Source organism: Ensifer sp. ENS07 (assembly GCF_014852185.1).
GTDB lineage: Bacteria > Pseudomonadota > Alphaproteobacteria > Rhizobiales > Rhizobiaceae > Ensifer > Ensifer adhaerens.
The window spans coordinates 1-57,671 of sequence record NZ_JACVBE010000011.1; the positions used below are offsets into that span (position 1 = coordinate 1).

Below are 57,671 nucleotides of genomic sequence, written 5' to 3' on the forward strand. Positions count from 1 at the left end.
TCATGGTCTCGACCAGGCTGAAGGTCGTCATCCTTGCTCCCAACGTTGGCTTTGACCAGTGCGTCGAGAGGCGAGACTGTCGCATCTCTAACTGGCCCAACTGTCGCATTACTAAATAGCCACTACAAGTTCAGATCGCATAATCTGAATTATGGAACTGAATGTGATGTATCAAATATACCATCTAACGCATTGATCAAAATTCACTTCCTCGCGATATCTGGTTGAATCGATTTCGACCGCAGCCTCGATGTGGCCATGGCAGAACCCATCGTGAGGACGCCTGAGCCACTTCGAGCGTTGTTCGACGCCCTTGCATACGGCTTGAGGAGACGCGAGTGGCAGCCGCTTGTTCAAGCGTTGCGAGGCAGGACAGAGAGCACGCGCGCAATGAAGGCTGCAAACTCTTCCATGTAGCCACGGAGAAACTGCTCGGTCGTTTGCACCGTCACTTCTCCGTCGTCGGAAATCAGCCCCGGAGTGAATTGAATGTAGGCTTCTGGGGCGTTCATCTGCGGTGAATTGCAAAAGCTAAGAACACTGCGCAGTCCTTGTTGCGCTACCGCGGTTCCGATCGAGCCCGGCGATGTCCCGATGACAGCCGAAGGCTTGCGTGTGAAGGAGTTCTTTCCGTAGGGGCGACTCGCCCAGTCAATGGCGTTTTTTAGGCCACCCGGGATTGAACGGTTGTATTCCGGGGTTACAAAGAGAATGGCGTCGACCCCAGCCAACTCTTCTTTGAAAGCTCTCGCGACCGGCGGAAAATCGGCATCATAGTCATGGCTATAGAGCGGGAGCTCCCTGAACGATATTTCTGTCATTTCAAGCTGTGCAGGAGCCAACCTCACCAGTGCACGGGCGAGCTTGCGATTTATGGAGTCTTTGGCGAGACTACCAATCAAGTATCCGACCTTATGCGTTTGCATAATAATTCTCCCGATACCGTGACCTGTGGCGTGGACTGCAACGACAATGTAGCGCGTCGCGCCGTGACTGTCATGTTTCCAAGTCGCTGCAAACCCGATCTCAGAACTCTCTTAACGCGCCAGTATGCCGGCAGAACTGCAGCTTTCATCCGGAGCCGGTCGCCGCGGCGATCGGCATGGTATCCGGCGGATGCGGAAGGAAGAATGGCTACCTTTGAAAGAAGAACATCGTGCAAACTATAGCAACTGAACGACTGATATTGCGCCAATGGCGCGAGGACAATTTTGAGGCCTTCGCTCGATTCTGGGGGGACCCCGTCACCACCGCCTTCGTCGGGGGTCCGATCAAGCGTGAGGATGCCTGGCGAAGGATGTTGTCGTTCATCGGTCATTGGCACTTGCGCGACTTTGGCTTTTTCGTTGTCGAGGATAGTAAAACAGGTGAAATGGCGGGCTACTGCGGAGCGCAGCTTCCTTTGGACAAGCTTGAACCTGAATTGGGATGGGGCATTTACCCCCAGTTCCAGGGGCAAGGCTATGCTACCGAGGCGATGCATGCCGTTCTCGACTTCGCAGCCAGCAAACTTGGCTGGAGGACGGCAATAAGCCTGATCACTGATGACAATTTGGCTTCCCAAGCGGTCGCGAGAAAACTTGGAGGCGCGCTTGAGCGACACGTGGATATCAGTGGCATGCGCTACGGCGTATACCGGCACGTCTTTGGAGATTCGTCGATTTAGCCGTTCAAGGGATCCTCATCTGGTTCGGATACCTACAGCGTGGGTACGCCGGCAGCATCGCGCGTTGGCTCCGGCATTGCCGGAAGCAGGAGCAGGAGGGCCACCGACAGGAGGTGGATAGCACAGGCGACGAACGCGAGCGCCGCGAGCCCGGCTGCGATGATTGGCGCGGCGATGACGGTTCCAAGCGTGGTGATCATGAAGATGAAAAAGACGATCAGCGCCGATCCGCGCGCATTATTGGCACCCGAAGCAAGAATGCCGCGATAGAAGCCAATGGGGCCGCGAAGACCCAAGCCAATCGCCATGGGCGTAAACAATAGAGGCAACATCAGCGTGTTGGTACCGCCCATGAGACCGTAGGCGAACAGCGCAAGGGCACTCAAGGCAGCCATGACGGTGCCGGTCAGGATGACGTTTTCAGCGCCAAAACGTTCGGCAATCCGGGCGGTCAGATTGGCGACGATGATGAACCCGGAAATGTTGATGACCTGCATGATGATGAAGTCGTTCAGAGAGCCGCCCATCGACGCGACGATGACTGTCGGCGCGCCGAAGACGAAGGTGAGCAGTCCGCCGAGCGTCAGGGCCTGGCTGAGCGCGTATCGCATGAAGACGCGATCCGTGAGCAGTTGCCCATAACTACCGAGCGTGTCGGAGGGTTCTTCCTCACGGGGCAGCCCAAGCACGAGTATGAGGACCGCAGCGAGCATCGTCAAAACACCCAGCAGCTCGAATGACGATTGCCATCCGAAATGCGAAAGCAGCAGCACGCCGAAGATCGGCGCAAGCGCCGGCACCAGCGATTCCACGCTGCCGAGAAACCCGATGGCGCGCACCGCCGCCTTGTCGCTGAACAGCTGCCGGATCAACCCTGGGCCAAAGACCGGAGCCGCCGCAGACGCCACGCCTTGAACGAACCTCAGCGCGATAAGTGCCGTGATATTTGGCGAGAAGGCACAGGCGAGCGAGGCGGCTGCAAATCCGGCGAGCGAAGAGAAAAGCAGCGCCTTGCGCGAAAAGTGGTCCGCCAGGCGCCCATAAAGAAGCAGGCCGAGACCGCCGCCGCCGACATAGGCGGCAAGCACCAGCTGCGCGGTCGCCCGGTCAGTGCCGAAGATTTCAGGCAATTGCGGAACGGCCGGCAAGACGAGGTCGGTCCCTGCCAGCGATAGCGTTGCACAGATGATGAGAAGTGAAAACGTGATGGCGCGACGCGAATTTGTCATTGTCCGGAGTGCTCTTGGCGGATCTATCGTGACCGATGGGATTCGAGCGCAGACGCCCTGCCCGCCGAATTTTTTGGTACGCGGTTTCGGGGCAACTGGCGGTCATGGCAGGCTAGCAGGGGCAGAACAGCTCGGACAACGAATGAAATATTCGCGTCTCAGATGGGATCGATACTGGTTACCAGGCGGCCGACGCGCCCGTCGGAAATGCCTATTCGTTCCCATCGGATGATGCTCGGGGGGATCGGCATATCGGGGTCGTCGCTGCCGCCGGTCGTGAACTGGACGGCTCCCGACCAGACCTCTTCAAACCAGCCAAGTTCTTGCAGTTGAAGCTCTATCTCGATGATTTCCGCCGTCGCGTATCGCCATAGCGAGACGCCGAAAAAGGACGCGGCAGAGATCCGCCACTGGGCTTGCCTGGCCGGTGAGACGCTCAAAAGCGCATGGGTGTCGTCGCAAACAAGGTGAACCGGAAACGGCGCCGTTTCGATGAGCCGACGCAATGTCAAGTCTATCCCGACGCTCTCATGCCGCTCGAGCAGCGTCTCGACCCGGGCCCGGGCCTTTGCTGAAGGCTCATGCTGGCCGGCTTCCCATCGCGATAGCAGACCCTGCGACACGCCAAGATCCGCCGCCAACGTTTCCTGCTTGATCTGCCTGAGCCTGCGGAAGCGTCGAAGCCGGCATCCGAGCGGCAAAGCGCAAACCTTCAGATCAAGCTCCATACCTTCCTCGCGACAATAGCCCTCCCCCGTTGAATAGCAGGGACGCTTGGTCGGTTGTCAACAGACACCCGACGCCAGCGTCTAGCTCGATGTTGGGACGGTGGCATCTTCGACGCTCACTTTCGCCTGACGTCGAGGCCCAACGCATCGGCGATGATGATCGCGTCCTTGAGACGGACGCTTTCCGGAGCAATGGGCGATGACGTCATCCGGCTGTCGGGAATGAAAGCGGTTGGTCGGCACGTTGCTCCAGGGGAGATCACGGCGTTACGGGCCGCGCCATTGTCAAAGCGCAAGCCCTTGCAATCCGAACAATCGGACAGAGCTTGGACCTGAAGGGCAGAGAGTTGGCTTGATGGAAGGAGAGCTTTCTCGACGAGGGTCGCATAGCCAACATTCTCGTGGCGGCTTGGCGACGTTCGGCGCCACTACGGCCGAAGATCAGGCGATGGGCCCCTCATGCTTGTCAAAATCGCCTGAGCGGGCCCACCCCCTGCAGAGTTCGCTGTCGGCAGTGCAGTTACAGCGCCGCCGGAGCGGCTTCAGCGCGGTGCAACTGCGCCCGCATAAAAACCGCCGTCGCCACCATAGTAATCCTGTCTGACACTGGTCGCACCGCCGCCGGTCTGGGAGCATCCGGCAAGCGCGGAGAGTACGAGCAAGAATGTGGCAATACGCATTGAGTTTGATCCTTTCTTGGCTGTCACACACATAGTCACAGGCAAACGCCCAGACAACCCGGCGACGACACGACTTTCAACCAAACCCTGTATCCGAACGATCACGATACTGAAACAAAGGCGCACATCCTCTCTCTCGGCGCGCCCTACGCCGGCAAACTTCTTGAGCTACAAGATTTAAGAGAGAAACGATCGCAGCCGACACCACGATCGCCGAAGCGCTCGCGCAAATGGATTGGCTGGCACGCAAGACGCTGTTTGCCGAGGACGCCGAGGGCCACCCCAAGAGGTCGGCCGAGCGGGTGCAATCGTCACGCGTCGTCTGGTTCAACTAACGACCAGTACCGCCAAGACTGCTTGACGTCACGGTCATCGACCTCGCGTGCGCGTCTGATCAGACGCGCAATCGGAGGCGACTCAAGGAGACAGGCAGTAGCCGCCTGCGTCGTCGCGCTTAGGCCGCTTCGAGAGCGTTGCGGGCTGACCCTTTCGTCTCGATCAGCGTGCGCGCGACGATGTCGTGGTTGAGCCACAGGACAGGGCCCGATGGCGCCGAGCTCTCACCAAAGATGAGCTGCCCAACCGCTTCGACCACCAGCCGGCTCAAGAGGTCGGAGATCAGCGCCTTGCCGTCCCGGTGCATCGCCGTGATTTCGCTCGATGTACCGATCGTCAGGTCGGACTGTCCCGGATTATTCGGCATTGGCCAGGACGAAAAGTCGTAGAACGGCCGCATCACTTCGCTCGTCTGCATATCGGAAATCTTCCGCAAGACGTCATCGACAGTGAAGCCATCTGCCAACAAATCCTGGCAGGCCTGCCATCGCTGCGCGACCCATTCGCCACCGCCCTCTTTTTTCAGCGCGAGCAGAAGCGGAATGAGGGGCAGCTCGATGCCGGCGAACACGTCGGACGAATTGGTGCGGATCTCAGGGCAATTGTAGACCGTCGCCTTAATGCCCTTGTTCCAGGCTTCCTCAGCGATGCGCTCCAGGCGCATCTTGGCGTAGCCCTGCGTGTAATTGGTATAGGTCTGCCAGCGGTACTCGTTAGCAACGAGAATGCCCGTACCGTGGTAGCCAAACGCCGAATAACGAACCTGGCCACCGGAAGCTTCGATGCGCGCCCGGATGGCTGTGCTCAGATCGATCAGGTGTCGGAACGTGTTGGCCGAAACCTCGTCGAAATTCTGAAGAATGAGCTTGCCCAAATCGCTGTCGAGCAGCGTTTGCGACGACATGTGGCGCGCGCCACGTCCCTTGTAGACGCGATTGGCGATGACCATGAACACCTTGGCCTTCGGGATGCCACCGGCCATGGTGTGCGCGAAGAAGACATTCCTGCCATCAGCGATCATGCCATCGAGGATCCCCATGACTTCAGAAAGGGCATTCTTGAACCGTTCGACGCCGACGTTTCGGCATTTCTCGATGTGCGACCAGTCGAGCTTCTCGTCTTGCCACGTCTCGAGCGTCATCTTCGCGAGAAGGTCGGTCGGAGTGGGCTCGCCTTCAGGCGCGTCAAGATCGAAACCGGCCATGATCGGCACGTTGATGATCTTGCCTCCGAGCCGGGCTTCAGCCGCCGCAAGTTCCTCGTCGTTCAGTGGCCGCAGAACATTGGCTTCGTCTCGTCTGCCAACCGTGATCCCGACAATTTCCATGCCGGCCTTCTTGGCTTGGTCGACCAGATGGGTGGCATAGCCCCGATCGAACAGCTCACCAAACAGAACGAAAACATCGCCTGGACGGAAAATGTTCGTCCGCGGGAAGTGCGTCAGAGGGTTCGGTTTCTTCATACTGCCGGTTCTCTCAAAGCTGGTCGCGGAGCAACCAAACAAACTACGTGATGAACCACTGCACTGATTGGCGGCAAGTGGGAAGTGACAATAAGTATCGTTACAATTCAAACCGTGAGCGGAACGGAACGGCAGTGGCGTCCATTCCAGCCCCGCAGCGATCCGGAATGGTGAACTTTCCCCGTGACCGTTCACCGCTTCGACTCACCGCTTCGACGTGATTTCTGCCGGCCCCGGATCCTGTCGTGGCCCGGCTGAACGTGGCCTGCGAAACCAAACATATACTCCTGGGCGCACGCTACTTTTCAATCCGCAGGACGATGAGGTCAGACTGTTTGACTGATGATACGGGATGAAGGCCCGGCCCAGCGCTGCCTGTCATGATGGCATCGAACAACGGCATCTTCTCGCTTCCCACGAGCCCTAACGGCGACCGACAAACGGCCAGGTAGTCGAACCCGGCTAAAAGAGCATTCCGCTCATTGTTGCTACTCGACATAAAGGCCCGAAGAACCCGTCCGATGGCTGGCGCGGCCCGGTGAAAGGGAACGCTCGACACCGTAAGGCTGTCCTGCGACCTACGGGCGATCTCAAGCCCCAGTGCCGGCGGCGTCATCACTTGTCCAGGTGGAAGGGTAGCAAGCAGCGAGAAATCCGCCCCCTTGCAATCATTCCAGAGCAGGTGGTCAAAAGCATCCGTAGTCTTACGCTCAAAAGGCACGACGAAGTAGAATGAGGTGGCCATCACAACAGCCATCCCGCCAAACGCAGCCAACCGCCTAACCGCCACCTGGCTGTCTTCGCGAGTTACCGACGCCGCAGCCGGCAGCAACAACGGAACGACGGCAGCAGAGAAGCGCAAATACCGGTTGGAGACCAACGCGGTCAGGAGGAGCGCTGCGGCGACAGCATAGATGATAGCGAATTGCGGATTTGCCGTTCGGGGGGCGTTCAACGCGCGCTGCAAGCTAACAGCCAGGACGCAGCTGAAAATACCCAGTAGAGCAAGTGAGCCGTAGTCCCCTGTTCGGAAAAACTCCAGGGCACTCTTTTCCTGGTCGATGCGATCAAACCAATATATCCGGGCCAGATCGTCGATGGCTGCATATGGGCCGGCCAAAAGCTGTGGATAGGCGAACAACAGCACAGCCGATAGCATCGAACCGGCGGTAGCCAAAAGTCCAAACTTGAACGCCGCGCTCGAAGCCTCCGGCACCAGCCATAAGGTCACGGTTGCGATCGCTCCAAAGCCAAGCAGTGCGAATGCAAATGGTGCGGAGAAAGCATCGTTCTCCACACGCCAGAACCCGGAAGGACCGATTACCAAAAAGGTCAGGATGGGTACCGCAACCAGGCATGTGATGGCGGTTGAGGCAAGCATCGTTCGGGTGCCATCCAAACCCGCGGCCCACGCTAGTGCCAAGGCTCCCAACACCAGCGCGATAACAGGCAACGTCTCCAGGCCTACCAAGAGCGAGATCGTCGCTGAAATCGCGACGACCGCCCCGCCTATGCGATCGAACCTAGCAATCCCGTATATCAACGTGAGCAACAGCATCATCTGCAAGTTATGGTGGTCAATGCGGCCAGGACTAAATTCCCAGATCGCGAAGGCCATAAGGACGAGGACGGCGCATAGCATTCCGGGCGAAAGCTCACCTTTTCGTGGCGCTATCCGGCTCAAAACCCCAACAACCCCAATGGTGAAAAAGACTGCCATTGCGGCTGGCCAAACCTGGAAGGCCACCGCGAGCGCGTCTTCCGCTCCCAAGGCGGACTGAAGAGAGAAAGCTATGAGCATGTAGGGAAGGTCAACTATTCGCGACCAAGGCGAAATATACGGCTCGGGCATCAGGATCCGCGGTATTGCCGGCCTAAGCCACCCGCCATCCTCAAGGAATGCCTTGATTTGCAGACCCCGCAAACTGTCGTCGATGTCAGCGTTGTGAATACGCTCACCGGACAAATCGAACCCGATGAGTAGGCCGACGATAAAGATGCAGATCAGCCAATACCCCGTTGCCGACCAGCGTTCATCAACTCGCGCGACACTTGTCTCGCCGACAACTAAACTCATGGCAGATGAAACTCGTGTGAAGCGCCCAAACTCACACGAGATTGCCTACATCTACTCTCTTAATAAGTGTGTAATTTTAGGTTGCGTGCGAAACTCTGCCTCAAGGGCAACCTTGCTTAACTCGGTCTGCGATGGGGGCCCAGAGACTTCACAATCGACATTCACTGCTTCGGTCATCGTTCTGTATTCTCGAAGAGAAAAGCGCAATTGGTTCGCCTCAGCAATGCGGAACACTGATCTCAGCCGATGCGGGTGGGAACGCAAACCATTCCCTGATGTTTTCGCGAGTTAGGTTTGTCCAACGGCCGATTATTCACACTCGACATTCTCGAGCGGTTCCTGTGAGAATTGCCTGGACTTTCGCAATGCAGCATATATCTGCCATCGCTAATGCCGACGGTGTTTCAGGAGACCTTATGCCCAATGCTCACAGCGAAGCTGTCGGACCTCGATCGGGAACGCAGAGCTTTCTCGTTCTACTGCTTGGATGCATCGGCGTTGTCTATGGCGATATCGGAACAAGTCCGCTCTACGCTTTTCGGGAGGCCCTTCGTCCCTTCTTGAACGACGGGGCGCAGCCTGACGAAGTCATCGGTCTCATTTCCCTGATGGTTTGGACGTTGACGTGTATCGTGACGTTCAAATACGTGCTTTTCCTCCTACGCGCCGACAATGACGGTGAAGGTGGAACATTGTCGCTTCTCGCGCTCTTGATGAAGAAGACCGGCAGTTTCATGCCCGTGTTGTTTTTCGCGGGCCTAATCGGGGCGGCCCTGTTTATCGGGGATGCCATGATCACCCCTGCCCTCTCGGTCATGTCGGCGCTCGAAGGCATGAAACTCGTCACACCAGCCTTTTCGGACTACGTGCTTCCCCTTGCTGCGGTCATTATGGTTGCATTGTTTGCCGTGCAGTCCAAGGGTACGGAAGCGGTCGCAAGGTTTTTCGGGCCAATCACGGTTGTGTGGTTCCTCGCGATGGCGTGGGGCGGTCTCATCCACATCGGCGACGACTGGACCATCCTGCAGGCTCTGAACCCGATCAACGCCCTGTGGTTCATCACGCATGCAGGCTGGGCAGGTCTGATCGTGCTTGGCGCCGTCTTCCTGACGGTCACGGGAGCCGAGGCCCTTTATGCAGATCTCGGCCACTTCGGGAGGAAACCGATCAGCACGGCATGGTTTATCCTTGTATTCCCCGCATTGGCGCTGAACTACCTCGGCCAAGGCGCGCTCGTGCTGAGCCACCCAGACGCGGTCAACAACCCATTCTATCTTCTCTATCCAGACTGGGCGCTGCTGCCGATGGTCATTCTCGCGACCATGGCGACAATCATCGCTAGCCAAGCTGTCATCACGGGAGCGTTTTCCCTCGCTCGCCAGGCGGTCCATTTGGGCTTTCTTCCTCGACTGCTGATCAAATTTACGTCCGAGACCAACACCGGCCAGATCTATGTCCCTGCCGTAAATGCGCTGCTGTTCGTCGGGGTCATCGTGCTGATTTTCTCGTTCGGGGACTCAGAGTCTCTCGCGACCGCGTATGGAATCTCGGTCACAGGCGCGATGGTTGTGACAACAGTGATGGCGTTCCAGTTTCTCCGCTCCGTCTGGGGATACTCAACCGTTCTGGCTGTACTGCTTCTAGCGCCATTGCTCGTCATCGAGAGCGTCTTCTTGCTTGCCAATCTGTTCAAGATTCATGATGGCGGCTGGGTGCCGGTGGCATTGGCACTGACAATCATGGTGGTGATGTGGACTTGGACGCGGGGATCCGCAATGCTGCGCGAAAAGACCGCGCGCAACGATATCCCGCTGGAAACATTCATCCGCTCGATAGAGAAGTCCACCCATGCGCCCCAGACCGTTCGAGGGACGGCAATCTTTCTAACCAGCGTCGGCGATAAGACACCCGCCGTTCTCCTCCACAACATCAAACACAATCATGTCCTGCACGAACGCAATGTTATTTTGACGGTTCGCACATCCGAGCATCCGTATGTCGCGCAGGAAGACCGCGTCTCAATGACTGAACTGTCAGACAGGTTTACAAGGCTCGAGCTTTGCTTCGGCTTCATGGACGAACCGAACGTCTCGAAGGCGCTGTCACTGTGCAAGAAGGCAGGTTTCAAGTTCGAAATCATGCAGACCTCTTTCTACCTCGGGCGCAGGACCCTTATTGGTGACCCAAACTCAGGTCTGCCCGGCTGGCAAGACAAGCTCTACATTGCACTTGCAGGTCTCGGCATCGATCCATCTTCCTATTTCAAGCTGCCAGCCAATCGCGTGGTCGAGATTGGCGAGCAAGTCACGATCTAACCTTGGGTCAGATGCTTCACGCTGCGATATCAACTCCCGGAACTTCAAAAAATGCCAGTCGTCGCCTCCTACATGTATCGTTCGGGCAAGCGCGCCGAAGAAATCCCGCTTGCCGCCAAACCATTCGAAGCATCAGGTAGCGACTTCGCCTGGATCGGTTTGACTGAACCGACAAAGCAGGAAATGGCCGACCTTCAGGCCATGTTCGCTCTTCACCCACTTGCCGTCGAAGACGCCCTCAACGGCAATCAGGTGCCGAAGGTGGACATCTACGGCGACCAGTTGTTCGTGATCGTCAAGACGGCCCACCTTGAGGGTGACAAGATCACCTACGGCGAAACCTGCATTTTCGTGGGGAAGCACCACCTGATTTCTGTTCGCCACGGATCTGCCCGCTCCCACAAGGAACTGCGCCAACACCTGGAACAGTCGCCCCAGCTTCTTGAGCACGGACCGGACTATGTCCTGCACGGCATCATCGACTTCGTTGTCGACGGCTATTTGCCGGTGGTCGAAACGCTTGAGGACAAAGTTCTGGAGCTCGAGAAACACGTACTTGTGTCCTTCCTGCAGCCCGAGCAGATCAGGCGCATCTTCCGGATGCGCCGTCACGTCATTCGCTTCCAGCGGGTGCTCGGGCCGATGGGAGAGGTGGCGGGTAAGCTAACTCATCTCGAGTTGCCCTGTATCGACGACAATGCCAAGCCATTCTTCAAAGACGTTCTTGACCATGTCAGACGTGTGGAAGGCCTGGTAGGCGGCCTTCGCGAGATAATGACGTCCGTGTTCGAGGCCTCCAATCTCCTGGAGCAGCAACGACAGGGCACCATCACACGGCAGCTTGCAGCCTGGGCCGCAATTCTTGCCGTACCGACAGCCATTGCCGGAATCTACGGGATGAACTTCGAACACATGCCTGAACTGGCAACCCGTTACGGCTACTTTGCCGTCCTCGGTGTCATTGCGACGCTCTGCTCTATTCTCTACTGGCGGTTCAAAAGGTCCGGATGGCTGTAGCCAGCGGAAATATCTTTCCGTGGGTTTCGTTTGGTGTCGACACCGCGGCATTGCAGCATGCTATCGGGTAAAAGCTCTGTGTGATGGTATCTCTTGGTGCTCTCGGACAATCCGGCCTTACCTCCGGCCCGCCTCCCCCATCTTCCGGCAAGTGACCTCCCGGCCTTCCGGAAGTTCGCCGAACTCTAGCGGCGCAGGCCGAGCTTGACGCGGAAATCGGGACCGGTGCCCTCTAGGAGATTTGCAATGGCGACCAAGCGCAAGTTCAAGAGCGATGCCTTTGAGGCGATCCATAGCGCCGTCGAAGACATGTCCGCGGCAGGCACCCGTTGGGTCCTATACGTCGCCGGCAGCGTCACTTTCGCCTGACGTCGAGACCCAGAGCCTCGGCGATGATGATCGACTGGTCGATCGTGATGATCGCGTCCTTGAGGCGAAGGTTCTCCGGATCGAAGGCGGTGAGGTCGCTGCCCCTGAGGTCGCAGGTGGTAAAATCTGCCCCATGCAGCCAGGCACCGGAAAGATCGACGTCCCTGAGCGAGCCGCCTTTGCAGGAGGCGCCGGTCAGATCCGCTTCCCGCATTCGCGTTTCCTTGAAGGATGCGCGGCCGAGAGCAGCGCCTGGCAATCCGGTAAAGGACCAGTCGCCGCCCGTCACCTGCATCTGGTCGAACTCGCAAGCGTCGAACATGCTTCCGACGAACTTGCACTCCTTGAAGCGGCTATCGAAGAACTTACAGGAGACGAACGTACAGTTCACGAAGGCGCTCGCCTGATGTGACGATGCATTGAACCGGGCTCGCCGGAAGGTGCATTCGTGAAAGACCACGCCGACGGTCTGCGCCTCGGTCAGGTCGAGATCGACGAACAGCGTGTTGTCGTATCGCTCGCGCTCGATCTGGCGACCGTACCAGTCGGCGCTTGCGATCGTGCTGTCGGTCTTGGGCGGCGCTTCGCCGTATCGTCGTTCAGCCATATCCATCCATCTGCGGCCCCGCACCAAGCGCAATGCCTTTTGTTGCTTCGCCGCTGAGCATTTCCATCTTCGCGATGTTTGGCAATGCCGAAAAGTCGAGCGCACGAGCGAAGCCACCGGGGCACGCAATTACGATGGGCTGGTTTCGACGCTATTCCACCAGCCGCACGCCGCCTCCCCTGCCGAAGCCGTTAGGCACGAAATCTTTGCCCTCTTCCCCCGGCTTCTTGAAGAAGGCCGTTCCGGACACGTAGAGGTTCAAAACCCTGGTAATCAGTGCGGTAAACTTTGATTCCGAATTGAGGCTTCCGCTGATGTTCCAGTCGACCACCGCGTAGGGCAAATAGATCGCCCCATTGTAGAAGCTTCCAGCAGACGTGTTGATGCGGAACTGGACGCTGCTGTCCTTCGCCTGCCGGCCCTGGAACATCAGGATGCCAGCATGCGCGCCGCTGGTGGGCGCCGATACCTGCAGGATTGCCGCACCGTTCAAAAACAGCGGCGATTGCGCGTCCTCGAAATAGAAAAGCACGTCCTTGCCTATGACCTTGGCCGATGTGTTCAAGGTCAACGCGCCGCGGCGGAACGCGTAGATTCCGGGCTTCAGCGTTAACTCGTCCGTGGCATTCACGGTCAGCCCGCCGCAATAGATCCCGGGCTCGAGCGACGACTTGCCCTGGCTGTTGATCGTCTTCAGGCTTTGGGAGGTACAGGCGTCGTTCGGCGACACCGGTTCGGGCATGCCGGCCATGGGGTCGGGCACGACAGGAGATCCGTCGACCGGCGGCGGCGAAATCAGGCGGCCGGAAAGCTTCGACTGGCCGGTGACGGCGATCAGCGGTGCTGCGAACTTCCCCTGGTTTTCGGCGTAGAACGCACGTTGCGAATGGGACGAGTTCACCTGGAAGCCGCATTCGCTGGTGACCGAGTTCGAATTGATGATCTTCAGCGCATCGGCCCTGCCCGGATCAAGGATCAGGATGCAGGCCGAGCTGCCGGCCCCTCGGGCGGCTTTCGCGATGACTGAGATCGGAACCGTCCGGAAGCCGAACATATGCATGATGGCGGTTTCGTAGTCCTCATTGACAGCCACCGCTACCGTATCCCGCTCGACCGTGACCTGATGGTTCCAGCTGGGGGGCCCTTTCAGATCTTGCGTGTCGTTGCTGCCAAGATGGGCGCCGAGAAAACCCACGGCGATCTTCTGCTCCGAACCGACACCTGCTGCAGCTCCCGCCAGTGCCGCAGCATCGGCCGCGCTTTGCATAGCGGCCTTTCGGTTGACCGCGGCTGCGAAATCGATCGCAACGCCAAGAGCGGCAATGAGGGGGATCGCGACAAGCGCTGCCAAGAGGCCGAAGTTCCCGGACCGGCATTTCAGCAGGGCCGAGGCGCAATGCCTGATCAGTGGCAGGGTCAGTATGTTCATGGCAGTTTCTTTGCAACCAGATGGAGAGTAGTCGCCTCTTCGTGCAGGGAGCCTTGCCAATCCTTTAATTTCGGGCCGAGTTAACGGTATGCACTCTCTCAGACGCTCTTCAGAGCTCTGACACAGGCGCGAAACGAGGTTATTTGAAGATATTTTGCGCTAAACGCGCGTCACTTCGGCACAACCGGCCAGCTGCCACGCTCGCCGGTTGGAAGCGATTTTGGCGTGCCCGAGAGGCGGATTCTGGGTCTTCTTCACTCAGAGGTTGCTGGACTGCTGAGGCAGTGCGGCGACTAACCCCTTTTGCTCATTGCCTAATCCTTGACTGCACCGTGCGCTGTGCGACGCTTTCGACTTCATGGTTGTACTGCGTAAGGGGCGGACGATGAAATTCACAAAGGCAAAGAGGAAACATCCCGGTAAGGCATTCAAAATAGGCGGAGCCGATAGAAGCACATATGACGGCTTCGTCGGGACGGCGCGCGCAGCACCCGGCTTTTCCTATCGGGGACGATGGACCAGCGAAGGGTGCCCCGGCACCTTCGAAACATGGCTCGTAAACAAGGGCATATTGCCCAAACAATAGGGCCTTTCATACTACTCAATCACGATCTGCCGGCGTCAAGGGTGGCGCCGGCCGCGCGCGTCAAGGCGCTCCGCCTAATAAAGCGATTTCGATTCCGCTTGGGCGTTCGAACGCGTTGGCATGCGCGAAAGAACCGGCTTGTCGCGACCGGAGGGGCGGCCGAGAATGCGTCGACGGCTGGCTGACGTCGATACGTCGGCATCCCTGGCGGTACTGAGAGCAGGTTTCCGTGGCCCATACTGCAGACGGTCTCTGAACTGCGTTCTCGGGTCAGGCCTTCCCGCTCTCAATCGCACGTGCCCATCCCGCGGCTCGCTCGGCCGAGGCCGCCAGAACCGGTTTGGGCGCCTTGTACCACTCGTCCTTTGGGATCTCGCGCTTCTCGCGGACGAAGTCGATGGCGCGCTCCAATGTTTCGAATTGATCAGGCAGCGTCAAATGCAGGAACAGCGACACGACGACGACTGAGCGCGATCGGCCACCGCGGCAGTTGACGAGCACACCGCCACGTTCGCGCCTGGGATAGGACGGCTTTTCGGGTAGGACCTGCTCCAGGGCCGCTCGCAGGATGTAGTGGGCGGCCAGCATTTGCGTGTCCGGGTTCCCATCCCCGTCGATAAGCCCGATCTTGTAGTAGCGGATTTCGCCCGGTCCATGGATGCTGTTGCGGTGATCCGAGACGAGCTTCGGCTGGTCGACGAAATTGAAGTCCAGATTGACCGCGCAATTGACGACCGTCGTGATCCCGCTCTTGCGCAGGAGTTCGAGGTCGCTCGCACCTTCCTTGCCGGAAATGAAGATGTCGACGCCATAGGTCGGATGCTTCGGATAGACGAGACTGAGCCTTGGCAATTCGCTGCTGGTCTTTTCCGTGGTTGAGGCATCGCTAAGATTGTCGAGCATGGTTTCCTCATGGGCTTTCATGGCGACGGCGCCTTCGCGCTGCGCCCGGCAGAGATTGCGGCGGCGACACGGTTCAGGGTTGGATAGTCGCCACCCCGGCCATAGGCGAGATACCCCGGGCAAAGGTAGTCGGCGGATCCTTCCGGCACTTTGCCAAGCGACAACGGCGCATAACGGCCGCCTGCGTTCTTCAGGATCAGCGTCGCTGCGGCCACATCCCAGGCGTTGACGCCAAAGCCCGCGGCCGCATCGACAAAACCCGCCGCCACATGGGCGATGCTCAAAGCTGCACTTCCAGGGCGACGCACGGTCGAGAAGGTTTCGACCAGATCACCGAGGCGGGCAAGTGCCTCGTTGCGGCCATCCAGGCGAAAGTCGCGCGAGACCGGGTAGCCGGTGATCAGCGTTGCCCGGCTTTCGTCACCGATGGCTTTGGAGGCAATGACCTTTCCATTGAGATAGGCACGCTCGACGTCGCTCGAAAACAGGAGATCGGCCACCGGGTCATAGACGACCCCGGCCACAACCGATCCGCCTTCAACCGCCGCAATCGATATGCACCAGAAGGCAAGTCCTCGTGCGAAGTTCGCGGTCCCGTCGATCGGATCGACATACCATTGGATGTCGCCCTCACCGACCTGCCCGCCCTCTTCGCCAAGCATCGCCGAATTCGGCTCGTGCGCGAAGATGTAGTCGCGGATGGATGCCTCGGCTTGCCTGTCGTAGACCGTCACGACGTCGTGGAGATCGCGCTTGTAGTCGACGACCATTTCCGAGCGAAACGCAGCGAGCAAGGGGCCGGCGGCCGAGCGGGCCGCACCTTCGGCGATCGTCATCAGTCGCCGCGAGTAGTCGCGCATGGCGTCTCTATCGGATTGGTTACGGCTCGTGGCGAGATTGGCGTCGGTCATGCTCTCTTCCTGTTCATACTGGAACGGCCGGCGCGACCTGTCCTCGTGAGGCCGCGCCGGCCGGGATTTTACTTGCTGTAGTTCATGCGCCAGAAATCCTGCCACTCCTCGCGCCGGTCGAAATCGTCAAGCCCAGTGCCCGCGTCATAGGGAAAGAGGCGGTCCGCTACCTCCATGATCCCCGACGGTTCGTCCTCAGGCATCTTGATGTCGACATTGGTCGGCAGCTTGCCGTCCTTCATCTGGGGCGCGATGCCCTCTTCCGTCAGCACGTAGTGGATGAAGAGCTTCGCGGCATTCGGGCTCGCGGATTTCGAGGCGATCAGGCCGAGCTTGGTGTAGGTCCAGCCGACCCAGGGGGTCAGCTCCGTGCAGAGCCCGAGTTTGTAGCCTTTGCCTTCGTTATCACGGAACTTGGCGGAGCTCAGGAGCCCGAAAAAGGGCTCCTTCTGGCCGGCGGCGCCGACGGCTTCGGCAACCGGATCGTCGCCGTCCGTTACCAGCGGGCCGTTTTGTGCCAGGGCCTTGATCCAGGCGGCCGCTGCACTTTTTTCAGCGGTTTCGAGATCCTTGCCGAAGTGGACCTTGTAGGCCTCCTTCACGGCGTTGTCGGCATGCTTTTCCAACTGGTTGAACCAGTCGGTATAGGTGCTCTTGGTCAGGGGATCGACCAGCGCGATCTTGCCTTTCCATTTTGCCTCAGTCAGCTCCCAGATATTGCCGACCGGGCATTTGTCATAGGCCTCGGTGTTATAGGCCCAGACATTGGCATTGGTCGAAATCGCCAGCGGGTTCTGGAAGCCCGCCGGTATCTTCTCCTTCATGTCGCCGGGCAGATAGCTTTCGACGAAGCCTTGCGGCAGAAGCTGGGCGAGCGCTGCCGGTGCGTCGGTGATCAGGGCGACATCGCCCTGGACGTTGCCGGCCTGGGCTTCGCGGATGATCATCTCCAGCTGGCTGTTGGCCGAGACTTTGACGCCGGTCGCCTTCACCCCGTATTTGGCGGTGAAGGCCTCGGCCATCTCGACGATCTTGCCGGTGCTGTCATAGACATTGATCGGCTTTTCTTTCTTCGCCGCCTCCACCAGCGCATTGAGATCAAACGCCTCCTCGGCGTTTGCCTCGACGGCCAATGCGGCCGCAAGGGCGGCAAATGCCGCCCCCATGATCATAACCCTGTTCTTACCTTTGCTCATGGTTTCCCCTCCCAAGGAGACCGTTTCACATGTTCAGGCGATTACTTCTGGTAGCTGAGCCGCCAGAGGTCCTGCCAGGTCTCGCGCGCGTCCCAGTCGTCGAGGCTCGTTGCCATCTGGTAGGGCATGACCTGATCAAGAACGGCGCCGATGCCCGACGGCTCGTCTGCGGGCAGCGAAACGTCCTTGTTGGTCGACATTTTTCCGTCTTCTGCCTGCGGCGCGATGCCTTCGGCGGTCATCACGTAGTGGATGAAGAGCTTTGAGGCGTTCGGGCTGTTGGTGCCCTTGGTGATCAGCCCGACGCCCGGATACATCCAGCCGAGCCAGGGTTTCAGGTCCTTGCAAAGGCCGAGCTTCATGCCCTTTTCGGCATTGTCGCGAAACTTCGCCGAGCTCATCAGCCCCATGAAGGGTTGCGACTGACCCGGCGCGCCGACGGCATCAGCAGCGGCCGCATCGGCGTCCGTCAGCAAGGGAGCGTTGGCAGCGAGCGCCTTGACCCAGGCGGCCGTCGCACTGCCGTCGTCGGTTTCGAGATCCTTCCCGTAAAGCTCTTTATAGGCGGCCGCCACTTTGTCGTCGCCGTGCTTGGCCATCTGGTTGAACCAGTCGACATAGGATGGCTTGCCGAGCGGATCCTGCATGGCGACCTTGCCTTTCCACTCAGGTCCCGTCAGCTGCCAGATGTTGCTGACGGGGCACTTGTCGAAGAGCTCAGTGTTGTAGGCCCAGACATTGGCGCTGGTAACGACGGTCAGCGGGTCCTGATACTCAGTGGGGATGTTGGCTGCGAGATCCGGCGGCAGCCAGCTTTCTGCAAAGCCCTGCGGGATGAGTTGCGCCATCGCGGCCGGTGCGTCGCTGATGATCGAGACATCGCCCTGGATGTTGTTGGCACGGGCCTCGCGAATGATCATCTCAAGCTGGGCAGTCGCCTTGACCTTGGAGCCCTCGGCGCCGACGCCATATTTCTGGGCAAAGGCCTTGGCCATTTCGACGATTTTGCCGGTGCTGTCATAAACCGTAATCGGCGGTTCCTTGCGCGCGGCCTCGATCAGCGCGTTCAGGTCGAACGGCTCTTGTGCCAGCGCCGGTCCGGCGAAGGCGACGATGGTCGTTGCCAGCAGCGCGCGCCTGATTGCACGGTGCGTCCTTTCAGTCCTTAGAAATTGCATCGTCTGTTCCTCCCTCAGATTATGTTTCGATTTGTCGTTCGGCACTGAAGCGCCTTAGTTCAGCGTGGACTTGCGCAGCAGCGCGTCCGCTTCGGCGATCCGCTGGCCGTCCTTGTTAAAAACGTGCAGCGCCTCAGGCGGCGCAAAGAACGAAACCCTCGTTCCGGTCTCGACGCGCGGCAGGGCATTGGTCGTCAAGAACAGCGTGTCGCTGCCGTTCCTGAGCTCCAGGATCCAGCTGCCGCCGGTCGGCAGGACGCCTGTCACCGTCATTTCGCCGGAGAAGCTGCCGGCCGGCACATCGTTGGTTTTGACCGAATAGCCGATCGCTTCCGGTCGGATGCCGATCGAGCCAATGCCGCGCAACGACGGGTGGCGCGTGCCAAGATAGGCCTCGGCTGCGCGCGACAGCTCAGAGGCGGCGGCCGATCCGAAGTTCAGGATGTTGATCGGCGGGCTACCGACGAATTCCGCGACGAAGCGATTGGCCGGGCGATCATAGATATCGTTGGGCGTGCCCATCTGCTGCAGCGTGCCCTCGTTCATGACGGCGATCGTCGTTGCCAGCGTCATTGCCTCCCACTGGTCGTGGGTGACGAAGACGATGGTCGTCTTGAACTCCTTGTGGATGCGTTTGAGCTCGGCGCGCATCTCGAGCCGGAGCCGGGCGTCGAGGTTCGACAGCGGTTCGTCGAGCAACAGAACGCCTGGATTGACTGCCAGCATGCGGGCGAGCGCCACGCGCTGCTGCTGGCCGCCCGAGAGCTGCGACGGGTAGCGGTCGCGGTACTTGGCGATGTCGAGCGCCTGCATCACTTTCTCGACGCGCATTTCACGCTCTTCCTTCGGCAGTTTGCGCAGCCTCAGACCGAAGTCGGTGTTGCGTTCGATTGTCAGGTGCGGCCAGAGCGCGTAACTCTGGAATACCAACCCCATCTCACGCTTTTCCGGCGGGATGAACACGCCTGCCCTGACCGAGTCGACCACCCGCTCTCCGATGCGGATCTCGCCGTCCGAGAGGTTTTCGAGGCCGGCGATCATGCGCAGCGTCGTGGTCTTGCCGCAGCCAGAGGGTCCAAGAAGGCACATGAACTCGCCGTCGCGGATTTCGAGATCGAGGTTCGAGACGGCATTGGCGGAATTGACGCCGTAGTTCTTCTGGGCGCCGCTGAGATTGATGGTGGGCATCAGCTTCCGAGTCCTTCTGCGAGATTGGTCTTGGTCAGCTTCTGGGCTGCCAGGGTTCCGAGATAGGCGATCGCCGCGATGATCAGCACGACGGCATTGGCGGCTTGCGTGTAGTGGTAGTCGACGAGCCGGAGCGAATAGGTGGTCAGAACATCGGTGCTCGGCACGGCGAGGATGACGAAGAGGCTCAGGCCCTTGATGCCCGAGATGAAGGGCAGCAGCACGCCTGTTACCAGCGAGCCCTTCTGGATCGGAATGACGATCAACATCATCCGCCGGAACCAGCCGGCGCCGGAAATCTGGGCTGCCTCTTCCGGATCCTTGCCAAGCTGGGTCATGGCCGAGATACCGGCGCGCGATGCGTAAGGCATCTGGTCGGCGATCAGCGCCAGGACCAGGATGGTGACGGTACCATAGAGGGCCGGCATCGGTCCGCGTGGCACGGCGAAGAGCGACAGATAGGCGGCGGCAAAGGCGATACCCGGCACCAGATAGGGCAAGAAGGTGACCTGCCGCAGATAGACCGACAGGACCTTCACCGGCGTGCGGATGACCACATAGCCGACAAGAAGTCCGAGAATGCCCGAGGTCAAGGACGCAAGGCCGACGATGACAAGCGTGTTTTTTGCAGCCGCCCATAGATCGGGGCTTAAGAGGACCCCGGTCTGCAGTGCCACCGTGTGGAGATCACGGCCGATCCAGTAGTCGAGCGTGAAATTGTCGAGCGTGAACTGCGCCGGCAGCTTCATGATGGTGGAGAGGAACAGGGTCAGAAGCGGCAGTCCGACGCTCAAGAGAAAGATAAGTGCGGCAAAACCGGTCGCCGGCAGACGGTACTTGCCGAGCCGGCTCTGGCGGTTCATCGAACCCTTCGAGCCAACAGTAACGAAGCGCCGGGCTTCACGAACAAGACGCGCATCGATCATGAGGGTGACGATGCCGATCAGCATGATCGAGGCCGCGACGACACCGGCAACGCCGGTCTGGCGCGACGCGATGCTGCGAAAGAGCGAGGTGGAAAGCACTTCGAACTTGACCGGCAGGCCGAGCACATAGGGCACGCCAAACTCGCCGAGGCACTTGGCGAAGATCAGCACCATCGAGGACAAAAGTGCGGGACGCATCAGCGGCAGGATGATCTGCATCGCCACCTGGTAGCGCTTGGCTCCAAGGATACGGGCGGAATCTTCGAGCTGGGAATCGAAGCGACGAAGGGCAGAGCCAAACAGCAGGATGACGAAAGGCGTATAATGTAGCGCCAGGATCACGATGATCGGGAAGCGCCCATAGGCGACCCAGTCGGGCGGCGTTAGCCCCATGGCCTCGAACCAGCCCGGCTGGCCGCCGACGGTGCGGTTCTTGAAGAGCGTTGTCCAGGCAAGCGCAAAGGTCCAGGCCGGCAGCATGTAGGGCACGATCAGCGCTGTTGCGAACCAGCGCCGTCCGAACATGTCTGTCCGGCTGATCAACCAGGCGAGCACCGTACCGATCAACAAAGACAGGCTGATCGCTCCGAGCGCAACCGATAGCGTGTTGAAGAGCGGCCGCCAGAAAAGATCGACCGAGACCGGCGACAGGAAGGCTCGATCAAGGTAGTAGAGCGTAAGCTCGCCAAAGTCCTTGCCGAGCCGCCGCTCGTGGCCGAATTGGACGCGCACGGAATCGAGCACGATCGAGATGATCGGCACGACGATGAGATAGGTAAAGAGAAGTGCCGTCAGGACGCCGATCAGCGTCGTCGGCTCCCGCGACGCGACCTTCATCCGATAGCGCCAGCGCTGCCATGCCGTCGGCGCCATTGCGCTGCCGGGCAATGTTGCCGCTTTGGCTGTCTCACTCAATAAGGCCATGCTCTTCCCCTTGGAACTCAACATGCGCTGCCTGCCCCGGCGATCGATGCCTGGCGGAACTTTCAAAGTGCCAACGGGGAATAGAAATCAGCCGCCAGGGCGTGGCGCTGACCTACGCAAGAAGCCGCTCAATGACGCAAACGGCGCGGCTGTCGGTTACTCAATCCTCCCCGTTCGCAGGGCAGGCGCAAGCGCTTGCCAGATGTCGGCGCAAGCTCCTCAACCGCGCCGCCGTCACCACGAACATAGACAGAACAAAAATTCCAATCCAGCTCTGTCTATGGAACGTATGATCCAATGGAGAGGCGCCATTGTCAACAAAAAAATGCACACGTGCGCAATGATATAAGCCGTTGTTTTTGATGGCTCTTTTGTGACAATGATGTATTGTTTTTAGAACACGTGATCATTGAGGTTGGGCGAATGACTTCAGCGGGGAGAAACAGCCGCCATAGACGGAGCGATGGCGACCGTTCACCGGCATCATCGGCTGGTTCACCGAGCGGGTAGGCTCGAACTTTTTCGTTGGAATGGGGCTGCTTTTGTGGCCCTGATGAAAAGCATCTGATTCTGCAGGAGAAAGGCATGGCGAGGGGCTTTGTGACGGCCGAAGAGGTTGCAAAACGCGCGGGCGTCTCACGCTCGGCGGTCTCGCGAACCTTTACGCCCGGAGCCAGTGTATCCCAGGCTGTGCGGCGCAAGGTTCTCAAAGCCGCCCGGGAGCTCGGTTACCGGGTCAACCGGCTGGCGCAGGGACTGAACAACGACCGCTCCAATCTCATCGGGGTCGTCGGTGCCAATCTCAGCGCACCCTTCCATGCAAAACAGCTCGATCTCTTGAGCATCGGCCTGTTGCGTCGCGGTCTGCAATGCCTGTTGCTCAATGCCGCGGATGCGCGAAAGGATATCGCGCCGCTGATCGAGCTACTGTTCGAGTTCCGGGCGCAAGCGATCATCGTTCTTTCCGGAGAGCCGCCGGAATCGATCGTCGACCAGTGCATTGCCAACGGCGTGCGCCTGATCCTGATCAACCAGAAAATCGATCGCACCGATACCAGCATGGTGCTGAGCGACGATTCCCGCGGTGCGGACCTTGCAGCACTGCGCCTGATCGAGGCGCGCTGCAAGAAGGTTGCGGTGATCTCGAGTGGCAGCCAAACCCCTGCTCAGGTGCGCCGCACCACTGCGTTCAAAAAGAAAATGGCGACCGCCGGGGTCGAGGTGGTCGCCTGGTCGGGCGGTACCACGAGTTATGAAAGCGGTTACCAAGCTGGCTGCGAGGTGCTCCTCGACGAGGCGATCGACGGCGCGTTTTGCGTCACCGATCTCTTGGCTCTCGGCTTTCTCGACGCTGCCCGCACCGAAATGCACCGCCGCGTGCCGGCCGATCTTTCCGTCGTCGGCTTCGACGATATTCCGCAGGCAGGGTGGAAGAGTTACGAACTCACCACCGTTGCGCAGTCCTTCTCCGCTCTGACGGAGCATGTTCTCGAAGCGCTGGAAGCCGACGAGATGGAAACACGACTTCAGGTCGTTCCCGTCACGATGGTCGAGCGCAAGACCGCCCGACGCTAGACCGGAATGCTCAAGTGGCCGCCGGCCGGATACGGCTGTCGATCAACAACCCGCTCTGATCAAGGATGGGGTGCGCGACGGTTGCAATGTGTGCGTTGATGCGTTTGAGATCGCGCAGCATGTCGAGATGGAGCGAGCTGGTTTCGATGCTTTCGGCGCGGCCATCGCGTAGGCGCTGCAGATGCCGCTCAGCCGACTGCCGCTCCAGCCTGCGGACATCTTCCTTGGCTTCTACCAGGCGCCGCGCCATCGCGTTGTCACGCGTGGCAAACACGGCCTGGGCCATGCGCAGATTGTCGATCGTGATGGCGAAGAGACGCGACAGTTCCTCGTGGCCATCGGAGGAGAAAGCCAGGCCGCGGGCGATCTTCTTTGCAAGTTCGGCAAGGAGCCCCTTCTCGATGATGTCGCCGATATGCTCGAGGTTGATGGCATAGTTGACGATATCCATGGCGTGGCGGCGCTGTTCCTCGGCGATTTCGGACTGGCCGACGCGCGAGACGTAAACCTTGATCTCGTGTTGCACGCGATCCACGCGCCCTTCAAGCGTGCTGATCGCAGCAAGCCTGGAAGGGTCCGTCTGCTGCAGGGCGTCGTTTGCTTCGACCAGCATGCGCTCGACCAGGTCGCCGACGCCGAGCACTTCCCGACTTGCGCCGGCAAGCGCTGCGACCGGCGTGCCGAGATCGTTGTGTTCAAGGAAAAGCGGGCCGTCCGTCGCCTTTGGCTCGTCCGGCAACAGGCGCATGGTCAGGCGGGATAGAGGCCGAGCCAGGGGGGCCGCCAGAAGCGCCAGTGCGAGATTGAAGGCGAGATGCACATCAACCGGCAGATTGCCGCGTGAGACAGGCGGCCAGTCGATATGCGGGGCGATGTACCCGGCGAGCGCCAGAGCGGCCAGGCAGCCGACGGCACGCACGATCAGGTTGCCAAGGGCAACCCGCCTGGCGCTCGCCGCAGCCTTGAATGTGGCTAGAACCGGGGGCACAGCACCGCCGAGATTGGCTCCCAGAACGAGGGCGATGAGCGGGCCGGTCGAAAGGCTGGCGGATGTTGCAAGAGACAGGATCAGCACAACGACTGCCAGGCTCGATGACGCGAGCGCTGCGAGTCCTGCCGAGATGACGAGCGCCACCGGCCAGGCATTGTCGAGCATCCCGAAGAAAGCCGAAAGGGCGGCAGAGGTCCGCAGCGGTTCGGTCGCACCGCCAATCAGATGCAGCGACAGCAACATCAGCCCGATGCCGACGAGCGCTGCGCCTGATCCCTTGCGCGTGCTCGAGCTGCCGCGCCCGACAACGAAACCGCAAAGCAGCAAGAGCGGTGAGAGCCAGCCGAGCCCCAAAGCCACGATCCAGGCCGTCATCGCCGTGCCGACGTTGGCGCCGAGCAGCACGATCTGCGCCATGCGCGGCACGATGAGATCGCGCTCGACGAAGGACGCGACCATGAGAGCGGTGGCGGTGGAGCTCTGGAGGGCGATGGTTGCGACGAGGCCACTGAAAAACGAACGAAGACCGTCACGCGTCCCGGCCGCCAGTCCGGCTTTCAGACGGGCACCAAAAGCGCGTTGCATGCCGTCGCGAACCTGACCAAGGCCGAACAGGAGGAGCGCCACCGCGCCGAAGAGGTTGATGCTGACGATCGCAGTGCTCATGGCCCCCTCCCCAATGCTGCTTATTGCCGGCCGCGCAGCAACTCCGCTCGAAAGAGCTGCTGAAAGGATGCATAGGTCTCAAAGCCGAGGTCGCTGACGAGCCGCATGACTGTCGTCGTCGAGACACCGCTGCGCACGGCCACTTCCCGTGCGCTCGCAAAGGCGACGTCGTACGGATGGGCAAGCACGAACTTGGCCACTTCCAGGCGCCCACCCTTCAGATGACGTCGGCCCAGACGGCAAGATTCCCGCAACTCGATGAAAGTCGCCGGCGGCGCGGAGGAAGAGGCCGTGGAGAGCAACTGGTCCATGGTCAGGCAGCCTCTTCCGTGTCGGAGGTGCTCTCGATGCGGATGTGCAGGCTTCCCGCTTCGGCACGATCGAGGAAGGCGTCGAAGGCCCCGAAGAAGATCGCTAGGAAGCCTGATGTCGATCCGTCCCAGCCGGTCCCGGGCGGACGGCCGAAGTGTTTGGCGAGCAGGCGATAAAGCGCGCGGCGCCGCTCAGGTATCTTGTCAAGCGCAAGGACGCCGGCCTGGCGCAGGCAATACCAATCGGCGATCACCTCGATCATATCGAGGCTGGCGGCGTCCTCAGAGATGGCGATCGCTCCTTGCCCGGAAGCGCTCGTCATGGCGCCGGCGTCGGGCATCAACTTGCAGACCGCAGCGATCGAAAGCCCGGATATTTCGTTGACGACATCTCCGGGCCATTCCTTCGGAAAATAGCGATGCTGGACCAGGGCACGCTTGTGTGCCTTCAGGAAGGAACCGTAATCCGCCGCGGCAAAGGCTGGGTCCGGATATTCGCCGGCTCGCACCGCTTCGCGACGGTAGGCGCGCAGCACGCGTGGATCGACGGCCATCGCGGACAGTTCGACGGTTTCGATGGACGACGCCGATTGAGACGGTTCGACGATCTTGAAGGCCGGCGGAAAGGCCACGAGCGACGGCACGGCGACATTGATCAGCGAGCGGCAGCCGCGCGCGCGGCGCGTAACGCCTTCGACATGCAGGTGCCCGCTAAAATGCAGCGTCATGCCGGCGGTCATCAGTGCATCTGCGACCGCCTGCTGTGGTGTCCTGCGGGCAATATTGGTCTCGCCGAAGAGAACGCTTTCGGCTCCCGTTGCGCCATCGAAGGGATCGAGCACCGGATAATGCGAGAATGCGAGCAGCGTTTTTCCGAGTTTCGTTGCGCGCGCGGACACGTCCGCAATCCAGTCGACGATGAACGGTTTCAGCCTGATAAGCGCGTTCCAGCCCCCGCCGGTGCTGTCGACGAAAGCGGCTTCATCGCCCTCCTCAAACAGGCCGTCGCGTGGTTCGAAGACGTTGGCGTCGATCATCAGCAGCCAGAGACCCGGCTCGGGCTCGACCAGATAGGAGGCATCCATCAGCCGGTAGCCATTCCGGCCGTCCGGAGACGAGACCGGGTAGAGCCGATCCTCGACGCGGTCAGACGCCCCGAACGGGGTTTCCCAATGAAGATAGTCCGGCCGTCGGAAGTATCCATGGGTAGCCACAGGGGCAAGGCCCGTCGGATATCCCTCGCAATACATGCGCGGCGTTGTGTGGCTGCCGGGGGCTGCCTTTCCTACGTCGCTCGTGACGAGGACCCTCACGTCGTTCCGATCAAGAAATTGTTTGGTGTGGTGTCGCCCCTTGGGCCCGAAGATGTCGTGGTTGCCCGGAAGCGCATAAAAGCGCGTGCCATGGGTGCTCTCGTGCCCATCAAGAATGGTGCGCAGGCGCGCCGTTGTCTGTCTTTGCCCGTCGTCCGTGTAGTCGCCCAAAAGGACGACGTGACGGATGCCGCGGCGCGCGACCTCCGCCAAGGCCTCGTCCAGCGCCTTGGCACTTTCGTTGAAGACGCGGGTGGATTCGCGCGTGTCGGTCCAGCTTCTGACGGCCAGTTTTTCGCCGTCGATCTCTATCCGCGGGAACTCGAAATCGCCTTCAAGATCATGGAAATGGGCGTCGGCGATGATGGCGATCCGAGGCAAATCAGACATCGGCCTTCACCTCCAGACGGGAGGCCTCGACGAGGTCGATCCAAGCCGAAGCGCGGCGCGCTGCCTCATAGAGCATGGGCTTCGGCGTCTCGAACCATTCATCCGGCCGCAGTTCGCGATGCTCGCGGATGTGGGCGACGGCCGCGTCGAGTGTGGGAAACAGATGCGGCTGCTGCTTGTGCAGGAACAGCGCCACCAGCGACACCGAGCGGCTGCGTCCGCCGCGGCAATTGACGAGGATGTTGCCGCCATCGGCGAAGGGGTAGGTTGCGCGCTTCGGCATCGTCTGGCGTAGCGCACCGTCGAGAATGTAGTAGGCACCGAGCATCATCGTGTCGGGGCTGCCATCACCGTCGATCATGCCGAGCTTGTAATAGCGGACGGCCGCATAGCCGCTTGCACAAAGGTCATCATTGATGCTGACTTCTTCTTCGCGCACGAGGTTGATGTCCAGGTTGATCGCGCAATTGACGACAATGGAGATCCCGTGACGCTTGAGCAGGTCCAGGTCACGCGCGCCGTCACTGCCGCCGATATAGAGATCGGCGCTGTGGGGCCCGAGTTCTCTGGCGATCAGACTGATAGCGGGCCGGGTGTAGACCGGTGCGTCCATTGGATTTCCCCTTGTGTATGCGAACGGGTGGCATGCGTGTTCAGGCTACCGCGGTTTCAGGCCAGCTGGAGCCTGGCGGCTTGCTCCCTTTTTTGGACCGGGATGCCTGAAGCCACACTTACGCCGCCGGCAATCGCCGGCGTCGATGCAAGCACCGGCCCGCCGTCGAGCAGGCTGCCTATTTCCATGAAGGGACACACGGCGCCGCCCGCCTCGGCAACGAGTAACAGTCCGGCAAGGCAATCCCACGAGTTCATGTGCAGCTCGACATAGGCGTCCGAGCGCCCATCGGCGACATAAGCGAGCGCAAGTGCTCCCGAAGCGCCGCGCCGCACATTGGCGCCCTTCTCCAGCATCTGCCGCATCGTCTCCAGATAGGTCTCGTCCGGCACCCGCCGCGACCAGCCCATTTCGACCGACGCGGCATCGAAGGTCGCCGTCGACGAGACCGTGATGACCTTGCCGTTGAGCGTTGCACCTTCTCCCCGGCGGCAGAAATAAAGTTCGTCGTGGGCCGGATTGTAGATTGCGCCGATCTCTGCGCGTCCGTGTTCGACATAGGTTATGGAGATGCAGAAGTGCGGGATTCCGCGCGCGAAGTTTGCCGTGCCGTCGACGGGATCGACGACCCAGACGCGATCGGCAACGGTCCCGCCGCCCTCCTCGCCCAGGAACGCATCGGCCGGAAAATGGGTGGCAATTGCGTCGCGAATATGGGCCTCGGAGGCCGCATCGGTTTCCGTCAGAAAATCCTGCGGGCCCTTTAGGGAAAAGCCACGCTCGGCACTTGCCTTGAAGCCGTCGAGCACCAGAGCGCCGGCAGAGCGAATGACATCCCGACACAACAGGGCCCGCCCCGAAAGGTCGTTCGAATAGCGCGGCTTGTGATCGTTCATCGGCGAAACTCCATTGCACACGCGTGCATATTTGCACGCGTGTGCATGTCGCGCAAGTCGAAATTGCCGGTCCGTGCCAGGTGCCTGGAAGATTGGTCGATCGTCGCGGCCGCACTCAGCCGGACATCTGCGGCATTTCTGCAATATTCAAGCAGGCGCGGTCGACGTAGTGTCCACATGTCGAATCTCAAGGCAGGGTCGAATGACGACGATCACGATACAGGAAGCGCTCGACCGGGCGGGCACGGGCCCCTATCAGCGGCGCCTGATGGGCATATTCGGCCTGGTTTGGACGGCCGATGCCATGCAGGTGCTCGCCGTCGGGTTCACCGCCGCGTCCATTGCCGCAACATTCGGGCTGACGGTTCCCCAAGCGTTGCAGACGGGCACGCTGTTTTTCCTGGGCATGCTGATCGGCGCCGTCGGCTTCGGCAGGCTTGCCGATCGGATCGGCCGGCGCCGGGTCCTGATCGTAACCGTTGCCTGCGACGCGGTCTTCGGCATTCTGTCGATCTTCGCTCCGAATTTCGTGGTCCTGCTTGTCCTGCGCTTCCTCACCGGCGCTGCGGTCGGCGGCACACTTCCCGTCGATTATGCGATGATGTCGGAATTCCTGCCGGCGCGCAGCCGCGGGCGATGGCTGGTCATGCTTGAAGGCTTCTGGGCCGTGGGCACGCTGATCGTGGCACTGGCGGCATGGCTCATCGCTCTTGCCGGCCTTACGGACGGATGGCGCTACATCTTTGCCGTCACGGCCATTCCGGCAGTCATTGGCGTCGGACTACGCTTCCTCGTGCCGGAATCGCCGCTTTACCTGTTGCGCGCGGGCAAGGCGGAGGCGGCCAAGGCGATCGTCGATCGAATGCTCGCAGCCAACGCTCGACCGCAACTCGAGCCGACCGTATCGATCGCCCTGCCTGTACCGACGGCCGATCTCAGTATCTTTTCGAAGGACTTGCGTCGCCGCAGCCTTCTGATCCTTTCGGTCTGGTTCCTCGTCTCGGTCTCCTACTATGGCGTCTTTACCTGGATGCCGCCGCGGCTTGCGGGAGAAGGCTTCGGCTTCGTGCGTGGCTATGGGTTCCTCGTTCTCATCGCTCTGGCGCAGATCCCGGGCTATGCGCTTGCCGCCTACGGCGTCGAGAAGTGGGGACGGCGCCCGACGCTGGTCGGTTTCTGCCTGCTCTCCGCCCTCAGTTGCCTGTTGTTCGTCGTGGCGGATGCGGCCTTGGTCGTTGCCGCTGCGCTCCTGATCATGAGCTTTGCACTGCTCGGCACATGGGGCGCACTCTATGCCTATACGCCGGAACTCTATCCGACCGCCTCGCGCGCGACCGGCATGGGGGCGGCCGGCGGCATGGCTCGGCTCGGTGGCCTGCTTGCGCCTTCGCTCATCGGATTGCTGGTGGCGAAGGGCTTCGGCCTGGCGATCGGCACCTTTGCAGGCTTGCTGCTTGTGGCGGCGATCGCCGCTGCGTTGATTGATGCGGAAACCCGCAAGGTATCGCTGACCTGATACGGTGCATTCTTTTCAGGGGCAGTAGCTCACAGTTTGGAAAATTGAACTGCGTTTCAACGCGTTAGCGCCTCCTTTCCCTGTGAACAACCTGTGGACCGGCTGCGCACAAGGCCGGAAGTCAGGTTGCCGGCTGTTCGATCGTAAAAGCGGTCGTAAAATGGCTGTGCGGTCAAGCTCACGACCGTTAGTGTAGCAACTATCTCATCGGGGCCGGCACGTGTGCCGGTCCCGATTGTCCGCCCGGACGGGTGTCCTTGGCGGCGTCCCCTCCTCCCACAGAACGCTCATTTTGGCACCGTTTGGCAGTTCCGGCCGACGACCGCGGCGCACGTCTTGCGTTTATGCATAGCTGCATTGCACAATAAATGTTTTCCAGCTGGTCAAAAATCAGGCATAAAGCACACAGCTGATGCACATGGCGGGTCTCCTCCCAGTCCGCCGCAGCAGCTGTTCCCCTCTGGAGGTTTTTGACCTTCACACCTTTATGGGCCGCGGTTTTCCGCTGGCCCTTTTTTCTTTTCTGCGATCCTTCACCTTCGGCAAGGCTCCACGCCACTGTTTCTGCACGCGCAATTGCGTTTCGAAAAAACGTGTTCTGTAATGGGCCGCGTCATTGAGCGATGGAGGCGGAGACCGGTGGAGCCGATACATCTGTTCGAACTGGTGATCGGCATGTTTGTCGCGATCATCGCGCTGCACTACGTCGCGCATCGGCTCGGCCTGCCGCCGTCGGTGGCGCTTCTTAGCGGTGGCGCGATGCTCGCCTTCCTGCCGGGGCTGCCGGCCATCGCGGTCGACCCGGAGCTGGTGCTCGTCATCTTCTTGCCGCCGCTGCTCCTCGACGGCGCCTGGACGATCGCGGTCGGCCGCCTGCGCCGTCACCTGATCGGCATCGCCTCGCTTGCGATCGGCGCAGTGTTTTTTACCGCGGCCGTCGTTGCCGTCGTGACGCACCTCATCTTCCCGTCCCTGCCTTGGGCCGCATGCGCCGCACTCGGGGCGATCGTCTCGCCGCCCGACGCCGTCTCGGCACGGGCCGTGCTGCAGCGCGTGCAGTTGCCGCGACGGCTGCAGATCCTGCTCGAAGGCGAAAGCCTGCTCAACGACGCAAGCGGACTGGTATTGTTCCGCTTCGCGATCGCCGCCGGCGTCACCGGGGCATTTAGCGCCGGCGAGGCGGTCGGCAACTTCTTCCTGCTGGCGATCGGCGGTGCCCTTGTCGGCCTCGCCATCGGTACGGCGTGGGTGCTGCTTGCCCGCCGCCTCGGAGATGAGTACCTGATCATCGCCGCGACGGCCCTTTTGTCCTGGACGTCCTACCTGCTCGGCGAGTTCCTGCATGTTTCCGGCGTGATCGCGACAGTTACCACCGGCCTCGTCGCCAGTTGGCACCAGCACACCGTGCTCTCGGCCGCCACCCGTATGCGCGGCTCCGCCTTCTGGACCGTCATCGTCTTCCTGATGGAGGCCGCGGTTTTCATCCTGATCGGCCTGTCGCTTCGCGGCGTGGTCGAGCGCGGCGGCGGGTTCGAGACCGTTGCAGCGACCTTGGGGTGGCCGATCCTCATGGTGCTCTTCGCGCTCACTGTCGCCCGCTTCTTCTGGGTGTTTGGTTCCGACTTCGCAATCTGGCTTGGCAACAGGCTGGGGCTCAAGCGCTACACGCCGGTCGGCGCGCGCGGTGCGACCGTGCTTTCCTGGGCCGGCGTTCGCGGCGTGGTAACGCTCGCCCTTGCGCTGAGCGTGCCTGAAGGCTTCCCCGGCCGGGACTTCATCCTGGTGACCTCCTTTGCCGTGATCCTTGGAACGGTACTGATCCAGGGAACGACGCTCGGGCGGGTGATCGCCTGGGCGAGGCTCGTCGAGCCTTCGTCTGAAAAGGCACCCCTCACCCTAAGCCAGGCCGAGGCGGCGATGGCCCAGGCGCAGCTCATCACCATTCAAAGCCGCGCCTATGACACGGCGGGCAATCTCATCCATCCGCAATTGCTGGACCGCTATCAGCGCCGAGCGGTTTCGATCGTCGACTATGCCGCGCGCACGGAGCATTACACGCCGATCCTCCACGCCCATTTCGACGTCGTGCTCGAAGCGGTCGCGACCGGGCGGCGCGAACTCATCCGGCTTCATCGCGCCGGCGAAATCGACGATGAAACGCTGCACGAACTGGAGCGCGATCTCGACCTTGAGGAATTGAGCGCAATATCTGCCAAGGCGTGAGCCTCTTGCCCGAACGTTTCTTTCCATTTTCTCCTTTGACATGAGGGGCGGATGTCCTAGATGTCCGCAAATTGGCGCCAAGTATCGAGGAGCTTGAGAGCGATCAAGAAGTCAAAGGCGCCGAAACCACCAAAACCGAAGACGCTGTTGCAGAAGCTGGCTGCCTCGCCCGAGAAACTGTTTTCGGGTTCGTTTCGCCAGCAATGTGCAGCACTTTGCTATCGTTACGTGCCTGACGGCGCGATCGAGATCCTTCTTGTGACGTCGCGCGACAGCGGCCGCTGGCTCATTCCAAAAGGCTGGCCGATGAAACAGAAGGAACCGCACGAGGCCGCGGCGATCGAAGCCTTGCAGGAGGCCGGTGTTCGCGGGAAAGTTCGCAAGAAGCCGATTGGCAGCTACACCTACTTAAAGATGCTCGATGACGGCGACGTGGTGCCCTGTATCGTTGACATCTTCCAGATCGAAGTCACCAAGCTGGCGGAGAAATACAAGGAGAAAGGCGAGCGTTTGGTCGCCTGGGTCAGCCCCGATGAAGCGGCGCGGCGCGTCCGCGAAATCGAGCTCAAATCGCTTCTGGTCGACTTCAAGCCGCGGTGAGGTCGCGCACCTTTCCGGATCACATCCTCGGACGATAGCCGCGCTGACGCTTGCTACGCGTTAGGTCGAGGAAGAGTTTGACCGCCTCCTCCTCCCGCGCGAAGTGGTGCACCATCATCTGGCCGTGACTTCCGATCCGTCCCCAGCGCCGCGTCAGGCACGCCTCCCCCAATAGGGACATGGAGATCTGCATGGAGTAGTAGCGCGCCATGTTTCTGGCCGCGTCCCTTCGCTCGACATAGATCTGGTAGGGCTGAACGATCGTCATGCCCGAAGATTCGGCGATCGGCGCGCATAGGTCCAACGAGAGTTTTGAATCGATCACGTGCGACCGATTCATTTTGGTGATCTGTCACGACCCTTGCCGCAACGGATAAGGGTCAACGGGCGCACCGGCGAAAGCTCCGCAGACAAGCAAAAGCCGGAACGGCGTGCACCGATCCGGCCTTCGAAATCTTGAAGCCTTGGTTAGCCGCGGAACGTGTAGTCCGCGATCGACTGCGGTTTCATCTCGATCGAGAAACCCGGCCGCTGCGGCGGCATATAGGCGGCATTCTCGATCACGCAGGGGTCGAGGAAGTGCTCGTGCAGATGGTCGACATATTCGATGACGCGACCATCCTTGGTGCCGGAAACCGCCAGATAGTCGATCATCGACAGATGCTGGACATATTCGCACAAGCCGACGCCACCGGCATGCGGCCAGACCGGCAGCCCGTATTTGGCGGCGACGAGCAGCACCGCCAGAACCTCGTTCAGGCCCCCCATCCGGCAACTATCGATCTGGACGATGTCGATCGCGCCCTCGGCGATGAACTGCTTGAACATGATGCGGTTCTGGCACATCTCGCCGGTTGCGACCTTCACCGGTCCGATCGCCTCACGGATCTTGCGGTGACCGGCAACGTCGTCGGGGCTGGTCGGCTCCTCGATGAAGAAGGGCTTGGCAAAAGCGAGCTGCTTGACCCAGTCGATCGCCTCGCCGACCTCCCAGACCTGGTTGGCGTCGATCATCAAGTAGCGGTCCGGGCCGATCACCTCGCGCGCGATCGTCAGTCGCCGGATGTCGTCGGCAAGGTCGCGGCCGACCTTCATCTTGATATGGTTGAAACCTTCGTCGATCGCCTCCTGGGCGAGACGCCGGAGCTTATCGTCGTCATAACCGAGCCAGCCGGCCGATGTCGTGTAGCAGGCGTAGCCTTCCTTCTCGAGCGTCGCGATGCGCTGAGCCTTGCCGGGTTCGGCCCTGCTGAGGATGGCGACCGCCTCGTCACGCGTCAGCACGTCGGTCATGTAGCGATAGTCGACGATATCGGCGATCTCTTCCGGCGACATTTCGGCGACAAGCCGCCAGACGGGCTTGCCCGCCTCCTTGGCAAGCAGGTCCCAGACGGCGTTGACGACGGCACCGGTCGCCAGATGCATCGCACCTTTCTCCGGACCGATCCAGCGCAGCTGGCTGTCGCTGGTCAGGTGCCGCCAGAACCGGCCGGGATGGGCGAGAATGTCTGATGTCTCCTGGCCGACGATCAGATGCCGCATGGCCTTGATCGCCATGCAGCAAATGTCGTTGCCGCGGCCGATGGTGAAGGTGAGACCATGGCCCGCAAGTCCCTCCCGATCGGTGTCGAGGATGACATAGGCCGCGGAATAGTCCGGGTCCGGGTTCATCGCGTCGGAACCGTCGAGGCTCTGCGAGGTCGGAAAGCGCAGGTCGAAGACGCGCAGATCAGTGATGCGGGTCATGGTCACTCCAGTCTTATGATCAATCGTCCGCGCGCACGGACTGCTTCTGGCTGCCGAGGCCCTCGATGCCGAGTTCGACGACGTCGCCGGCCTTAAGGTAACGCGGCGGCTTCATGCCCATGCCGACGCCGGGCGGCGTGCCGGTCGAGATGATGTCGCCCGGCTGCAGCGACATGAACTGCGACAGGTAGGAGACGAGGTAGGCAACGCCATAGACCATGGTCTTCGACGAGCCGTTCTGCATGGTTTCGCCGTTGACCTTCAGCCACATCGGCAGGTTCTGCGGGTCCGCCACTTCGTCCTTGGTCACCAGCCACGGGCCTGTCGGACCAAAGGTGTCGCAGGACTTGCCCTTGGTCCACTGTCCCTGGCGCTCGATCTGGAAGGCGCGTTCGGAGACGTCGTGCACCGTGCAGTAGCCGGCGACATAGTCGAGTGCTTCCGCCTCGGTGACGTACTTGGCCTTGCGGCCGATGACGACGCCGAGTTCCACTTCCCAGTCGGTCTTCTCCGAGCCGCGCGGAATGATCAGGTCGTCATTCGGGCCAACGATCGCCGACGTCGCCTTCATGAAGATGATCGGTTCGGAGGGAACCGTGGCGCCCGTCTCGGCGGCATGGTCGGAGTAGTTGAGGCCGATGCAGATGAACTTGCCGGTACCGGCCACGCAAGGGCCGAGCCGCTGGTTGCCGTCGACAGCCGGAAGGCCGGCGAGATCGAGTGCCTCGAGTTCGGCGAGTTTGTCCGGGTCGAGCGCCGCACCTGAGAAATCGGCGACGTGGCCGGAAAGATCACGCAAGGTGCCGTTCGCATCGAGGATGCCCGGCTTTTCCTGGCCCGGGAGGCCGTAACGAAGAAGTTTCATATCTCTGCTTCCTGCTTGTCTGTTGTCAGATGGTCCAGCCGCCATCGATGGCATAGGCCTGGCCGGTCGTATAGGTGGCGCCCGCGAGATGGACGGCAAGGTCGGCGATCTCTTCCGGGGTGCCGAGACGTCCCATTGGCTGGCGGGCGATAAAGGCGGCACGCGCAGTTTCATAGTCTCCCTGGGCGCGCATGCGGTCCTGCAGCGACGGGCTTTCGACGGTGCCCGGGCAAATGGCGTTGCAGCGAACGCCCTCAGACACGTAATCGGCTGCGACGGCCTTTGTGAGACCGATGACGGCGGCCTTGGTGACGCCGTAGGCAAACCGGTTGGGTACGCCCTTGATGCTGGAAGCGACCGAAGCCATGTTGATGATCGCGCCGTCCTTGCGGACGAGCATGCCCGGAAGGACCGCACGAATGGTGCGGATCATCGCCTTGACGTTGAGGTCGAGCGCGAACTCCAGATCGCTATCCTTCATCTCCAGGATCGAACCGGCATGCACGAAACCGGCGCAGTTGAAGAGGACGTCGACGGCGCCGATCTCTGCCACGAGCGCTTCGACCGCTTGCGTGTCGAGAACGTCGAGCCGGTGCGTTTCGACGTCGGCTTCCTTTGCAAGTGCCGCAAGCGCATCTGTATTGATATCGGTCGCGTGCACCTTTGCGCCGGCCTTCACAAAGGCCAAAGCCGAAGCGCGGCCGATGCCTTGAGCCGCAGCCGTAATCAGGACGACCTTGCCTTTAAGATCCGCTGTCATTCTCGATCCCTCATGCTTTGCGTTCAACGACCAGGATATGGTCGGCGGCGAGAACGACCTCGCCACGCTGGTTGATGACTTCTAACCGTTCGACGATGCGTCCCGCCTTCGGCCGCTTCGGATCGTCCTCCTTGGCGGCGATCGTCACGCGGGTACGGATCGTATCGCCGATATGAACCGGGCGCACGAAGCGCAGACGATCATAGCCGTAGGAAAACGCAACCGGATTGATCAAAGATGCGGTCAGCCCGACCCCGATCGAAAAGATCATGGTGCCGTGGGCGATGCGCTGGCCGCCCGGCAGGGTCTTGGCGAACTCCGCATCCATGTGGTGCGGAAAGAAATCGCCGGTGTGGCCGGCATGAACGACGAAGTCGGTTTCGGTAATCGTCCGGCCCGTCGTCAGGCGCTCATGGCCGAGCTCGTAGTCTTCAAAATGGATGATCTGTTCCGACATCTCAGCGTCCCGGAAGTGGCGCGATCGCCGTGGCCGGCGCGGCACTCGATTGATAGGCGGCCTCGACCAGGGCCATCGTCTGCCAGGCGTCTTCCACCGAGCCGATCAGCTCCGGGTCTTCGCCGGAGGCGAAACGCTGCAGATTGGCCATGCGGTTGGCGAAGGCGTCGGGGAACCAGGCGCCCTCAAGCGGAACCGACACCCACTCGATAGCCCCGGTTGGCCGGATCCAGAGCTCGTCGGGCTCGCCCTTGGGATAGTCGAGGTTGACACCGAGCTTGACGTAGGCGGCGCCCGACGTCCCGGAGATGCGGAACTCGCAGGCCTGGAACTTCCGGCCGAAATCGTGGTCGTGATTGACCGAAAGCACGCAGCGCACGCGGTCGCCATAGTCGAGGATCGCAGCCGTCCGTGTCTGGGCGACCTCATGGTTCGGATGGCCGATCGTCTTTGCATGCACGCCCAATGGATTGCCAAGCAGGCCGCGCACGAGATCCAGATAGTGGATCGAGTGCATGGCGATCTCGATGCGCGGCAGGCCCTTCAAGAAGGGCCACAGACCCCAGGGCGTAGCAAGTGCAAGCCAGGCGTCGAAATCGACGACCTCGCCGAGGTATCCCTTGGTGATCGCGTCTTTCAGCGCCAGCATCATCGGCGCGAAGCGGAGCTGGAAATTGACCGCTGCCTTCAGTTTGCGCGTCCGGCAGATCTCGAGAATGGCGGTCGCGGCTTCAAGGTCCGAGCCCATCGGCTTCTGGATGAGGGCAGCGGCGCCGATCGGAAGCTTCGCCAGGATGGCGGCATGGGCCGCCGGCGGGGTCGCCAGATCAAAGATTGCATCAGCGACCGCAAGCGCATCCTCTTCCCGTTCGAAGGCGGGAATGCGCCAGGCGCCGGCAAGCTTCGCGGCCTTCTCCCGGTCTGGATCATAAAGGCCCGCGACTGGGAAGCCGGCCTGGCGATAAGCCGGCAGATGTGCGTCGCCGACGATGCTGCCGGCGCCGAAGATCACGATCGGCCGGGGCTTTTCCGGTTTCGGCCACCACTGCCTGAGCGCGCCCGGATCGAAATTTTCAGCCATTGTGGGAGACCTTGCCGTCGTGATGGAAGACCTCTTCCATCATCGCCCACCACTCGCCTTCCTGGCGCGTCTCAAGCGGCTTCTGGCAGGGCATACAGACCGACCACCATTCCTGGTTCTTCGGATGTGCGGCCATCTTGGCCATGTCCGCCTCAAAATCAGAGCCGACATACTCCCAGTAGCCGAAGAGCAGGTTTTCCGGCTCCTTGAGGAAGATCGAGTAGTTGGTAACGTTGCACTCGGAAATCAGCGCGAGGATCTCCGGCCAGACGGCGGCGTGCAACGCCTTGTATTCGGCGACCTTGGACGCCTCCAGACCGATCACCATTCCCATTCGCTGCATGATGACCTCCCTATCCTAGCCCCGAAACTCGCGGGTAAACTCGTCGATCGAGCGGGCGCGCACGGCATCCCAGTCCCAGGAAATCCCGATGCCTGGCTCGGACGGCGCCAATGCGCGACCGTTCCGGATCTCCATGCCCTTGGTCGTGAGATCATCGAGCTGCGGAATGTACTCAACATATTTGCCATTCGGCACGGCGCAGACGAGGCTGACATGCAGCTCCATCAGGAAGTGCGGGCAGACCGGAATGTCGAAGGCTTCCGCCGCATGCGCGACTTTCAACCACGGCGTGATGCCGCCGATACGGGCAACATCGACCTGGACGATCGAGCAGGCGCCCTTCTGCATGTATTCGCGGAAATGACGGATCGAGTACATGGATTCACCAACCGCAATCGGTGTGGGCGTCGAGCGCGTCAGCCGGATATGACCGTCGAGATCGTCGGCCGGCAGCGGCTCCTCGATCCAGGCAAGGTCGAGCTCCTTCAGCCTGGACGCGCGGCGGATCGCCTCGTCGACGGTGAAACCCTGGTTGCAGTCGGTCATGATCTCGAAGCCGTCGCCGAGCGCCTTGCGCATTGCCGACAGGCGATCGTAATCCTCCGAGCCGTGCGGTTTGCCGATCTTCACCTTCGAACCTGAAAAGCCCTTGGCCTTGGCGGCAAGCGCGTCCTCGACCAGCGCTTCCTTTTCGATGTGCAGCCAGCCGCCCTCGGTGGTGTAGAGGGGGCAGCTTTCCTTGGCGCCGCCGGCAAGCTTCCAGAGCGGCAGCTTCTGCTTTTTGGCGCGCAGGTCCCAAAGTGCTGTGTCAACTGCCGCCAGCGCCAGCGCCGTTATCGGGCCGATCGTCGTCGCGTGGGTCGCAAATTCTAGTCTGTGCCAGATCGCCTCGATGCAATCGGCATCCTCGCCGATCAGGATCGGCACCAGGTGGTCGGAGAGAAGCCGCATCACCGACGAACCGCCGGTACCGATCGTATAGCTGTAGCCGGTGCCCGTCGCGCCATCGCTGTCGGTGATGGTGACGATCGGGGTTTCCTGGCTGACGAAGCTCTGGATCGCATCGGTCCGCTTCACCTTCGGCGGCAAGTCGACCATGCGCAGTTCAATTTTCTCGATTCTTGCCATGTCAGCCTTCCAGAGCCTTGCCGGTACCGATGTCGAAGAGATGGGCGCGCGAGAGGTCAAAGCTCATGCGCACCTTCTCGCCCGGGCCAAGCGGGCGCGGATTGAGCATGCGCGAAACCCAGTCTCGACCGTTGAACTGGATGAAGACCAGCGTTTCGTTGCCCAGCGGTTCGGTGATCGACACTGGTAGCTCGACTTCGTGCACGGCGGCCGGGTCGCCGGCATGCAGACCATGGCCGCTCGGATAGATGTCGTCAGGCCTCAGACCGAAGGTGACCTTCTGTCCCGGACGGAGCGCGTTCACAAACCGCGGCGGGATCGGCAGCCGCATGCCGCTTACAAAGACGAGCGTACCGTTGTCGACGATCGCCTCGTCCATGTTCATCGGCGGCGAGCCGATGAAGCCGGCCACGAACTTTGTGGCCGGGCGCTGGAACACTTCTTCCGGCGTGCCTACTTGTTCGATATAGCCGTCACGCATGATGACGATGCGGTCTGACAAGGTCATCGCCTCGACCTGGTCGTGGGTGACGTAGATCATCGTCGCCTGCATGCGGGCATGCAGCTTCTTGATCTCGGTTCGCACCTGGGTGCGCAGCTTCGCATCCAGGTTCGACAGAGGTTCGTCGAACAGGAAGACATCCGGCTGGCGCACGATCGCGCGGCCCATGGCGACGCGCTGGCGCTGGCCGCCGGAAAGCTGCGACGGGCGGCGCTCCAGGAGATGGCTGAGATCGAGGATGGCAGCGGCTTCATCGACCCGCGTCTTGATCTCGTCTGCCGAGCGTCCGGCGATCTTCAGCGAAAAACCCATGTTTTCGGCGACCGTCATATGCGGATAGAGCGCATAGGACTGGAAGACCATGGAGATATTGCGCGCCCGAGGTGGCAGGTCGTTGACCTTCTTTCCGCCGATTTCGATCGCGCCATCGCTGACGTCTTCGAGGCCTGCGATCATGCGCAGCGTCGTCGACTTGCCGCAGCCCGACGGGCCGACGAGCGCGATGAACTCGCGGTCCTTCACTTCGAGGTCGATGCCGTGGACGACCTCGAGCGCGCCGTAGCGCTTGACCAGTTTCCTGAGGGTGACAGGAGCCATGAACGATTATCCTTTCACCGCGCCGAAGGTGAGGCCCGAAACGAGGTGCTTCTGAATGATGAAGGTAAGGGTCAGCGCCGGGATGATCATCACGACGGCGAGCGCACACATGCCGCGCCAGTCGATGGTGAATTCGGCGGTGTAGTCGAGAAGCCCGACCGGCAAGGTCTTGGAATTGACCGAGCGGGTGATCTGCGAGGCAAGCGCATACTCGTTCCAGGACGTCAGGAACGCAAAGATGCCGGCGGATGCGATGCCGGGACCGGCAAGCGGAAACTCCACCTGCCAGAAGGCCTGCCATGGCGTGCAGCCGTCTATCTGGGCGGCCTCGGCGAGATCCTTCGGCACCTGGCGGAAGAAGCCGTCGATCAGCCAGATGGTGAAGGGCACGTTGAGCGCGACATAGGTCAGGATCAGCGAAAAATGCGTGTCGATGATCCCGGTGCGGGCGTAGAGCATGAAGAGCGGCAGCGAGAGCGCGATGCCAGGCACGGCGCGCGTCAGCATGAAGCCGAGGAAGATCGCCGACTTCGCCTTGAAACGATAGCGGGCAAAGGCGTAGCCGCCGGCCATGCCGATCGCCAGTGCGATCACCGTCGAGGTCACCGAGATGATCAGCGAATTGCGAAAATAGTCCCAGACGGGAACGCCACCCTGCCCGGCGCCCGCAAACATGGCGCGATAGGCATCGAGCGAAATGCTCTCGGGGATCCAAACCGGTGGTTTCGCCATGATTTCGACGGTCGGGCGCAGCGACGACAGCACGATCCAGAGGCCGGGAAGGCAGATCACGGCCATTGCGAGAAACAGGCCGATCAGGTGCACCGTCTTCAACAGGCGGCGGCGCAGTCGGTGCGAAGCGTTGATATCCATTACCACTCGGCTCCGATCTGCTGGCGCGCCGCGGCGAGCTTGCGGAAGAAATAGACGGTGAAGACGATCGACAGGAGGATCGCGACATAGGCCATGGCGTTGGCGAGCCCCATGCGGGCATCGGCATAGGCCGTGCGGCCGACGAGCGTCCAGAGTAGCTCCGTGCGCTTGGCCGGGCCGCCATCGGTCATGATCTTGACGATGTCATAGGCGCGCGCGACGTCGAGAGAGCGGATCGTCATGGCGATGAAGGCGAACGGCATCAGATAGGGCCAGGTGACATAGCGGAAGGTCTGCCAGGGTGTGCAGCCGTCGACATGGGCAGCCTCGACCGGATCCTTCGGCATGGCGAGCAGGCCGGCCAGAATCAGGATCGCAAAGACTGCGGTCGAGGACCAGACTTCGGCGATGATGATCGAGAGCAGTGCGAGATTGCCGTCGATCAACCAGGGAATTGCCTGATCCGTCAGTCCCAGCGACTGCAGCGCATTGTTGACGAAGCCGATATTGTCGTTGAAGAGGAACTTGAACTGGAAGCCGACGAGCACGGGCGAAAACATCATCGGAAACATCATCATGGTGCGCAGCAGGCGCTGGCCGTGGGTCGCCTTGTTGACAAGCAAAGCCAGGCCGAGACCGAGCAGCATCTCGGCGTTCAGAGCCACAGTCAGCAACAGCACGGTGCGGCCAAACGCGACCCAGAATTCGGCGTTGCCAAGTACGGTCGCGTAGTTGCGCAGGCCGACAAAGACCCACAGCGTCTCCGGTTTGGTCAAGCGGAACGGCGTGAAGCTCGAATAGAAGGAAAAAAGGAGCGGCAACACGATCACCGCCGCGAGCACGACAAAGGCCGGAAGCAGAAGCAGGGCCGGTGCTGACAATTTCTTGAGCTTCATCGGGCAGTCCTGAGGATTGCATGAAATGGCTGAGGCGGCGCCGGCGCCTTCAAGGCATCGGCGCCGCCTCATGGGTAACGATCAGAGCTTGCCCGCGTCTTCGAGAATGCCGGTCGCTTTCTGAGCGGCGGCATCAAGCGCTTCCTTCGACGTCTTGTCGCCGAGGATGGCGGCCTGGAGTTCCGGATAGACGGCGTTGGAGATTTCGATCCACTCGGCCGTCTTCGGAACCGGGAAGGCATGCTTTGCGGCTTCCTGGAAAGCCTGCAGCACTTCCGTCTTGTAGGCGTCGCCCTCGGCTTGCTTGATGTTGTATTCCCAGACGGCAGTCCGGGTCGGCAACGGGCCGGCAGCCGATTCCAGCTTCTGGCTGTCCTCGTTGGTCAGCCACCAGACGAGCGAAGCGGCCGCTTCCTTGTTGGCGCAATCTTCGGTGACCGAGAAGCCATGATGGCCCGACCAGCCGGTGCGCTTGCCGGAAGAACCGGCCGGCTGCACCTTCACGCCGACATTGCCGGCGACCTTGGAGGACTTCGGGTCGTTGAAGAAGCTCGCCCAGCCAGGCCAGTCGAGGTTGAGGGCGATCGAACCCGAGGCAAAGCCCTGGCCGAGGTCGTCCCAAAGATAGTTGGTCGTGCCCGGCGGTACGGCCTTGTCCTTGTAGAGCTTGACGAACCAGTCAAGCGCATGGACACCGGCTTCCGAGTTGAAGGCCGGGCGCCCGTCCTTGTCGAGATATTCGCCACCTTCGGCGACCAGCATTTCATAGAAGCGACCGTTGATTGCCTCTTCCTTACCGGCAAACTGCGTGCCGTAGAAATTCGGCGGGGCGGCGAAGAACTCGGCCTGATCGCTGACCTGGGCCCAGGTGTCCGGCGGCGCGAGGTCGTAACCGTATTTCGCCTTGAAGGCGGTCTTCTTGGCTTCGTCCTGGTAGAGGCTCTTCTGGTAGTAGAGCGCCGACACGTCGAACTGGGCGCGCGGCAACATCACCAGCTTGCCGTCGAGCGTCGAAGCGTCGATCAGCGCCGGCACGAATTTGGCGATCTCCTCCGGCGGCAGGAGCGCCAGGAGATCAGTGTAGATGTCGGGGTATTGCGGCGCGAAGGAGGAATGGTTCGAGCCGACGCACCAGCTGACGCCGCCAGTCGCGATGTCCGACTTGATCTCCTTGTCGAGTTCGAAGTGGTTCTTCTTCGACAGGATGTTGACCTTGGCGCCGGTCGCCTTCTCCCATTCGCCGATCCGCTCGTAGAGCTTTTCGTATTGCTGTCCGCCGATCAGCTTGGCGTCGATCGTGACGCCCTCGAACTTGCCGGGCAGTTCTGCGGCATTCGCCGCTCCCCCTGCACAGGCAAGCATAACGACGCCGGCGGAGACGCCGGCAAGCAGCCTTTTCATATCCACTCCTCCCATGTTCACGCCCTCTTCCTGACGTGACGTTCTCATTTGTGAGAAACTAATTCATATACAAACAACATTTTTATGAGGCGTCAAGGGAGAACTTTCCTTTGTGGGCGCCTTCGTCTGCGTATATGGATATGAATATTCACCAAGGAGGCTTCATGGACACCGAAGAGTCAGATCGCTACCGCGCACCGGCCCTTGATAAGGGGCTCGACATTCTCGAGCTGCTCGCCAGCGTCGACGGCGGACTGACGCAGGCCGAGATTTCCAAGCGCCTGAACCGGAGTCCGAACGAGTTCTACCGCATGCTCGATCGGCTGGTGCGGCGCGGCTATGTCACGCGCATCGACGGAGATCGCTATTCGCTGACATTGAAGCTCTTCGGGTTGTCGCAACTGCATGCGCCGGTCCGCAGGCTTGCCTCCTACGCCACGCCCTTGATGCGGGATCTGGCCCAGCGCTCGAAGCAGGCAAACCACCTCGCCGTCTTCGATCGCGGCTCCGCCGTCGTCATCGCCCAGCAGGAAGCGCCTGATTATTGGGGCATTTCAATCCGGGTCGGGTCGCATATCAGCCTCTTCGACACGGGTTCCGGCCATATCCTGCTTGCCTTCCGCTCGGCCGAAGAGCGCGAAATGATGATCGCGGAACATGCCAGGAGCAAAGACGAGGTCCCGCGCGGGCCTGAGTTCTACGCGCGCCTCGATCAGATCCGCGAGCGCGGCTATGAAATGATGGCGAGCGCGCAGACAGCCGGCGTCTATAACCTCTCGGCGCCGATCCTGGGGCCTGATGGCCGCGGCATCGCGGCGCTGACCGTTCCCTATATTGCGCTCGTCAACGCGCCCTCGGCGCCAGACATCACTGAAAGCATCGCCCTTTTGCTGAAAACCGCCGAGCAACTGTCGACGTTGGCCGGTTCGGACGTGGCCTCCACAACAGATTGACGACACTTGGGAACGGTCGTACTTCTTATCTGAATAGATCATTCTTATGTGAGAAGCCGTTCGGAGGAGGCGCGCCTTGATCATCGACACCCATCTTCACCTCATCGACAGGTCGAGGCTCGCCTATCCCTGGCTCGCCGGTGTGCCTGCCCTCGACCAGGACTTTCTCTACGCCACCTACGAGCGCGAAGCGCGGCGGCTCGGCATTACTGCCAGCCTGCACATGGAGGTCGATGTCGATCCTTTAGAGATGGAGAAGGAGACATCCGAGGTCGCGCGGCTCGCAGGCCAGGCGGATAGCCTGCTGAAGGGCGCTATTGCCGCCTGCCGACCTGAAGAGGATGGCTTTTCGGCCTATCTGGAACGCCAGGAAGCAAACGGCCTCGTCAAGGGCTTCCGCCGCGTGCTGCATGTGATGCCGGATGATCTCTCCGAAGGAGCGACTTTTCGCGACAATATCCGCCGGCTCGGCGGCCGTCGCTTCACCTTCGACCTCTGCGTCCTGCCGCACCAGATCGAAAAGGCGATTGCGCTTGCCGATCTGGCGCCCGACGTTCCGTTTATTCTCGACCATTGCGGCGTGCCCGACATTCGCGCCGGCGCCGAGCATCCCTGGCGCGAGCACATGAGCGAGATCGCCCAGCGTGCGAACGTCACGGCAAAAATCTCCGGCGTCGTCGCCTATGCGGACGAGGCCTGGCAGGTCGAGACGCTGCGCCCCTATGTCGAGCACACGATCGACGTCTTTGGTTGGGATCGGGTGGTCTGGGGAAGCGATTGGCCGGTCTGCACGCTCGGCGGCAATCTTTCGACCTGGGTCGGCGCCACCCACGCGCTTCTGGAAGGCTGCAGCGCGGAGGAAAAGCGCAAGCTGCTTGCCGACAACGCGCGCCGGATCTGGAATCTCGCCTAGCAAGCCCTGCCCTAAGTCCGTTCCGGGACGCCTGGGCATCCCGGAACTCAGAAATCAGGCTGTAGCAAAACTCTCTGCAAACAGCCGATTGAGATCGTCGACGACCTTTCGCGCCGCCTCTTTGCCCGTGAGGCCGCCGTTGATGCGATCGGATGCCGCCTGCTGGAAGGCCATGTAGCCATCGTGCCGTGGGCGAACCCAGGCGCTCTCCAGCGTCTTGCGCGTCGCACGATAGAAATCGGAGGTCGCGGCATTGACGGCGTCGTCATCCCAGGCGGCCGCGTGGCCGGGCTGCCCGCCTCCTGAGGCATAAGGACCGCGCTGGACGGCGCCGCTCGCAACGAAATAGGCGAAATCGATCGCCGCTTCGCGCGCCTGTGAGAAAGCCGAGACCGCAATCCCCGTTCCGCCGAGGGCCGAGCCTGCCGGACCATTGGTTCCGGCAACCGGAACATCGCCGAACGTCACGAGCGACGGCCGGAAGCCCGGCATCGCGTAGCTGACATAGCCGTAGATCAGAGGTGCACAGACAACTTTCGACGCCGGATCGCTCATTGCCTCCAGCAAGGCGATCGGGTCCATGGAAAAGCAGGAGGGATCGATCAGGTCTGTCAGTTCACGCAGGCGCTCGAAGGCGTTGATGCCCCCATCCGGGTCGATCAGCGGCCCGGTAGCGTCACTGCGGCAGGGGGAACCGAGATTGCCGGCGAGCGTGTAGAAGCTCATCAGGGAATGCGGTGGGCGCATCGGCAGCGCCACCCTTCCCTGTCGCGCGAGCGCCAGCATGTCGGTCCAGCTTTCCATACGGTCCGTCAGGTCCGGGCGCCACGCCTGGACCTGGGTCGCCGCATCGATCGGAAAGGCCCATTGCCGGCCCTGCCAGGTATAGCTCGGATAGGAGCGCCCGACGCTCGCATCCTCAAGCGCCTTCCTCTCGGCTTGGCGGCCTTCCACATCGAGCGGCGCCAGGCACTTCTCCTTGGTGATTTGGCCGACATGCGGATGATCGATGACGATAAGGTCATAGGCCCGCGCCAATTCCTCGACCGGATAGGTCTCAAAATCCTGTAGCGAGCGCTTGTCCCATTCTACCGTTATGCCGGTGCGTTCCTGCCAAAGCCGCGAACAGGCGATCATCGGATCGTAGCCGCGCGGGTGGCTCCAGGTCATGCCTTTCAATGTGACGCTCACAGGCCGAACTCCTCTCGGATCGAGGTGCTATGCTCGCCGATCCGTGGTGCTGCGCGGTCCACCTGCGCACGCTTGCCGTTGACCCTGAGCGGCGAACGCGTCGTCAGGATCGAAACGTCGTCTTCGCGCACCACCGTCTGCAGCATGTCGAGCACGCGGAAGCCTTCGCTTTCGAGCAGTTCGTTCCAGTTTAGAACCCGGGCGCACCAGATGTCCGCAGGCTCAAGCACGCCAAGCCAATGGTCGATGGTGTTTTCGGCGATCCGCTTGGCGATCAGCGCCTTGATTTCGTCCCGTTCGGAGAACCAGGAAGCCGGATCGTCGCGATAGGCGTCGAGTTGTGGCATTTGCAAGAGATCGGCAAGCTTCGGGATGGGCGTCATGGCGATGGCGAGATAGCCGTCCTTGGCCGGATAGACCCCATAGGGCGCCGACAGATAGGCATGGGCGCTGCGAAAACCCGACCGGGTCGGCAGCCGGCGGCCGTCATTCAAGTGCGTCGTCAGCACTTCGAACTGGAAGTCGACGAGGGCCTCGAGCAAGCTCGTCTCGATCAGGCTGCCCTTGCCGGAAATGCCACGACGGACGAGGGCTGCAAGGATACCTTGCGCTGCTGCGGCGCCCGCAAGCATGTCGCCGATCGCGAGGCCAAAGGGCACCGGCCCTTGGCCCTCATCGCCGTTCAGCCACATGACGCCGGAGCGCGATTGCGCGAGCAGATCCTGCCCCGGCCGCTTCACCCAGGGGCCTTCCTCGCCATAGCCGCTGATCGAGGCATAAACGATCTTCGGGTTGATCGCCTTGACCGCCTCGTAGTCGAGCCCGAGCCGCTGGATGACGCCGGGACGGAAATTCTGGATCAGCACGTCGGCCTTGGCGAGCAACGTCTTCAAGGCTTTGAGATCGGCCTCGTTCTTGAGGTCGATCGCGAGGCTTTCCTTGGCGCGGTTGATGGCATGAAAGATCGTCGAATCGCCGCCGATCTCGGTGTCGCTCAGATAAAGCCGGCGCGACAGGTCGCCACCGTCGGGGCGCTCGATCTTGATGACGCGCGCCCCGAGATCCATGAGGCGCAAGGAGCAGTAGGGGCCTGAGAGAAACTGGCTCATGTCGACGACGACAAGGCCAGAGAGCGGCAGTTCGTTGGTTTCGGTCATCGGTATCTTACTTCTCGGTCTTGCCGACGAAGTCGGCGGGGTTTTTGTATTTCACGGTCTGCAGGTGCTCACAGTAGAGCACCAGCTCCCCCTCGCCCTTGAAGACCTGGTAGCTGGCCCGGATAAGCCCGAGCTCCCTGTAGCGGGGCGTTTTGTCCATGTTGGTACGGATCGTGTAGATCGTTTCGCCGATGAAGACCGGCTTGATGAAGCGCAGCTTGTCATAGCCGTAGGAAAAGGCGTTGACGCAGTTGGTGGCGACCAGCCCGAGGCCTGCGGAAAAGACGAAGGCGCCGGCAACGAGACGCCTGCCGAAGATGCCCTCGCGCTCGGCAAACATCTGATCCTGCACGTAAGGATGGATGTCGACGACGAGCGTATTGAAGAGGTGGCTGTCGCTCTCGGCGATCGTGCGACGCAAGGACCTTATACGCTGGCCGACTGGCCAGTCCTCATAGAACCAGTTTTCCGAGTTCCACACGGGAAGCGCGGCGTGCTCCTCCGGCATGTCCCCGGGACGGGTCGAGGACACCCCGACAGTGGGCATGAAGTCATCCATTGGTCAGTCCCTGATGCAATAGGTCGGCAACTGCGGGTCCGTTCGACGGTTCCCGAGGGCAATGCCGCCCGATCTCCATTCGGATCCTTATATGAATAGTATGTTCACATATGGATTCCGTTTGCAACCGGCTGCGGGCTGCAAGCGCGTTCGCGGCGAGAAGCGACGCCGTAAAGACCATCATTCAGATAGAGGTTCAGCTGCTGCAGCGCGGAAAAGAGCGACATTCGTCAACGACGTTGACTTTTGTCAGTATAGATGAAATATGTCAGATCCATCTTGCGAAGGTTCCGCCAATGCCCATCCGAGCCACAGACCAGATCATTCACAAGGCCGCCTGGCTCTATTATACGCACGGCCTGCGCCAGGACGAAGTGGCGCAGCGGCTGGAGATATCCCGCGCCTCGATCGCCATGTATCTGCGCAAGGCCCGCGAGATGGGCATCGTCACGATCACCACGTCGACAGAACTGTTTTCGCAGGACGTGCTTGCCCGCGAGCTCGAAGACGCCACCGGGCTTACGACTGCATGGCTCGTGCCGGAAGATCGGCAGGCGATGGACCCGGCCGCCGAAATGCCCGTCGTCGCGGCCTCCGTCTTTCTCGAACTGATCAACAAGGGCGACCGGATCGGTGTTGCCTGGGGCCGCACCGTCTATCATATCGCCGACGTCATGCCCTTTGCGGACCTGCGCGGCGTCACGGTCGTGCAGCTTTGCGGCAACCTCGGCGCGCCCTATTCCTACCGCCCGGATCAATGCACGACGGAAATCGCCCGCCGCCTCAATGCCGAAGGGATTAATTTTTATGCGCCGCTCGTGCTTTCCTCCGAGCGGCTCGCCGAAGAACTGCGCGGCGAACCCGTCATCAAGGAGCAGCTCGCGACCATCTCCGACTGCGGTCTGGCGCTCTATTCGGTCGGCGGCATCGAGGATGACAGCCACCTCGTCAAATGCGGCGCGCTCTCGGCTGCAGACATGCATGCGATGGGCGAAAAGGGCGCGGCCGGCGTCATCGCCGGACAGCTCATCGATCGCGACGGCCAATGGATGGATTGCGAGCACAATCGCCGCTGCATTTCGGCCGATCTCGGCTCCATCCGCACGATCAAGAAGCGCATGCTGGTCGTGCAGGAGGACAGCAAGTTCGAACCGCTGATGGCGGCCTTGAAGGGCGGCTTCGCCTCGCATCTCGTCATCACCGAGTCGATGGCACGCAAAGTCCTCGATCGCTGGAACCGCGAAGGGCTTGGCAGAAGCGGCTCAGGCGCCCCCTGAGCCTCGAATTTGGGTCCGCCGATACCGGCCGGGCCGGTTTATCGGGAGGCTGAACTTATGGAAAATCTCTGGCGCGACGACGAGGCGGAGAAGGTCGTTGCGGGCTATCAGGCCAAGGGCACCGGCCGCGATCTGGCGCTGCGGACCTATACGACGCGACTGCTTGGCGGCGAGCCGCGGCTCGTGCTGCATGGCGGCGGCAACACCTCGGTGAAAACCGAAATCACAGACCTCGTCGGGGACACGCATGCCGTGCTCTGCGTCAAGGGCAGTGGCTGGGACATGGGCACGATCGAGCCCGCTGGCCTGCCAGCCGTCAAGATCGCCCCCCTGCTCAAGAGCCGCAAGCTCGAAAGGCTTTCAGACGAGGACATGGTGACGCTGTTGCGCGCCAACCTCATCGACCCGGCCTCGCCGAACCCGTCCGTGGAGGCGCTGCTGCACGCCTTCCTGCCACACAAGTTCGTCGACCACACCCATTCGACCGCCATTCTTGCCATCGCCGATCAGGCCAAGAGCCGGGAGATGTGCGCCGAGCTTTTCGGCAGGAAGATGGGCTTCGTGCCCTACATCATGCCGGGCTTCGCGCTGGCGAAGGCTGCGGCGGACGTGTTCGATCAGGATCCGACAGTCGAGGGGCTGATCCTCGACAAGCTCGGAATCTTCACCTTCGCCGACACGGCGAAGGAAGCCTATGATCGGATGATCCACTATGTCACGCTCGCCGAAGAGCATGTGAAAGCGAAGGGGCACAATCCGTTTACGCCCGCCGCCCTGCCCGCAGTGCTTGCAAGCCCTGCCGATATCGCGCCAATGCTGCGCGGCGCCGTTGCCGTCGACAAGGGCGAAGGCCGTTTTGACCGCATGGTCAGTGTGTTCCGCACCTCGCCCGATATCCTCGACTTCGTCAATGCGCAGCAGGTTGAGGAGATGGCAGCCAGGGGCGTTTCGACGCCCGATCTTTCCATCCGCATCAAGACCGGCCCGATGGTGCTTCCGGCGCCGGCTAAAGATGATCTCTCGGGCTACCGGGCCGTGATCGACGCGCGGGTCACCGCCTTTGCCGCCGACTACACCGGGTATTTCCACAGCAACGACACACGAGACGACGTCAAGCGCATCATGCTCGATCCCATGCCGCGCCTGACGCTGGTGCCCGGGCTCGGCATGTTCGGCCATGGCCGCACCTACAAGGACGCGACGATCGCCGTCGATGTCGGCGAGATGTGGATCGAAGCTGCGCGCGACGCAGAATCCGTTGGCCGCTTCGAGCCGGTCAGCCGGCCGGATCTGTTCGATCTCGAATACTGGTCGCTGGAACAGGCGAAACTCGCAGGCGCCAAGCCGAAGCCGTTTACCGGCCAGGTCGCGCTCGTCACCGGCGGCGCCGGCGCCATCGGCGCTGCCATCGTCAAGGCTTTCGTCGCCGAGGGCGCCCATGCCGTCGTGCTCGACCTCGACGGCGACAAAGCAAGCGAAGTGGCGAAGGCGGCCGGCAACAACTCGATTGGCATCGCCTGCGACATCACCGATCCCGCTTCGGTGCGCGCCGCCTTCGACCGGGTGGTCGCAACCTTCGGCGGCGTCGATATCGTCGTCTCCAATGCGGGCGCCGCCTGGGAAAGCCCGATTGCGACGATGGACGACGCCCTGCTGCGCCGTAGCTTCGAGCTGAATTTCTTCGCGCATCAGACGGTCGCGCAGAATGCCGTGCGCATCATGAAGGAACAAAAGACCGGCGGCGTGCTGCTCTTCAACGCCTCCAAGCAGGCAGTCAACCCGGGCGCGAAGTTCGGCGCCTACGGATTGCCGAAAGCGGCGACGCTGTTTCTGTCGCGGCAATATGCGCTTGAGCATGGTGCCGACCATATCCGCGTCAATGCCGTCAACGCCGATCGCATCCGCTCGGGCCTGCTCAATGACGAGATGATCGCCAATCGTGCAGCCGCCCGCGGCCTTTCGGTCAAGGACTACATGGGCGGAAACCTGCTCGGTCTCGAAGTGACGGCCGAGGACGTAGCGCGCGCCTTCGTGCACCACGCGCTCGCAGAACGAACCACCGCGGATGTGACGACTGTGGATGGCGGCAATATCGCAGCGGCGATGCGCTGAGCGCTTCCGTCTAAGCGTAAAAACGTGCCACACTGCAGTCTCCCGCCAGAGTTGTTCGGATGGAGACGAAATGGTCGATCGATGGCCCGCAGATGCCGCGTTTCAAATGGGTGACTATGCCGCCAAGAAAGGCCGCGCCTCATGGCGCGGCAAGATCGTCGGCTGGTATCGCACAGACCTGACCAGCCTCGGCTACGCGATCGAAAGCCATTTCGAGCCAGGCTCCGTGCAGATCTACCCCGAGACGGCGATCGAAGCCTGGGTGCCGCCAAAGGCGGAAAGCGAATTAGAGTAATCAGGAAAAAAAGGGGCGGTCTGATCGACCGCCCCTTTCGTTTCGCCTTGGGAGATTAAGGCTTCGGCATCCATGCGGGCATGGCAACATCTGCATGGGCGAACTGCGGCAGCTTCACGCCGAGCTCTTCCATGTTCTTGATGTCCTGATCGTTCAGGTCCTTCTGGGTGATCAGCGTCGGCGGTACGACCACCTGGCGGCCCGGGTCTTCGCCGGCAAGCAGCATGGCGAGCGAGCGGACCGAGACCTGGCCGACGACGGCGGGGTTGGTGGCGGCCGTCGCCGTCCAGGCCGAGCCCGTTTCGCGCATGGCGGCGATGTCGGACGTCGAAATGTCGGCCGAGTAGATCTTGACGCTGGAAGACAGGCCCGCTTCGTCGACGGCGATCTTCACGCCCTTGGCGAACTCGTCATAGGGCGCGAACATCACGGTGATGTCGGGCTTGGCCGAAATCACCGCGCGGGCCTGGTTGGCTACCGAGTTGGCGATCGGGTTGTCCATCGTTCCGAATTGTGCGGCTTCCTCGATGCCGGAATACTTCGCCTTGAATTCCTTCCAGGTCTCGTCGCGGCGGTCGAGCGGCGCGATGCCGGCGACATAGACGTAGCCTGCCTTGAAGCTTTCGCCATTGTCCTTGACGGCCTGCTCGAGCGCGAGGCGGGCGAGGTCGCGGTCGGACTGCTCGATCTGCGGGATCTTCTCGTTCTCGACGTTTACGTCGAAGGCGACGACCTTGATGCCGGCGTCAACCGCGCGCTGGGCAGCTTCCTTCATCGATTCGGTCAAGCCGTGCTGGATGATGATGCCCTGCACGCCAAGCGCGATCGCCTGGTCGACCATGTCGGCCTGGAGCGCTGCATCCTGGCGGCTGTCGAAGACCTGAAGCTGCACGCCGAGCGCCTTGGACTGCGCCTCGACGCCTGCGAGATAGGACTGGAAGAAGTCGCCGGTCGAAAGGTAGCGCACAAGCGCGATCTTGACATCGCCGGCCTTGTCGAACGGCTTTGGCATGTCGGCTGCAAAGGACGGCACGCCGAAGGCGGCTGCCCCCATCAACCCAAGCGTCAAGCGGCCCAGGCTTCTGCGAGTCATGTTCATGTCAGTCTCCTCCACTGGTGAACTTTTTGTTTTCCGCTGAAGGGCACCCCTTCAGCGTTTGCCTCTTTTCGAGAGCGCAAAGGTGAAGATCAGGGCAGCGACGAGCACGGCGCCCTTGATGAAATCCTGGGTGTAATAGGGCGCGTTCATCATCGTCAGGCCCTGCAGCAGGATGCCGACGAAGAGCGCGCCGATCGCCGTGCCGAAAGCATTCGGCTTGGCGGCGCCGAGCACGGCAAAACCGATGAGCGCTGCGGCAACCGCATCGAGCAGCAGGTTGTTGCCCGACGCGATGTCTCCGCGACCAAGACGGGCGGCAAGCAGGATGCCGCCGATCGAGGCGAAGACGCCGGAAATGATATAGGCCGAAATCTTGTAGGCATTGACCGGCGCACCGGCGAGGCCGGCTGCCCGCTCGTTGGAGCCGACGGCATACATCATGCGGCCGAAGCGGGTGTATTCGAGGAAGAACCAGATGACGATCGCCAGCACGATCAACACCACGACCGAAACCGGCACGAGGTTGGGCAGGACCAAATCGAAGCGGTGGCGGCCGAGTGCCAGGAAGGCCGGGCTGAAAGTGCCGCCGGCGACCGAGCCGTCGGGAAGCGTCATGCCTGTGGCAATCGACCGACCCTCCGTCGGGATGCGCTGGAGGCCGAGCAAGAGGAACATCATGCCGAGTGTCGCCAGCAGATCAGGCACGCGCATGTAGACGATAATGACGCCGTTGACGAAACCGACCAGGACACCGATGGCAAGGCACACGAGCGTCGCCGTCAGTGCGTCGCCGCCCATCACCACCATCACATAGGACGAGGCCATCATCGCCGTCGTCGCGACCGAGCCGATCGAAAGATCGAAGCCGCCGACGACAAGCGTGGCTGTCACGCCCAGCGCCAGGATGCCGGTAATCGACACCGACTGCAGGATGAAGACCGCACTCTGCGGTGAGGCGAAGCCGCCGGTCACGAGCGAGAAATAGAGGACCATCCCGGCGAGAAGCACGAGGAAGCCGTATTTGATGGCCGCCTCGCGAATTCCCGATGCGCTCGAAGGGACCGCAACCGGTGCTGCGGAATTGCTCTGTTCACTGCTCATGACGCATGGACCTGTTGATAGAATTGACCGGCGATTTCCGACAGGAGCCGCTCGACATCGATGTCGGCATTGCGGTGCTCGCCGACGATGGTCTGTTCCGACATCACGAGGATGCGGTCGGCGACTTCGAAGGCTTCGTCGAGTTCGGTCACGAAGAGGATCGTGGCGCGGCCCGCGGCCGAGGCGCGCAGCTTCTCGCCGATGTCGCGGCGTGCGGCGATGTCGACGCCCTGGAACGGTTCGTCGAGGATGAGCAGGCGCGACGGCTCGGAAAGCCAGCGCCCGACCATCACCTTTTGTTGGTTCCCGCCCGAAAGCGTCTGCAACTCGTCGCGCTCGCTGCGGCAGACGACACCGAGGGCGGCGATCTGCTGGCGTGCCTTGGTCTTTTCCGCCCGCCGGCTCGATATGCCGAAGCGCGAGAGCCGGCTCAGGAACGGCAGGCTGATATTTTCGTAGATGTTGAAGTCGGGCACGATGCCGCTTTCGGCGCGGTCCTTGGCGACGAGGAAGACGCCGCGGGCGATAGCCCTTCCGGTGCTTGCCGGCGCGTAACGCGCGCCGTCGAGCGTCATCTCACCGGCAAACGGAGCGCGCGCGCCAAACAGAGTTTCGGCAAGCGCGGTCTTGCCGACGCCGACGAGCCCGGTGACGGCGACGATTTCCCCGTCACGGAGCGTGAAATCGAAGGGGCGCGCCTGTTCCGACAACTTCAGGCCGCTGACCGCAAAGACCGGAGCGCCGCCGTTGCGCAGATCAACGGCGCCAGCCAAGACCTTGCGACCGAGCATGGCGTTGACCGCACCCTCATAGTCCAGTTCCGGCCCTTCGAAGCGGCCACTGATGCGGCCATCACGCAGCGCCACGATGCTATCGGCCAGCCGGCGAATATCCGACATGCGATGGGAGATATAGAGAATGGCGACGCCGCGCGCCTTCAGCCGATCGACGAGATCGAAAAGCCGGTCGGCCTCCGCGCTCGACAGCGACGAGGTCGGTTCGTCAAGGATCAGCACCTTCGGCTCATGCGCCATGGCACGGGCGATCGCCACCATCTGCCGGTCGGCAAGCGTCAGGTCGTTGATATTGGCGGCAAGATCGATCGCAAGCCCCATGCGCGAGGCGACCGCGGCGGCCTCTCGGCGCACCCGACGCGGGTTGAAGAACAGCCGCGCACCGCGCCCGTTCAAGCGGTCGAGCGTTAGATTGGTGGCGACGTCGAGATCGGCGACCACCCCGTCATTGATGTTCTGATGCACGGTGACAACGCCGGCGCGGATCGCCTCGGCCGGGGCCGTCGGCTCGAAGGGCATGCCGGCGAGCGTGATCGTGCCGGCGTCGCGCGTGTAAACGCCGCTCAGGATCCGCACGAGCGTGGATTTGCCGGCGCCATTGGCGCCCATCAGAACGGTAACCGCCCCAGCCTTGAGATCGAGATCCACCCCTCGAAGAACCGGTACCGGCCCGAAGGATTTGCGCACGCCCTCAATGCGAAACACTGCCTGTTCGCTCATTCTCTCCTCCCGATGAAGGCAGGTTAGGATAGGCTTCCGTCAAATGTCAAGGCCATTGACATTTGCTAGAATGCCGCCTTAGTTGTGACCACACACGGCATGGCTGCGAGCGGTGGAGGCCCGCGCAATGCGTTGGAGGAGAACGATATGGACAAGCAGGTCTTCGAGGCGCTGAGCGCTGCGACGTTGCCGGAAAAACTCGGCGGCAACACCGTCCTGAGAGAAAAAATCGGGCCGGACTTTTCGCGCTGGAGCGTTAAGGAAGTCGGCGACGGCAACCTCAATCTGGTCTTCATCGTCTCCGGCGACAGGGGCGCTGCCATCGTCAAGCAGGCGCTGCCCTATGTGCGCCTTGTCGGCGAAAGCTGGCCGCTGCCGCTGAAGCGCTCCTATTTCGAATATCATGCCCTGAAGCGCCAGGCAGCGCGTGACCCCGGTCTCGTGCCGGAGATCTATTTCTTCGACGAATCCCAGGCGCTCATCGTCATGGAATTTCTGACGCCGCACGTCATTTTGAGGCGCGCGCTGATCGACGGGCGGCAGCCTCCCAGAATCGGGCGTGACCTCGGCCTCTTCGTCGCCCGTACGCTCTTTCGCGGCTCCGACCTCTCCATGGCCACGCGCGAGAAGAAGACGGACCTTGCGCTTTTCGCCGACAATATCGAGCTTTGCGACATCACCGAAAACCTGGTGTTTTCCGATCCCTATTTCGAGGCCGATCTCAATCGTCACACCACGCCCCAGCTCGATCCGATCGTGGCCGAGCTTCGCGCCGACCGCGACCTCAAGGTCGAAGCACAGCGGCTGAAACATCTGTTCTCGGCAAAAGCCGAAACGCTCTGCCATGGCGATCTGCATACCGGTTCTGTTATGGTGACCGACGACGAGACCCGCGTCATCGACCCGGAGTTCGCGTTCTACGGACCGATCAGCTTCGACGTCGGCATGCTGCTTGCCAATTTCTGGATGAGCTATTTTTCGCAGAGCGGACACGAAAACGCGCCCAGTGCCCGAGATGGCATGCGCACCTATCTGCTCGATACGGTCGAAGTCATCTGGGAAACCTTCCGCACCGAATTCGCCCATCTCTGGCGCACGGAGCGTAACGGCATTCTCTACCAGGCAAGCCTCTTTGAGGCGCGCAACGATCCGTTCGGCGCCGAACAGGCGCTCGATATCGTCATCGACGAGATCTGGCGCGAGATGTTGGGCTTTGCCGGCGTCGAGATGCACCGCCGCATCCTGGGGCTCGCCCACAACGCCGACTTCGAAACCATTGTCGACCCCGATCGCCGTGCTGCCTGCGAAACCAGGGCGCTGAAGCTCGGGCGTCACCTCGCCGTCAACCGGCATCATATCCACAGCCTCAAGGACATCCGCGCACTCGCGGAGCGCCTTCAGAAGGAGACATCAGCGTGAAAGTCGGAGAACGCCACTACCATACGATCTGGCTCAATGAGGACGGACGCTCCGTCGATATCATCGACCAACGCTGGTTGCCGCACGAGTTCCGCGTCGTGACGCTGAAAACGGTCGCCGATGTCGCCGTCGCCATCCGCGACATGTGGGTGCGCGGCGCACCGCTGATCGGCGTCACGGCCGCCTACGGTGTTGCGATTGCGATGGCCAAGGACCCGTCGAACGCCCATCTCGGCGCCGTCTGGGAGGAACTCAACGAAACACGCCCGACCGCCATCAATCTGCGCTGGGCGCTGAACGCCATGCGCGACCATCTGCGCCCCTTGCCGGAAGGCGGGCGTGCCAAGGCGGCCTATGATCGTGCCGCCGAGATCGCGGCCGAAGATGTCGAACTCAATCGCGCCATTGGCGCAAACGGCCTGAAGGTCATCCGCGAGATTGCTGCGAAGAAGGCGCCGGGTGAACCCGTGCGCATCCTCACCCATTGCAACGCCGGCTGGCTTGCGACCGTCGACTATGGCACTGCGACTGCACCCATCTACATGGCTGTCGAGGAAGGCATTCCGGTGCATGTCTATGTCGACGAAACACGCCCGCGCAATCAGGGCGCC

Annotated in this window: 50 protein-coding genes and 1 pseudogene (1 of these 51 running past the window's edge); 15 read left to right on the forward strand and 36 right to left on the reverse strand. The window is 61.3% G+C overall.

The features are described from left to right. Positions 1-353: 353 nt before the first annotated feature. A complete protein-coding gene (locus IB277_RS26575) occupies positions 354-926 on the reverse strand; it encodes an NADPH-dependent FMN reductase (RefSeq protein WP_060530106.1) in 573 nt (190 codons plus the stop codon). Positions 927-1,156: 230 nt separating this feature from the next. On the opposite strand from IB277_RS26575, the gene IB277_RS26580 reads away from it, so the two are divergent. Beyond that, the gene (locus IB277_RS26580) at positions 1,157-1,666 is read left to right on the forward strand and encodes a GNAT family N-acetyltransferase (protein WP_060517877.1); all 510 of its coding nucleotides are present in this window, start codon (positions 1,157-1,159) and stop codon (positions 1,664-1,666) included. A gap of 32 nt (positions 1,667-1,698) precedes the next feature. Here IB277_RS26580 and IB277_RS26585 read toward each other — a convergent pair whose 3' ends face one another. From IB277_RS26585 to IB277_RS26600, 4 genes are all read right to left on the reverse strand, one after another. After that, the gene (locus IB277_RS26585) at positions 1,699-2,895 is read right to left on the reverse strand and encodes an MFS transporter (RefSeq protein ID WP_034796380.1); all 1,197 of its coding nucleotides are present in this window, start codon (positions 2,893-2,895) and stop codon (positions 1,699-1,701) included. Positions 2,896-3,053: 158 nt separating this feature from the next. Beyond that, a complete protein-coding gene (locus IB277_RS26590) occupies positions 3,054-3,623 on the reverse strand; it encodes a helix-turn-helix transcriptional regulator (protein WP_192372031.1) in 570 nt (189 codons plus the stop codon). 1,134 nt (positions 3,624-4,757) lie between these two features. Continuing rightward, entirely contained in the window at positions 4,758-6,101 is a 1,344-nt protein-coding gene (locus IB277_RS26595) for a hypothetical protein (RefSeq protein WP_192372140.1), read from the reverse strand. 298 nt (positions 6,102-6,399) lie between these two features. Beyond that, complete coding sequence (locus tag IB277_RS26600) at positions 6,400-8,178, reverse strand: hypothetical protein (RefSeq protein ID WP_192372032.1); 1,779 nt, start codon at positions 8,176-8,178, stop codon at positions 6,400-6,402. Positions 8,179-8,594: 416 nt separating this feature from the next. Here IB277_RS26600 and IB277_RS26605 point away from each other — a divergent pair, with 416 nt between their 5' ends. The 3 genes and pseudogenes from IB277_RS26605 to IB277_RS38260 form a co-directional block, all read left to right on the forward strand. Further along, on the forward strand, positions 8,595-10,493 hold the full coding sequence (locus tag IB277_RS26605; RefSeq protein WP_029742790.1) for a potassium transporter Kup: 1,899 nt from the start codon (positions 8,595-8,597) through the stop codon (positions 10,491-10,493). A gap of 51 nt (positions 10,494-10,544) precedes the next feature. Beyond that, a complete protein-coding gene (locus tag IB277_RS26610) occupies positions 10,545-11,510 on the forward strand; it encodes a magnesium and cobalt transport protein CorA (protein WP_029742789.1) in 966 nt (321 codons plus the stop codon). Between the two features lie 246 nt (positions 11,511-11,756). Continuing rightward, positions 11,757-11,837: pseudogene (locus IB277_RS38260) on the forward strand (transcriptional regulator); the annotation flags it as partial. Between the two features lie 28 nt (positions 11,838-11,865). Here the strand turns inward: IB277_RS38260 and IB277_RS26615 are convergent. The 8 genes from IB277_RS26615 to IB277_RS26650 all read right to left on the reverse strand — a co-directional run bounded on the left by IB277_RS26615 (position 11,866) and on the right by IB277_RS26650 (position 21,727). Further along, complete coding sequence (locus tag IB277_RS26615) at positions 11,866-12,486, reverse strand: pentapeptide repeat-containing protein (protein ID WP_034796525.1); 621 nt, start codon at positions 12,484-12,486, stop codon at positions 11,866-11,868. Between the two features lie 151 nt (positions 12,487-12,637). Then, on the reverse strand, positions 12,638-13,915 hold the full coding sequence (locus IB277_RS26620) for a pilus assembly protein TadG-related protein (RefSeq protein ID WP_192372033.1): 1,278 nt from the start codon (positions 13,913-13,915) through the stop codon (positions 12,638-12,640). 856 nt (positions 13,916-14,771) lie between these two features. Beyond that, positions 14,772-15,404, reverse strand: coding sequence for a dual specificity protein phosphatase (locus tag IB277_RS26625; protein ID WP_029742786.1), 633 nt, complete (start codon positions 15,402-15,404; stop codon positions 14,772-14,774). A 17-nt stretch (positions 15,405-15,421) separates the two neighbouring features. Beyond that, positions 15,422-16,264: an inositol monophosphatase gene (locus IB277_RS26630; RefSeq protein WP_371813690.1), complete on the reverse strand. Its 843-nt coding sequence runs from the start codon at positions 16,262-16,264 to the stop codon at positions 15,422-15,424. A 119-nt stretch (positions 16,265-16,383) separates the two neighbouring features. Continuing rightward, the gene (locus IB277_RS26635; protein WP_049810992.1) at positions 16,384-17,487 is read right to left on the reverse strand and encodes an extracellular solute-binding protein; all 1,104 of its coding nucleotides are present in this window, start codon (positions 17,485-17,487) and stop codon (positions 16,384-16,386) included. 65 nt (positions 17,488-17,552) lie between these two features. Further along, a complete protein-coding gene (locus tag IB277_RS26640) occupies positions 17,553-18,689 on the reverse strand; it encodes an ABC transporter substrate-binding protein (protein ID WP_029742783.1) in 1,137 nt (378 codons plus the stop codon). Between the two features lie 54 nt (positions 18,690-18,743). Continuing rightward, a complete protein-coding gene (locus IB277_RS26645; protein WP_029742782.1) occupies positions 18,744-19,877 on the reverse strand; it encodes an ABC transporter ATP-binding protein in 1,134 nt (377 codons plus the stop codon). Continuing rightward, positions 19,877-21,727: an iron ABC transporter permease gene (locus IB277_RS26650; protein ID WP_029742781.1), complete on the reverse strand. Its 1,851-nt coding sequence runs from the start codon at positions 21,725-21,727 to the stop codon at positions 19,877-19,879. Before IB277_RS26650 ends, IB277_RS26645 begins: the two co-directional genes overlap by 1 nt. 585 nt (positions 21,728-22,312) lie before the next feature. On the opposite strand from IB277_RS26650, the gene IB277_RS26655 reads away from it, so the two are divergent. Continuing rightward, the gene (locus IB277_RS26655; RefSeq protein WP_029742780.1) at positions 22,313-23,302 is read left to right on the forward strand and encodes a LacI family DNA-binding transcriptional regulator; all 990 of its coding nucleotides are present in this window, start codon (positions 22,313-22,315) and stop codon (positions 23,300-23,302) included. Positions 23,303-23,312: 10 nt separating this feature from the next. On the opposite strand, the gene IB277_RS26660 is transcribed toward IB277_RS26655, so the two are convergent. Genes IB277_RS26660 through IB277_RS26680 form a run of 5 tightly spaced genes read right to left on the reverse strand, consistent with a single transcriptional unit; the run spans position 23,313 to position 28,482 of the window. Next, a complete protein-coding gene (locus IB277_RS26660) occupies positions 23,313-24,959 on the reverse strand; it encodes a Na/Pi cotransporter family protein (RefSeq protein WP_192372035.1) in 1,647 nt (548 codons plus the stop codon). Between the two features lie 20 nt (positions 24,960-24,979). After that, positions 24,980-25,270 (reverse strand): MurR/RpiR family transcriptional regulator, encoded by a 291-nt coding sequence (locus tag IB277_RS26665; RefSeq protein WP_049810991.1) that lies wholly within the window; start codon positions 25,268-25,270, stop codon positions 24,980-24,982. A 2-nt stretch (positions 25,271-25,272) separates the two neighbouring features. After that, positions 25,273-26,973 (reverse strand): metallophosphoesterase, encoded by a 1,701-nt coding sequence (locus IB277_RS26670; RefSeq protein ID WP_029742777.1) that lies wholly within the window; start codon positions 26,971-26,973, stop codon positions 25,273-25,275. Then, on the reverse strand, positions 26,966-27,586 hold the full coding sequence (locus tag IB277_RS26675) for a dual specificity protein phosphatase (protein ID WP_029742776.1): 621 nt from the start codon (positions 27,584-27,586) through the stop codon (positions 26,966-26,968). Before IB277_RS26675 ends, IB277_RS26670 begins: the two co-directional genes overlap by 8 nt. Before the next feature lie 56 nt (positions 27,587-27,642). After that, a complete protein-coding gene (locus IB277_RS26680) occupies positions 27,643-28,482 on the reverse strand; it encodes an inositol monophosphatase (RefSeq protein ID WP_060517904.1) in 840 nt (279 codons plus the stop codon). Between the two features lie 202 nt (positions 28,483-28,684). On the opposite strand from IB277_RS26680, the gene IB277_RS26685 reads away from it, so the two are divergent. The 3 genes from IB277_RS26685 to IB277_RS26695 all read left to right on the forward strand — a co-directional run bounded on the left by IB277_RS26685 (position 28,685) and on the right by IB277_RS26695 (position 32,821). Continuing rightward, positions 28,685-29,998: an MFS transporter gene (locus IB277_RS26685; RefSeq protein ID WP_060603774.1), complete on the forward strand. Its 1,314-nt coding sequence runs from the start codon at positions 28,685-28,687 to the stop codon at positions 29,996-29,998. Between the two features lie 639 nt (positions 29,999-30,637). Continuing rightward, complete coding sequence (locus IB277_RS26690) at positions 30,638-32,221, forward strand: Na+/H+ antiporter (protein ID WP_192372036.1); 1,584 nt, start codon at positions 30,638-30,640, stop codon at positions 32,219-32,221. A gap of 93 nt (positions 32,222-32,314) precedes the next feature. Then, complete coding sequence (locus IB277_RS26695; RefSeq protein ID WP_192372142.1) at positions 32,315-32,821, forward strand: NUDIX hydrolase; 507 nt, start codon at positions 32,315-32,317, stop codon at positions 32,819-32,821. A gap of 19 nt (positions 32,822-32,840) precedes the next feature. Here IB277_RS26695 and IB277_RS26700 read toward each other — a convergent pair whose 3' ends face one another. The 12 genes from IB277_RS26700 to IB277_RS26755 form a co-directional block, all read right to left on the reverse strand. Then, a complete protein-coding gene (locus tag IB277_RS26700; RefSeq protein WP_060580826.1) occupies positions 32,841-33,089 on the reverse strand; it encodes a WGR domain-containing protein in 249 nt (82 codons plus the stop codon). 200 nt (positions 33,090-33,289) lie between these two features. Continuing rightward, entirely contained in the window at positions 33,290-34,567 is a 1,278-nt protein-coding gene (locus IB277_RS26705) for an L-fuconate dehydratase (RefSeq protein ID WP_034796414.1), read from the reverse strand. 19 nt (positions 34,568-34,586) lie between these two features. Then, positions 34,587-35,432 (reverse strand): fumarylacetoacetate hydrolase family protein, encoded by an 846-nt coding sequence (locus IB277_RS26710; protein ID WP_034796416.1) that lies wholly within the window; start codon positions 35,430-35,432, stop codon positions 34,587-34,589. A gap of 25 nt (positions 35,433-35,457) precedes the next feature. Then, the gene (locus tag IB277_RS26715) at positions 35,458-36,192 is read right to left on the reverse strand and encodes an SDR family oxidoreductase (RefSeq protein WP_060517918.1); all 735 of its coding nucleotides are present in this window, start codon (positions 36,190-36,192) and stop codon (positions 35,458-35,460) included. 10 nt (positions 36,193-36,202) lie between these two features. Continuing rightward, complete coding sequence (locus IB277_RS26720; protein WP_034796420.1) at positions 36,203-36,649, reverse strand: MaoC/PaaZ C-terminal domain-containing protein; 447 nt, start codon at positions 36,647-36,649, stop codon at positions 36,203-36,205. A 1-nt stretch (position 36,650) separates the two neighbouring features. Then, on the reverse strand, positions 36,651-37,730 hold the full coding sequence (locus IB277_RS26725; RefSeq protein WP_192372038.1) for a Gfo/Idh/MocA family protein: 1,080 nt from the start codon (positions 37,728-37,730) through the stop codon (positions 36,651-36,653). Further along, on the reverse strand, positions 37,723-38,073 hold the full coding sequence (locus IB277_RS26730; RefSeq protein ID WP_034796424.1) for an L-rhamnose mutarotase: 351 nt from the start codon (positions 38,071-38,073) through the stop codon (positions 37,723-37,725). The genes IB277_RS26725 and IB277_RS26730 overlap by 8 nt, the downstream gene beginning before the upstream one ends. 15 nt (positions 38,074-38,088) lie before the next feature. Further along, the gene (locus IB277_RS26735) at positions 38,089-39,201 is read right to left on the reverse strand and encodes a mandelate racemase/muconate lactonizing enzyme family protein (protein WP_060580716.1); all 1,113 of its coding nucleotides are present in this window, start codon (positions 39,199-39,201) and stop codon (positions 38,089-38,091) included. A 1-nt stretch (position 39,202) separates the two neighbouring features. Continuing rightward, positions 39,203-40,300, reverse strand: coding sequence for an ABC transporter ATP-binding protein (locus IB277_RS26740; RefSeq protein ID WP_192372039.1), 1,098 nt, complete (start codon positions 40,298-40,300; stop codon positions 39,203-39,205). A 6-nt stretch (positions 40,301-40,306) separates the two neighbouring features. Further along, on the reverse strand, positions 40,307-41,173 hold the full coding sequence (locus IB277_RS26745; RefSeq protein WP_034796430.1) for a carbohydrate ABC transporter permease: 867 nt from the start codon (positions 41,171-41,173) through the stop codon (positions 40,307-40,309). Then, the gene (locus IB277_RS26750) at positions 41,173-42,069 is read right to left on the reverse strand and encodes a carbohydrate ABC transporter permease (RefSeq protein WP_034796432.1); all 897 of its coding nucleotides are present in this window, start codon (positions 42,067-42,069) and stop codon (positions 41,173-41,175) included. Before IB277_RS26750 ends, IB277_RS26745 begins: the two co-directional genes overlap by 1 nt. Before the next feature lie 81 nt (positions 42,070-42,150). Further along, positions 42,151-43,470, reverse strand: a complete 1,320-nt coding sequence (locus IB277_RS26755; RefSeq protein WP_034796434.1) for an extracellular solute-binding protein — start codon at positions 43,468-43,470, stop codon at positions 42,151-42,153. 164 nt (positions 43,471-43,634) lie between these two features. Here IB277_RS26755 and IB277_RS26760 point away from each other — a divergent pair, with 164 nt between their 5' ends. Together IB277_RS26760 and IB277_RS26765 are read left to right on the forward strand one after the other, a co-directional pair. Beyond that, on the forward strand, positions 43,635-44,423 hold the full coding sequence (locus IB277_RS26760; RefSeq protein WP_034796531.1) for an IclR family transcriptional regulator: 789 nt from the start codon (positions 43,635-43,637) through the stop codon (positions 44,421-44,423). Positions 44,424-44,499: 76 nt separating this feature from the next. Beyond that, complete coding sequence (locus IB277_RS26765; protein WP_112985054.1) at positions 44,500-45,336, forward strand: amidohydrolase; 837 nt, start codon at positions 44,500-44,502, stop codon at positions 45,334-45,336. A gap of 54 nt (positions 45,337-45,390) precedes the next feature. Here IB277_RS26765 and IB277_RS26770 read toward each other — a convergent pair whose 3' ends face one another. The 3 genes from IB277_RS26770 to IB277_RS26780 are packed head-to-tail and all read right to left on the reverse strand — an operon-like array spanning position 45,391 to position 48,243. Continuing rightward, a complete protein-coding gene (locus IB277_RS26770; protein ID WP_192372040.1) occupies positions 45,391-46,527 on the reverse strand; it encodes an ABC transporter substrate-binding protein in 1,137 nt (378 codons plus the stop codon). Continuing rightward, on the reverse strand, positions 46,524-47,684 hold the full coding sequence (locus IB277_RS26775) for a CaiB/BaiF CoA-transferase family protein (protein ID WP_060603754.1): 1,161 nt from the start codon (positions 47,682-47,684) through the stop codon (positions 46,524-46,526). Before IB277_RS26775 ends, IB277_RS26770 begins: the two co-directional genes overlap by 4 nt. A 7-nt stretch (positions 47,685-47,691) precedes the next feature. Then, positions 47,692-48,243: a MaoC family dehydratase gene (locus tag IB277_RS26780; protein WP_192372041.1), complete on the reverse strand. Its 552-nt coding sequence runs from the start codon at positions 48,241-48,243 to the stop codon at positions 47,692-47,694. 296 nt (positions 48,244-48,539) lie between these two features. Here IB277_RS26780 and IB277_RS26785 point away from each other — a divergent pair, with 296 nt between their 5' ends. The 3 genes from IB277_RS26785 to IB277_RS26795 all read left to right on the forward strand — a co-directional run bounded on the left by IB277_RS26785 (position 48,540) and on the right by IB277_RS26795 (position 51,927). Next, positions 48,540-49,520: a sugar-binding transcriptional regulator gene (locus IB277_RS26785; protein ID WP_034796445.1), complete on the forward strand. Its 981-nt coding sequence runs from the start codon at positions 48,540-48,542 to the stop codon at positions 49,518-49,520. A 57-nt stretch (positions 49,521-49,577) separates the two neighbouring features. Then, the gene (locus IB277_RS26790; RefSeq protein WP_192372042.1) at positions 49,578-51,632 is read left to right on the forward strand and encodes a bifunctional aldolase/short-chain dehydrogenase; all 2,055 of its coding nucleotides are present in this window, start codon (positions 49,578-49,580) and stop codon (positions 51,630-51,632) included. Positions 51,633-51,702: 70 nt separating this feature from the next. Next, complete coding sequence (locus IB277_RS26795) at positions 51,703-51,927, forward strand: hypothetical protein (protein WP_034796449.1); 225 nt, start codon at positions 51,703-51,705, stop codon at positions 51,925-51,927. Positions 51,928-51,982: 55 nt separating this feature from the next. Here IB277_RS26795 and IB277_RS26800 read toward each other — a convergent pair whose 3' ends face one another. The 3 genes from IB277_RS26800 to IB277_RS26810 are packed head-to-tail and all read right to left on the reverse strand — an operon-like array spanning position 51,983 to position 55,641. Then, positions 51,983-53,026, reverse strand: coding sequence for a substrate-binding domain-containing protein (locus IB277_RS26800; protein ID WP_060517939.1), 1,044 nt, complete (start codon positions 53,024-53,026; stop codon positions 51,983-51,985). 51 nt (positions 53,027-53,077) lie between these two features. Next, positions 53,078-54,127: an ABC transporter permease gene (locus tag IB277_RS26805; RefSeq protein WP_162733059.1), complete on the reverse strand. Its 1,050-nt coding sequence runs from the start codon at positions 54,125-54,127 to the stop codon at positions 53,078-53,080. Next, on the reverse strand, positions 54,124-55,641 hold the full coding sequence (locus IB277_RS26810) for a sugar ABC transporter ATP-binding protein (protein WP_060580721.1): 1,518 nt from the start codon (positions 55,639-55,641) through the stop codon (positions 54,124-54,126). Before IB277_RS26810 ends, IB277_RS26805 begins: the two co-directional genes overlap by 4 nt. Before the next feature lie 147 nt (positions 55,642-55,788). On the opposite strand from IB277_RS26810, the gene mtnK reads away from it, so the two are divergent. Continuing rightward, positions 55,789-57,060, forward strand: coding sequence for an S-methyl-5-thioribose kinase (mtnK, locus tag IB277_RS26815; protein ID WP_113188253.1), 1,272 nt, complete (start codon positions 55,789-55,791; stop codon positions 57,058-57,060). Beyond that, positions 57,057-57,671, forward strand: the 5' portion of a protein-coding gene (gene mtnA / locus IB277_RS26820; protein ID WP_192372043.1) for an S-methyl-5-thioribose-1-phosphate isomerase. The gene runs 480 nt beyond the window's last position; the window shows 615 of its 1,095 coding nt (coding positions 1-615); its start codon is at positions 57,057-57,059; its stop codon lies off the right edge, out of view. The genes mtnK and mtnA overlap by 4 nt, the downstream gene beginning before the upstream one ends.

Excerpts from the sequence above, each read along its gene's own strand:
- IB277_RS26575 (WP_060530106.1), bottom strand. The coding sequence starts at position 926 with ATGCAAACGCATAAGGTCGGATACTTGATTGGTAGTCTCGCCAAAGAC.
- IB277_RS26585 (WP_034796380.1), bottom strand. The coding sequence starts at position 2,895 with ATGACAAATTCGCGTCGCGCCATCACGTTTTCACTTCTCATCATCTGT.
- IB277_RS26590 (WP_192372031.1), bottom strand. The coding sequence starts at position 3,623 with ATGGAGCTTGATCTGAAGGTTTGCGCTTTGCCGCTCGGATGCCGGCTT.
- IB277_RS26595 (WP_192372140.1), bottom strand. The coding sequence starts at position 6,101 with ATGAAGAAACCGAACCCTCTGACGCACTTCCCGCGGACGAACATTTTC.
- IB277_RS26600 (WP_192372032.1), bottom strand. The coding sequence starts at position 8,178 with ATGAGTTTAGTTGTCGGCGAGACAAGTGTCGCGCGAGTTGATGAACGC.
- IB277_RS26605 (WP_029742790.1), top strand. The coding sequence starts at position 8,595 with ATGCCCAATGCTCACAGCGAAGCTGTCGGACCTCGATCGGGAACGCAG.
- IB277_RS26610 (WP_029742789.1), top strand. The coding sequence starts at position 10,545 with ATGCCAGTCGTCGCCTCCTACATGTATCGTTCGGGCAAGCGCGCCGAA.
- IB277_RS26615 (WP_034796525.1), bottom strand. The coding sequence starts at position 12,486 with ATGGCTGAACGACGATACGGCGAAGCGCCGCCCAAGACCGACAGCACG.
- IB277_RS26620 (WP_192372033.1), bottom strand. The coding sequence starts at position 13,915 with ATGAACATACTGACCCTGCCACTGATCAGGCATTGCGCCTCGGCCCTG.
- IB277_RS26625 (WP_029742786.1), bottom strand. The coding sequence starts at position 15,404 with ATGCTCGACAATCTTAGCGATGCCTCAACCACGGAAAAGACCAGCAGC.
- IB277_RS26630 (WP_371813690.1), bottom strand. The coding sequence starts at position 16,264 with ATGCGCGACTACTCGCGGCGACTGATGACGATCGCCGAAGGTGCGGCC.
- IB277_RS26635 (WP_049810992.1), bottom strand. The coding sequence starts at position 17,487 with ATGATCATGGGGGCGGCATTTGCCGCCCTTGCGGCCGCATTGGCCGTC.
- IB277_RS26640 (WP_029742783.1), bottom strand. The coding sequence starts at position 18,689 with ATGCAATTTCTAAGGACTGAAAGGACGCACCGTGCAATCAGGCGCGCG.
- IB277_RS26645 (WP_029742782.1), bottom strand. The coding sequence starts at position 19,877 with ATGCCCACCATCAATCTCAGCGGCGCCCAGAAGAACTACGGCGTCAAT.
- IB277_RS26650 (WP_029742781.1), bottom strand. The coding sequence starts at position 21,727 with ATGGCCTTATTGAGTGAGACAGCCAAAGCGGCAACATTGCCCGGCAGC.
- IB277_RS26655 (WP_029742780.1), top strand. The coding sequence starts at position 22,313 with ATGGCGAGGGGCTTTGTGACGGCCGAAGAGGTTGCAAAACGCGCGGGC.
- IB277_RS26660 (WP_192372035.1), bottom strand. The coding sequence starts at position 24,959 with ATGAGCACTGCGATCGTCAGCATCAACCTCTTCGGCGCGGTGGCGCTC.
- IB277_RS26665 (WP_049810991.1), bottom strand. The coding sequence starts at position 25,270 with ATGGACCAGTTGCTCTCCACGGCCTCTTCCTCCGCGCCGCCGGCGACT.
- IB277_RS26670 (WP_029742777.1), bottom strand. The coding sequence starts at position 26,973 with ATGTCTGATTTGCCTCGGATCGCCATCATCGCCGACGCCCATTTCCAT.
- IB277_RS26675 (WP_029742776.1), bottom strand. The coding sequence starts at position 27,586 with ATGGACGCACCGGTCTACACCCGGCCCGCTATCAGTCTGATCGCCAGA.
- IB277_RS26680 (WP_060517904.1), bottom strand. The coding sequence starts at position 28,482 with ATGAACGATCACAAGCCGCGCTATTCGAACGACCTTTCGGGGCGGGCC.
- IB277_RS26685 (WP_060603774.1), top strand. The coding sequence starts at position 28,685 with ATGACGACGATCACGATACAGGAAGCGCTCGACCGGGCGGGCACGGGC.
- IB277_RS26700 (WP_060580826.1), bottom strand. The coding sequence starts at position 33,089 with ATGACGATCGTTCAGCCCTACCAGATCTATGTCGAGCGAAGGGACGCG.
- IB277_RS26705 (WP_034796414.1), bottom strand. The coding sequence starts at position 34,567 with ATGACCCGCATCACTGATCTGCGCGTCTTCGACCTGCGCTTTCCGACC.
- IB277_RS26710 (WP_034796416.1), bottom strand. The coding sequence starts at position 35,432 with ATGAAACTTCTTCGTTACGGCCTCCCGGGCCAGGAAAAGCCGGGCATC.
- IB277_RS26715 (WP_060517918.1), bottom strand. The coding sequence starts at position 36,192 with ATGACAGCGGATCTTAAAGGCAAGGTCGTCCTGATTACGGCTGCGGCT.
- IB277_RS26720 (WP_034796420.1), bottom strand. The coding sequence starts at position 36,649 with ATGTCGGAACAGATCATCCATTTTGAAGACTACGAGCTCGGCCATGAG.
- IB277_RS26725 (WP_192372038.1), bottom strand. The coding sequence starts at position 37,730 with ATGGCTGAAAATTTCGATCCGGGCGCGCTCAGGCAGTGGTGGCCGAAA.
- IB277_RS26730 (WP_034796424.1), bottom strand. The coding sequence starts at position 38,073 with ATGCAGCGAATGGGAATGGTGATCGGTCTGGAGGCGTCCAAGGTCGCC.
- IB277_RS26735 (WP_060580716.1), bottom strand. The coding sequence starts at position 39,201 with ATGGCAAGAATCGAGAAAATTGAACTGCGCATGGTCGACTTGCCGCCG.
- IB277_RS26740 (WP_192372039.1), bottom strand. The coding sequence starts at position 40,300 with ATGGCTCCTGTCACCCTCAGGAAACTGGTCAAGCGCTACGGCGCGCTC.
- IB277_RS26745 (WP_034796430.1), bottom strand. The coding sequence starts at position 41,173 with ATGGATATCAACGCTTCGCACCGACTGCGCCGCCGCCTGTTGAAGACG.
- IB277_RS26750 (WP_034796432.1), bottom strand. The coding sequence starts at position 42,069 with ATGAAGCTCAAGAAATTGTCAGCACCGGCCCTGCTTCTGCTTCCGGCC.
- IB277_RS26755 (WP_034796434.1), bottom strand. The coding sequence starts at position 43,470 with ATGAAAAGGCTGCTTGCCGGCGTCTCCGCCGGCGTCGTTATGCTTGCC.
- IB277_RS26760 (WP_034796531.1), top strand. The coding sequence starts at position 43,635 with ATGGACACCGAAGAGTCAGATCGCTACCGCGCACCGGCCCTTGATAAG.
- IB277_RS26775 (WP_060603754.1), bottom strand. The coding sequence starts at position 47,684 with ATGACCGAAACCAACGAACTGCCGCTCTCTGGCCTTGTCGTCGTCGAC.
- IB277_RS26780 (WP_192372041.1), bottom strand. The coding sequence starts at position 48,243 with ATGGATGACTTCATGCCCACTGTCGGGGTGTCCTCGACCCGTCCCGGG.
- IB277_RS26785 (WP_034796445.1), top strand. The coding sequence starts at position 48,540 with ATGCCCATCCGAGCCACAGACCAGATCATTCACAAGGCCGCCTGGCTC.
- IB277_RS26790 (WP_192372042.1), top strand. The coding sequence starts at position 49,578 with ATGGAAAATCTCTGGCGCGACGACGAGGCGGAGAAGGTCGTTGCGGGC.
- IB277_RS26795 (WP_034796449.1), top strand. The coding sequence starts at position 51,703 with ATGGTCGATCGATGGCCCGCAGATGCCGCGTTTCAAATGGGTGACTAT.
- IB277_RS26800 (WP_060517939.1), bottom strand. The coding sequence starts at position 53,026 with ATGAACATGACTCGCAGAAGCCTGGGCCGCTTGACGCTTGGGTTGATG.
- IB277_RS26805 (WP_162733059.1), bottom strand. The coding sequence starts at position 54,127 with ATGAGCAGTGAACAGAGCAATTCCGCAGCACCGGTTGCGGTCCCTTCG.
- IB277_RS26810 (WP_060580721.1), bottom strand. The coding sequence starts at position 55,641 with ATGAGCGAACAGGCAGTGTTTCGCATTGAGGGCGTGCGCAAATCCTTC.
- mtnK (WP_113188253.1), top strand. The coding sequence starts at position 55,789 with ATGGACAAGCAGGTCTTCGAGGCGCTGAGCGCTGCGACGTTGCCGGAA.